This is a genomic window from uncultured Gordonia sp., from assembly GCF_937858515.1.
Lineage (GTDB): Bacteria > Actinomycetota > Actinomycetes > Mycobacteriales > Mycobacteriaceae > Gordonia.
This window is the reverse complement of the sequence record NZ_CALLZT010000203.1, coordinates 1-49835: the sequence shown is the minus strand read 5'-3', so window position 1 is coordinate 49835 and position 49835 is coordinate 1. Positions and strand designations below refer to the sequence as shown.

39 protein-coding genes and 1 pseudogene are annotated in these 49835 nt (G+C 66.7%); 16 read left to right on the top strand and 24 right to left on the bottom strand.

The window, feature by feature from the left end; all coding sequences use genetic code 11:
* On the top strand, window positions 1-217 hold a 217-nt coding region (locus Q0627_RS19415), incomplete at its 5' end, for a Fe-Mn family superoxide dismutase (protein WP_298812006.1).
* An 82-nt stretch (window positions 218-299) separates the two neighbouring features.
* On the opposite strand, the gene Q0627_RS19410 is transcribed toward Q0627_RS19415, so the two are convergent.
* Window positions 300-1130, bottom strand: coding sequence for an FkbM family methyltransferase (locus Q0627_RS19410; protein WP_291012376.1), 831 nt, complete (start codon window positions 1128-1130; stop codon window positions 300-302).
* 104 nt (window positions 1131-1234) lie between these two features.
* Here Q0627_RS19410 and Q0627_RS19405 point away from each other — a divergent pair, with 104 nt between their 5' ends.
* A complete protein-coding gene (locus Q0627_RS19405; protein WP_291012373.1) occupies window positions 1235-1591 on the top strand; it encodes a VOC family protein in 357 nt (118 codons plus the stop codon).
* Between the two features lie 6 nt (window positions 1592-1597).
* Here the strand turns inward: Q0627_RS19405 and Q0627_RS19400 are convergent, their stop codons facing one another.
* Entirely contained in the window at window positions 1598-2350 is a 753-nt protein-coding gene (locus Q0627_RS19400) for an energy-coupling factor transporter transmembrane protein EcfT (protein ID WP_291012371.1), read from the bottom strand.
* Complete coding sequence (locus Q0627_RS19395) at window positions 2347-4404, bottom strand: ABC transporter ATP-binding protein (protein WP_291012369.1); 2058 nt, start codon at window positions 4402-4404, stop codon at window positions 2347-2349. Before Q0627_RS19395 ends, Q0627_RS19400 begins: the two co-directional genes overlap by 4 nt.
* A gap of 276 nt (window positions 4405-4680) precedes the next feature.
* Here Q0627_RS19395 and Q0627_RS19390 point away from each other — a divergent pair, with 276 nt between their 5' ends.
* Together Q0627_RS19390 and Q0627_RS19385 are read left to right on the top strand one after the other, a co-directional pair.
* A complete protein-coding gene (locus Q0627_RS19390; protein ID WP_298812003.1) occupies window positions 4681-5202 on the top strand; it encodes a peptidase in 522 nt (173 codons plus the stop codon).
* 148 nt (window positions 5203-5350) lie between these two features.
* Window positions 5351-6055 carry a TMEM165/GDT1 family protein gene (locus Q0627_RS19385; RefSeq protein ID WP_291012365.1) on the top strand — a complete coding sequence of 235 codons (705 nt, stop codon included), beginning with the start codon at window positions 5351-5353 and terminating at the stop codon, window positions 6053-6055.
* Here the strand turns inward: Q0627_RS19385 and Q0627_RS19380 are convergent.
* The 5 genes from Q0627_RS19380 to Q0627_RS19360 all read right to left on the bottom strand — a co-directional run bounded on the left by Q0627_RS19380 (window position 6025) and on the right by Q0627_RS19360 (window position 9548).
* Window positions 6025-7143: an MAB_1171c family putative transporter gene (locus Q0627_RS19380; protein ID WP_298812001.1), complete on the bottom strand. Its 1119-nt coding sequence runs from the start codon at window positions 7141-7143 to the stop codon at window positions 6025-6027. The genes Q0627_RS19385 and Q0627_RS19380 overlap by 31 nt on opposite strands.
* Window positions 7144-7152: 9 nt before the next feature.
* Entirely contained in the window at window positions 7153-7707 is a 555-nt protein-coding gene (locus tag Q0627_RS19375) for a hypothetical protein (protein WP_291012361.1), read from the bottom strand.
* Window positions 7708-7749: 42 nt separating this feature from the next.
* Window positions 7750-8331 carry an XRE family transcriptional regulator gene (locus Q0627_RS19370; protein ID WP_291012359.1) on the bottom strand — a complete coding sequence of 194 codons (582 nt, stop codon included), beginning with the start codon at window positions 8329-8331 and terminating at the stop codon, window positions 7750-7752.
* 321 nt (window positions 8332-8652) lie between these two features.
* Window positions 8653-9168 (bottom strand): hypothetical protein, encoded by a 516-nt coding sequence (locus tag Q0627_RS19365; RefSeq protein WP_291012357.1) that lies wholly within the window; start codon window positions 9166-9168, stop codon window positions 8653-8655.
* 194 nt (window positions 9169-9362) lie between these two features.
* Entirely contained in the window at window positions 9363-9548 is a 186-nt protein-coding gene (locus Q0627_RS19360) for a hypothetical protein (protein ID WP_291012355.1), read from the bottom strand.
* Between the two features lie 166 nt (window positions 9549-9714).
* Here Q0627_RS19360 and Q0627_RS19355 point away from each other — a divergent pair, with 166 nt between their 5' ends.
* The gene (locus Q0627_RS19355; protein ID WP_291012353.1) at window positions 9715-10107 is read left to right on the top strand and encodes a hypothetical protein; all 393 of its coding nucleotides are present in this window, start codon (window positions 9715-9717) and stop codon (window positions 10105-10107) included.
* Here Q0627_RS19355 and Q0627_RS19350 read toward each other — a convergent pair.
* Window positions 10084-11895 (bottom strand): TM0106 family RecB-like putative nuclease, encoded by a 1812-nt coding sequence (locus Q0627_RS19350; RefSeq protein ID WP_291012351.1) that lies wholly within the window; start codon window positions 11893-11895, stop codon window positions 10084-10086. The genes Q0627_RS19355 and Q0627_RS19350 overlap by 24 nt on opposite strands.
* Before the next feature lie 153 nt (window positions 11896-12048).
* On the opposite strand from Q0627_RS19350, the gene Q0627_RS19345 reads away from it, so the two are divergent.
* Window positions 12049-12744 carry a DUF6474 family protein gene (locus Q0627_RS19345; RefSeq protein ID WP_291012348.1) on the top strand — a complete coding sequence of 232 codons (696 nt, stop codon included), beginning with the start codon at window positions 12049-12051 and terminating at the stop codon, window positions 12742-12744.
* A gap of 87 nt (window positions 12745-12831) precedes the next feature.
* On the opposite strand, the gene Q0627_RS19340 is transcribed toward Q0627_RS19345, so the two are convergent.
* On the bottom strand, window positions 12832-14385 hold the full coding sequence (locus tag Q0627_RS19340) for a succinic semialdehyde dehydrogenase (protein WP_291012345.1): 1554 nt from the start codon (window positions 14383-14385) through the stop codon (window positions 12832-12834).
* Window positions 14386-14443: 58 nt separating this feature from the next.
* A complete protein-coding gene (gene rraA, locus Q0627_RS19335; RefSeq protein ID WP_291012342.1) occupies window positions 14444-14935 on the bottom strand; it encodes a ribonuclease E activity regulator RraA in 492 nt (163 codons plus the stop codon).
* A gap of 98 nt (window positions 14936-15033) precedes the next feature.
* Here rraA and Q0627_RS19330 point away from each other — a divergent pair, with 98 nt between their 5' ends.
* The 5 genes from Q0627_RS19330 (at window position 15034) to Q0627_RS19310 (ending at window position 23663) form a co-directional block, all read left to right on the top strand.
* Window positions 15034-15246, top strand: a complete 213-nt coding sequence (locus Q0627_RS19330) for an RNA-binding S4 domain-containing protein (protein ID WP_291012339.1) — start codon at window positions 15034-15036, stop codon at window positions 15244-15246.
* A gap of 317 nt (window positions 15247-15563) precedes the next feature.
* On the top strand, window positions 15564-15722 hold the full coding sequence (locus Q0627_RS19325) for a hypothetical protein (protein ID WP_291012337.1): 159 nt from the start codon (window positions 15564-15566) through the stop codon (window positions 15720-15722).
* A gap of 92 nt (window positions 15723-15814) precedes the next feature.
* Entirely contained in the window at window positions 15815-18562 is a 2748-nt protein-coding gene (locus tag Q0627_RS19320) for a protein kinase domain-containing protein (protein ID WP_298811997.1), read from the top strand.
* A gap of 90 nt (window positions 18563-18652) precedes the next feature.
* Window positions 18653-21250: a serine/threonine protein kinase gene (locus Q0627_RS19315; protein ID WP_298811996.1), complete on the top strand. Its 2598-nt coding sequence runs from the start codon at window positions 18653-18655 to the stop codon at window positions 21248-21250.
* Between the two features lie 22 nt (window positions 21251-21272).
* Window positions 21273-23663: a serine/threonine-protein kinase gene (locus Q0627_RS19310; RefSeq protein WP_298811995.1), complete on the top strand. Its 2391-nt coding sequence runs from the start codon at window positions 21273-21275 to the stop codon at window positions 23661-23663.
* 60 nt (window positions 23664-23723) lie between these two features.
* Here the strand turns inward: Q0627_RS19310 and Q0627_RS19305 are convergent, their stop codons facing one another.
* From Q0627_RS19305 to gltB, 3 genes are all read right to left on the bottom strand, one after another.
* A complete protein-coding gene (locus Q0627_RS19305) occupies window positions 23724-25211 on the bottom strand; it encodes an NAD(P)/FAD-dependent oxidoreductase (RefSeq protein ID WP_298811994.1) in 1488 nt (495 codons plus the stop codon).
* Between the two features lie 255 nt (window positions 25212-25466).
* Entirely contained in the window at window positions 25467-26918 is a 1452-nt protein-coding gene (locus Q0627_RS19300) for a glutamate synthase subunit beta (protein WP_298811992.1), read from the bottom strand.
* The gene (gene gltB, locus Q0627_RS19295; RefSeq protein ID WP_298811990.1) at window positions 26911-31524 is read right to left on the bottom strand and encodes a glutamate synthase large subunit; all 4614 of its coding nucleotides are present in this window, start codon (window positions 31522-31524) and stop codon (window positions 26911-26913) included. Before gltB ends, Q0627_RS19300 begins: the two co-directional genes overlap by 8 nt.
* A gap of 511 nt (window positions 31525-32035) precedes the next feature.
* Here gltB and Q0627_RS19290 point away from each other — a divergent pair.
* Complete coding sequence (locus Q0627_RS19290) at window positions 32036-33094, top strand: alpha/beta hydrolase (RefSeq protein WP_298811988.1); 1059 nt, start codon at window positions 32036-32038, stop codon at window positions 33092-33094.
* A 56-nt stretch (window positions 33095-33150) separates the two neighbouring features.
* A complete protein-coding gene (locus Q0627_RS19285; RefSeq protein ID WP_291012320.1) occupies window positions 33151-33762 on the top strand; it encodes a DUF937 domain-containing protein in 612 nt (203 codons plus the stop codon).
* A gap of 93 nt (window positions 33763-33855) precedes the next feature.
* Here the strand turns inward: Q0627_RS19285 and Q0627_RS19280 are convergent, their stop codons facing one another.
* From Q0627_RS19280 to Q0627_RS19265, 4 genes are all read right to left on the bottom strand, one after another.
* Window positions 33856-34293: a DUF779 domain-containing protein gene (locus tag Q0627_RS19280; RefSeq protein WP_291012318.1), complete on the bottom strand. Its 438-nt coding sequence runs from the start codon at window positions 34291-34293 to the stop codon at window positions 33856-33858.
* A 172-nt stretch (window positions 34294-34465) separates the two neighbouring features.
* Entirely contained in the window at window positions 34466-35989 is a 1524-nt protein-coding gene (adh, locus tag Q0627_RS19275) for an aldehyde dehydrogenase (RefSeq protein ID WP_291012316.1), read from the bottom strand.
* 282 nt (window positions 35990-36271) lie between these two features.
* Window positions 36272-37600, bottom strand: a complete 1329-nt coding sequence (locus Q0627_RS19270; RefSeq protein WP_291012313.1) for a transcriptional regulator — start codon at window positions 37598-37600, stop codon at window positions 36272-36274.
* A 112-nt stretch (window positions 37601-37712) separates the two neighbouring features.
* Entirely contained in the window at window positions 37713-38381 is a 669-nt protein-coding gene (locus tag Q0627_RS19265; protein ID WP_291012311.1) for a TetR/AcrR family transcriptional regulator, read from the bottom strand.
* A 126-nt stretch (window positions 38382-38507) separates the two neighbouring features.
* Between Q0627_RS19265 and Q0627_RS19260 the strand changes: the two genes are divergently transcribed.
* Entirely contained in the window at window positions 38508-39551 is a 1044-nt protein-coding gene (locus Q0627_RS19260; protein ID WP_291012309.1) for an NAD(P)-dependent alcohol dehydrogenase, read from the top strand.
* 33 nt (window positions 39552-39584) lie between these two features.
* Here the strand turns inward: Q0627_RS19260 and Q0627_RS19255 are convergent, their stop codons facing one another.
* From Q0627_RS19255 to Q0627_RS19240, 4 genes are all read right to left on the bottom strand, one after another.
* On the bottom strand, window positions 39585-41315 hold the full coding sequence (locus Q0627_RS19255; protein WP_291012472.1) for a SulP family inorganic anion transporter: 1731 nt from the start codon (window positions 41313-41315) through the stop codon (window positions 39585-39587).
* 188 nt (window positions 41316-41503) lie between these two features.
* A complete protein-coding gene (locus Q0627_RS19250; RefSeq protein WP_291012308.1) occupies window positions 41504-42130 on the bottom strand; it encodes an MBL fold metallo-hydrolase in 627 nt (208 codons plus the stop codon).
* Window positions 42127-43218: an S-(hydroxymethyl)mycothiol dehydrogenase gene (locus Q0627_RS19245; protein ID WP_291012306.1), complete on the bottom strand. Its 1092-nt coding sequence runs from the start codon at window positions 43216-43218 to the stop codon at window positions 42127-42129. The genes Q0627_RS19250 and Q0627_RS19245 overlap by 4 nt, the downstream gene beginning before the upstream one ends.
* A 143-nt stretch (window positions 43219-43361) precedes the next feature.
* Window positions 43362-44342: a hypothetical protein gene (locus Q0627_RS19240; RefSeq protein ID WP_291012304.1), complete on the bottom strand. Its 981-nt coding sequence runs from the start codon at window positions 44340-44342 to the stop codon at window positions 43362-43364.
* 397 nt (window positions 44343-44739) lie between these two features.
* Between Q0627_RS19240 and Q0627_RS19235 the strand changes: the two genes are divergently transcribed.
* Window positions 44740-46194, top strand: a complete 1455-nt coding sequence (locus Q0627_RS19235; RefSeq protein ID WP_291012303.1) for a MinD/ParA family protein — start codon at window positions 44740-44742, stop codon at window positions 46192-46194.
* 187 nt (window positions 46195-46381) lie between these two features.
* On the top strand, window positions 46382-47821 hold the full coding sequence (locus Q0627_RS19230) for a MinD/ParA family protein (protein ID WP_291012302.1): 1440 nt from the start codon (window positions 46382-46384) through the stop codon (window positions 47819-47821).
* A 60-nt stretch (window positions 47822-47881) separates the two neighbouring features.
* Here the strand turns inward: Q0627_RS19230 and gdhA are convergent, their stop codons facing one another.
* Window positions 47882-49222: an NADP-specific glutamate dehydrogenase gene (gene gdhA / locus Q0627_RS19225; protein ID WP_291012301.1), complete on the bottom strand. Its 1341-nt coding sequence runs from the start codon at window positions 49220-49222 to the stop codon at window positions 47882-47884.
* Window positions 49223-49346: 124 nt separating this feature from the next.
* A pseudogene (locus Q0627_RS19220) lies at window positions 49347-49835 on the bottom strand (CCA tRNA nucleotidyltransferase); the annotation flags it as partial.

Sequence of the window (49835 nt, the reverse complement as noted above, 5' to 3'; positions counted from 1 at the left end):
GGTCGTCCTGCAGCTCACCGACCAGAGCGGCAACATCCCGGCCGCGATCATCCCGGTCGTCATGCTCGACATGTGGGAGCACGCCTTCTACCTCGACTACCAGAACGTGAAGCCGGACTACGTCAAGGCGTGGTGGAACATCGTCAACTGGGCCGATGCGGCCGAGCGCTTCGATCGCGCCCGCAGCCAGGGCAACGGCCTCATCGTCGTCGGATAACGCGCAGCGCTCGCTTCTGAAAAACTGCCGGTCACCCCTCGGGTGGCCGGCAGTCGTTCTATCGCGGCGTCTGCCTCGGACCTCAGACCCGCCGCACGTAGAGCAGGTTCTCACCCGAGATCAGCAGATCGAAACCACGCTCGGCCATGGCCTTCTGGAAATCGGTACTCGTTCCCGAGCCCGGGAGCAGCCAGTCGTGCGGCTCGATCATCACCGCCGCGGCTTGATCAAGCCATTCCAGGTTCGCTGCGAACAGATCCGACTCGAATCCCTCGATATCGACCTTGACGATGAACAACTCCGCGCCCTCACCACAACGGGCAACCAACTCCGGAACCGTCACCACAGCCACACCGCCATCGACCGCTCGCCGGGTCTGGACAGCCCAGGAACCGTTCCCCTCATCGACCAGATCGACCGATCCCGGTTCGGACCCGATCGCCGCCTCGACGACGAGCACCGAACGACCGGCCGTGTTCTCACGACAGATCGCAGCCGACTCCGGATCAGGTTCGACGGCCACCACCGTCGCCTCCGCATAGCAGGTGGCAAACCACAGCGCGCTGGCCCCGTTGTTGGCCCCGAGGTCAACGATGATCGGAGTCCGGCCGGCGTCGAGCAACTCACCGTAGCGCCGCGCCACCCAAGCACCCTGCGAATGCAGGTCCAGATCATATTGCCGCTCGCAGAAGACCTGCCGGAACACAGCGGCATCGCTGGACGCCGTGCGCACCGTGACCTCACCCAGCCCGCGCACCGTACACCGATGCCGTTCCCGACCGCGTATACCGGACCAGCGCCGCGCGAAGAACCCCGGTCCCAGTTCCTGCCATTCGGCGACCCGGAGGGCCATCTCATTCAGCGATCCCCGCAATATGCCGCTACGGCGTGGCACCCCTGTCGTTCTCAACACCCGCGCAGTATGCCAGAGTTGCCCGATCCGGCCTATCGCCCGACAAGACGATTTCCGTTCGAATCAGGACTCCCGCTGTCCGGGTTTCGGCTTAGGTTCTGGACATGACACTTTCACTCGCCATGATCACCATCGACACCGCCGACGCCCTGCCGATCGCCCGCTGGTGGGCCGAACAGACCGGCGGCAGCATCGTCGCCGAGAACGAGGGGTGGTTCGTCACCGTCTCCCTCGGCGACGGACAGCCGATGCTGGCCTTCCAGAAGGTCGACGACCCGACCCCCGGCAAGAACCGCGTCCACCTCGACCTCACCACCGACGACCGCAAGGCCGAGTCCGAGCGGTTGATCGCCGCCGGTGCCACGCTTGTGGCCGAACGGGAGATGCCCGGCTTCTCGTGGACGACGCTCGCCGACCCCGACGGCAACCAGTTCTGCGTGGCGAGCGCCGGCGACCACTGACCGCGGTCACAACACGATCGTCGCGGCAACGGCAGCGGCGCAGCCGAGGAACACGATCACCAGGATGACCGCGTCCAGGCGCCCGGGCCGCGACTCGTAGGCGGTGAGTCGGCCCGTGCCACCGCGGGCGGTGATCGCCTCGGCCATCTCCGAACTGCGCCGCAATGCCGACGACATCGCGCTGACAATCATGTCGATGATGCCCATCTGCGCCGACGGATGATCGGCGTCCGGCGGCGACTTGGGCCGCAGCCGGTGCACGGCCCGCAAGATCCGCATCTCCTCGATGAGCAACGGCAGACCACGCAGGCACAGCGCGATGGCGACGGCCCACTCGTCGACGGGCATCCGCAGTCTGCGCAGCGGGGCCATCAGTTTGGCGAGGGCGGGCGCGATCTCGGCCATCGGCGTCGTCCAGATAACCAGCACCGAAGAGGCCACCAGGACCAGCCCGAGCGCGGTCGCACGCAGGAAAACGATGAGTCCGGCCCACCCTGCGACCGTCGAGTTCATCGCCGCACCGATCGCGATGAGCCCCCAAAACCACCACGGGGGCCGCGGGATCGCGCCCAGCGGGATGCCGGCGATCAGCGCGGTGATCACCACCACCGCCGCCACCAGACCGAGAGCGGGCCAGCTCGGTAACACCCAGGTGAGGATGCCGAGCGCCAGCACGACGATCAGCTTGGTGCCGGCCCACAGCCGGTGCACGAGCGAATCACCGGGCACCCGGCGCAACGGAACCGTTCGCATCGTCATCGTCGGTTACCTCCCAGGTCGGGGCCCGCTGTTCGCCCTTGTTCGGTCTGCCCGTGTTCGGGTTGCAGCGAACCTTCCGCCAGCACGACGCGACGGTTGCACACGCGCGCGAGTCCGTCGTAGTCGTGCGAGATGATCACGATCGTCTGCCCACCGCGGCGCAGGTGCGCCAGCAGCGACACGATCTCCTCCCGTGCGTACGGGTCGAGGCCGGCGAGCGGTTCATCGAGGATCAGCACTTTCGGTTTGCGGGCGATCAGCCCGGCCAGCACCACCCGGCGCATCTGCCCGCCGCTGAGGGAGTCGGTGTGCCGGGCCGCGATCGACCTGGGCAGGCCGACCAGGTCCAGCACCCGGCCCACCTCGGTGGTTCCCACATCGAGACCGCCCGCGGCCATGATCTCGTCGCCGACGTTGGCCCGCTGCAGCTGCAGTCGCGCGTGCTGAAAGCCCAAACCCACCTCACCGACGTGCTTATCGACGGACTCGCCGTCGAGCTCGCAGGTACCCCGCCCCGGTTCGAGCAGTCCGGCCATCACCCAGGCCAGGGTCGTCTTGCCCGATCCGTTACCGCCGACGATCAGCAGTCCATCACCGGCGTTGACCTGCAACGACACCTCGTGCAGAGCGCGTACCTGCCACGGTGATCCGGGCAGATAGGTGTAGCTGACCCGGTCGAGCGAGAGCATCGGACGCGTCCACCCGGGGTCCGCCGCCGGACCGGGATGCCGCGGCTCATCGAAGGCCGGCGCGGGAACCGCCACATCCCGCGGAATCCAGTCCGGCGGATGTGCGACGAGGCGACCCTGATCGAGGTGGATCACGCGGTCGGCGGCGGCCGCCTCGACACCGCGGTGGGTGATGAGGACGACGGTCATGCCATGCCGGGCGGGCAACCCGGCCAGCAGATCGAGAATCTCGTCGCGACCCCGGGGATCGACCATCGACGTCACCTCGTCGGCGATGAGCAACTGCGGGCTCCGGGCCAATGCCGCGGCCACCGCGAGCCGCTGCTGCTGCCCGCCCGACAGGTCCGACGTCTCGCGCTGACCGAAGCCGGCGAGCCCGACCTCGGCGAGCAGTGCCTCCACATCGACGTCGACGTCGTCGGGCAGCCCCCAGACCAGGTCGTCGGCCACACGTGAGCCGAGCATCTGCGATTCGGGGCGCTGCAGCACCATCGCCGTCCCGCTGCGGCGGCCCAGACCCGGCAGACCCGGCCGGTGCACGCTGCCGCGCGTCGGCGGCCGGCCGGCGATGACCTTGACCAGTGTCGATTTGCCGGACCCGTTGGCGCCGACGATCGCGACGAACTCGCCCGGATAGAGCCGCAGGTCAACTCCGGACAACACCAGCGGAGCCCCGTCTCGGTAAGCGAAGTCGATACCTGATGCGACCAGCGGCAACGGCGCAATGGCCGCAGCGTCGGCGAGTGCCTGCCCCTGATCGAGGGTGTCCTCGGCGGGGACGTCGGCGAGCCGGTCGATCACGGCCCCAAGGACCCACCACGCGACGACGATCGAGATCGCCGTGCCGATGGTCCCGGAGATCCAGATCCACGCCCACCAGTAGTCGACCGCGTTGCGGGTCAGGCCGTTGACGAAGTCCTCGGTGCCGTCGAGACCCGGAATCCGGCCGACCCAGTTGCCGAGGCCGTCGAGGCTGTTCTTCATCGCCGTCAGCATCAACTCGCGCAGCGGCTTGAGGATCCACAGCAGCACCACCGACATGCCGCCGATCAGGGGTGCGGCGATCAGCGTGGCCAGCGCAATCGTCGGCAGGCCGCGCCCGCGGCGTTTGGTATCGCCGACGATGCCCGCGATGATCGCCGAGATGAACACACCCGACGCCGCGCCGGTACCGGCCATCGCGAAGGTGACGCCCGTCGTGGCGACCGCCGCGGCGATCAGCGCGCGCGGGCGAGTGCGTGCGGCGACCACCGCGAGAGGGACGGGCGCGAGCAGTCCGACCGCGGTGGCCACCGGAATGACCGCCGCGATCACCACCGCGGCGACGGTGACGCCACCGAAGATCGCCACCGAGGCGATCTCCATCGGACGTAAGGGTTGGCTTTTCTGCACCCGACCAGTGTGCCTGGCGCGCGCAGGCAGGTCCGGTGGCGGTCTCATCATGCGCCGCCGTCGCCTGACCCTTCGTGATGCGAGGAACAAGCAAGGGCCGCGTTGGGTCAGGTGAGACCCCCGCCTGGCGTCACCACATCCCAGCCCGCCGGCAGTCGGCTGTTTGTGTAAATAATGCGTGTTCCACTTGTCGGCCGCGCCGGACCGGACGATTCTTGATCACACGGTTCGTGTGGAAGGAGTTGTGCGATGTCTGCTGTTCCCATCGGTCTCACGCCTTTTCATGAGGGTGGGAAGTTGAACGGAATCCTGATCTCGGGTCGCTGGCCGGCGTCGACGCTGGAGTGGACGCAGACGCTGGTGGCGTCAGTGCGTATCGCGTGTCGGCCGGGTTTTCTGAGCACGACCACGATCTTCGGGGTGGTGGAGGACCATCCCACCGGTGCTGAGCCCGACGCCGTCGGCATGATGCTCGCGGTGGGCAATGTCGTCGACGACACGTTCCTCGAGGCGGGCCGGTTTCTGCACACCCCGCCGGCGTTGCTGATGCTGCATCCGCCGTCGCATACGCGGCCGTCGTTGCCGGAATGTTCGGAGGTGGCGTCGGGTTGCGTGTTGCTGCCGGGGCTGCCCGAGCTGGGTCTGGAGCATCGCGCGGGGTGGGCCGAGGCGGAGGCGGATGGCACGGTGGTGACGTTGCGCAACCAGGTGGGCATCGACCCGGGTTCGGACCCCGACACCGCTGTGCTGGCCATGCTGTTGACGGCCTGACCAGCATTAATCGCGCCTCGTTACGGTAAGTGTTACCGTAACTTGGGATTCAGGGTACCCGAACTTCCCATTTTGGCCCTCCTACCTGCGACGATTCGGCAAATCCAGCTGTTGCGAGGTCGAGTAAGGTCTGGCTAACCTGGACCTCATGATTTCTGCCTTGCTCCTGAGTTTCGGCGTGATCTTCGTTGCCGAGCTCGGTGACAAGTCGCAGCTGATGGCGATGACCTACGCCCTGCGGTACCGCTGGTGGGTGGTGCTGCTGGCCATCACGGTCGCGACCACCGCCGTCCACGCGGTGTCGGTGTTCTTCGGTCACTTCCTGGGCCTGTCCATCCCCACCGACCTGCTGTCGATCTTCGCGGGCCTGGCGATGATCGTGTTCGGGCTGTGGACCATCCGTGGCGACAGCCTCGATGACGACGAGTCACAGAAGGCCACCCGGGTCGGCGCGTCGGTGTTCCTGGCCGTGATGTCGTCGTTCTTCCTGGCCGAGCTGGGCGACAAGACGATGCTCGCGACCATCACCCTGGCCACCGACCACGACTGGCTCGGTATCTGGATCGGCTCCACGCTGGGCATGGTGGCCGCCGACGCCCTCGCGATCGCGGTCGGCGCGCTGTTGGGCAAGCACCTGCCCGAGCGCGTCATCGCCGTGGGTGCCGCGGTGCTGTTCTTCGGGTTCGGCGCATGGCTGCTGGCCGACGGGCTGGTCGGCGCATCCACGGTCACCGTCGTCGCGACGGTGTCGGCGACGGTCGTGCTCGTCGGGGTCGGTGCCGCCTACATTCATCGCGGTCGGCGCCAGGGGCGCACCGGTGGTCAGTCCACCGCCTTCGCCGACGCCTGCTGATCAATCGCGATGATCCGCGACAACCGCACCAGCGGGGCGGCGTCGGCGTCGATGCCCTGACCTTCGGCGGGCAACATGTGACGGACGTCGCCGGTGATCCTGCCGTAATGGGTGTAGGAATCGGCGGCATCGTAGAGCATCGTGACCCGGGTGTCGTCGTCGGCGATCTCGAAGTCCTCCGACAGGTAGGGACTCAGCTGCGTGAGGGCATCGCGGGTTTCGATGATGCGCCGGTGGAAACGTTCCGTGGCCGTCTGCTTGCCGGGCTGCGGGAGCACCACCTCGGGCACTGCGCCGGTCACCACCTGCCACAACGGCACCAGCTCAGCCTCGCTACGGGCGCGCGTGCGCTCGGACCGGAACGCGTGCCATTTGCCGTACACCATCGGGTAGCAGATCCCCATCAGGAACAGCACCACCCCGACAACGGCGGTGACCTGACTGAACCGCAGCAGCCACGGCACGTGCGCAAGCGAGGTCATTCCGAAGACGACGAACAGGATCTGCGTGACCGAGCTGAGCGCCAGCAGGGCCAAACCGGCCACCAGCAACGACAGCGACACCTTGAGGTAGCCGTCGGCCGTCCTGAGGAACCGCCGGATGCTGCGGATGCACGAGACGAACCCGTAGCCGAGATAGCAGCTGGCGATGAGGAAGAAGAGGCCGAATGCGACGTTCTGGGCGTTCCATTCGGTGAGGTCGGTGGTCCGCAGATCCAGTGGCGTGACAAGCATCGTCGCCTGCAGGCCGATCAGCGCCACCACCAGCGGCACCGCCTCGAAACCGATCCGGCGGCGACGCGTATCACCCGGCGACGGGAAGAAGAAGACCAGGATCAGCGCCGCGACACCGAGCGAGAGCATCGCGTAGAAGACGACGCGGGCAGCGCCGGTGAAGGTCAGCGTGTCGATGGCGTCGACCACGTCACCGTTCGCCGAGACGAAGGCGATGACGAGTGCGGCGATGGACACGGTCAGGGCTATCGCCTGAAAACCGCCGCCGTGTTTCCGTATCTGATCCAGACGCCAACAGAATGCGACGGTGAACACCACCAGGGCGATGGTGTTGAAAATCCCGACTGATACCACCGCACCAACCTACAGCCAGCCGTGATGGCCACCGAGAAGCCGCTGCATACCGCGTAAATCGTCGTCGGACGCACTGGCCCCGACGCGGTCGCCGGCACCCTCGGCCCAGGTCAGGATCATCGATGCGAGCATCTCGGCCTCCCATTCGCGGTCGTCGGAATAGCAGGTCCGACGCAGCGCGCCCTCCGAGTCCTGTTCGTCGGGCGCCCCACCGGCCAGCAAGGCCGCCGATGACTGATCGCCGAGCATCTGATGCCCGGCGATCAGGTGACCGAACTCGTGGATGACGATCTGTTGCTGATGCATCTTCGAGGTGTTGGCCTGGTAGAAGAAGTAGTCGGCGTCCTCGGCCGCCAGCCACACCCCGTTGGGCATGGCGGTGGGCAGCGGATAGGCGATCAACTTGATATCGCGGCCTCGACGAGTGCCATAGCGCTCACACAATTGAGCGGCGTCAAGCGGTAGATCGAGGTCCAGGCCCCGCAGCGCACGCCGACACAGGGACCGCAGTGCCCGTTCACTGCGTCGGCCCTGGTCGCCGTGCGGCTTTCGTTCAAAACGCATGGGCAGGGCCCGATACGTGAAGCGATCCGAATCCCGGCGCGATCAGTCTTGCGCCTGATGGCCACCGACGACGCGCAGGCGCTGCGCCTCGGAGGTCGGATCCTGACTTCCGGACGACATCAGGTCCGGCGGATCCTTCGGCAGGCCCTGCTGCTCGCGCAGGACCTTGATCAGCTCGTTGACCACCGTCACCGAATCGCTGGACAGTCCGGCGAGCCGGAATGCGGCGAGTTGGACGTTGGTGTCGGCCTGTAGGCGCATGAGGTCGATCTCGTCGCGGGTGCGTTGCGCGGCCCGATCCTCGAGGAAGTAGTGCACGTCGACGCCGAACGCCGCGGCGATACCCTCGACGGTCCGGAACGACGGCGACTTGGCCTTGCCGGATCGAAGCTGACTCAAATACGACTCGCCCAGGCGGAACCCACGCTCGGTGGATCGCGCGGCGATCGCCTTGGCACTGTATGCCCGGCCATTGGGACCCGGTACCGTGCGGAACAGCTCTTCGAGCCGGCGCGCGAACAATCCCGGATCCACTACATCCTGCCGGGGTCGCACCGGCTCCCCAGAGCCGTCGTACCGACGAGCGGCCGCGCCCTCTGGCTTTTCCGTACCTCGTGAACTCAATTCGTCTCCCCGGAAAACAAAACTTGCTGTCGTAAACATTAAAGCCCCCTACGCATCCCCAACGCAACGCTGCGCAACGTCGAGGCGACCCAGATAAAGTGTTTACACGACTGTCCCTCGGTCGGATGACACAGACGCTGCGGAATGTGAGGCGTTTCACAGCTGGGAACAGGCCATATACTTGATGAAGTCTTTGGCATACGAACGTGAGTGCAGCACTGGTTCGATCGCCGAATCAGCCGATGCCCTTGCCCGCAGCCCGGCACCTGCCGGGCCCTTGCCCGCAGCCCGGCAGCTGCAGGTCAGGTGCCCCGACCCCGGCTAGACCGGCCCGCCGCAACCTGGAGAAGGATCTTGACCCACCGCGTAAGTCAGCCGCAACGACTCCGGCGGCGGCGGATCGCCGCCGCCGTCCTCGGCGTCGCGTCCGTGATCCTGCTCCTGCTCGGCGCTGGTCTGAGCATGGCCGGTCCCGAGGACCACGGAGGCGGTACTCCGCAGTCCGGCGGCGGTAATCAGAGTGGTGGCGGCAACCAGAGTGGTGGCGGTAACCAGGGCGGTGGCGGCGGCCAGGGCGGTGGCGGCAATCACAATGGTGGCAACGGTCACACGGGTGGCAACAACGGACCTGGCAACAACAACGGCGGTCCCGGCAACGGCGGATCCGGTAGCGGCGGCAGCGGACCCGGCAACGGCGGACCCGGCAACGGCGGCAGCGGACCCGGTAGCGGCGGCAGCGGTCCCGGCAACGGCGGCAGCGGTCTCGGCAACGGCGGTCACTCGGGCAACAACGGTTCCGGCAACAACAACAACGGTTCCGGCAACAACGGCGGACACGGGAACGGACCCGGCAATAACGGCGGCAACTCAGGCAACAGCAACGGACCCGGGCACGGCGGCAACGGCGGTAGCAACGGACCTGGCCACGGCGGATCAGGCAACAACGGACCCGGGCACGGCGGTAACGGCCCCGGCAACGGGCCAGGAAACGGCGGCGGGCACAACCCCGGCGGCCCCGGTAATTGCCACCATCATTGCGGCGGAACCCCGACCACGACGACACCCCCGACCACGAGCACGACGACCCCAACCACGAGCACGACAACGTCGGAAACGACGACAACCGAAACAACCACTGGGACGACAACCACAGGGACAACAACCACAGGGACAACAACCACCGAGACGACAACCGGTACGTCCGGCGCTACTTCCACGGGACAGTCCGGCTCCCGGCCGCCGAGGCGTCTGCCGCACGTCGTCGCCCTCGGTCCGCGGACGGGTTCCTCATCGAACCCTGATAGGTCGAACTCTGATAGGTCAAACTCGGACGGCAGCGACGATTCCTCGGCCGCTGCCGACGACGAGTCCGATAATCGAGCCGTGCCGACGGCCCCGGCGTCGCGGGATTCCCGACCGCGTCGCGGTTCCGGCGGCGGCGGTGGCGGAAACAGCTCCGGCGGTGGCAGCGGTGGCGGAAACGGCTCGGGTGAGGCAACCGCGGCCGCGGGCATCGGCGCGGCTTCCGGTGGCGGCGGCAGTTCCGGAAACTCACCGGGGTCCGGCGGCACATCGGATGGTTCGGGTCAGGGCGGCGGATCGTCGGCGTCCGACACCACCGTCGATGCCGCTCCGGCACCGCAGACGGCGTCGGCATCGAGCCTGCGCAATATTCTCATCGGGCTCGGACCCGGGATGCTGCTGATGCTCGGCGCGGTGGCGCTGGCCGGCAGCGGATCGTTCCTCGACTCGCTACGCGCCCTCGCCCGAGTCTGACGGGCGGACGGCGGTCCCGGCAGGCCGCAGATCATCGACGTGCGGGATGTCGGCGACCTCGGGACCGGTCATCCATTCCCTCAGCACCTTGGTGGCCACGACGTCGTCCTCGTTGTAGTGGAGCAGTCGGGTGCGCTGGTCGTGGTCGGGTGTCCGGCCCGTCAGGCCGACGGCCGCGGCGTACCAGTCCATCGACGCCTCACCGCCGGCTTCGGGATCGCGCCAGCGGTGACCGGCGATCGGTGCGACGCGTTTGAGGCCTTTGCCTCCGGTGCTGATGAAGTTGTCGCCGACGGCCTCGAACACGTCGACCCACTGTTCGGAGGCGATGAATGCCTCGACGTCGGCACGGGTGGGGATGCCCGGCATCCCGGCGAACCGGTCGGCCGAGCCGAGCAGCCACCGATTCTCGGCCTGCTGTGAGTAACAGTAGGCGGCGAACGTCTTCCCGCCCGATGCGGCACGTTCGCGCTGCGTGCACAGCCATGTCCAGAACTCGGCGAACGAGCGCGCCTCGTCGGCGGTCGGCAGTGGCGTCCAGGTGACGAATGGCCGGTACCGCACGGGTACGTCCGGGTCGGTGGTGTCGGTCAGCAGGGTGCCCCACAGGTAGGCGCCGCTTTCACCGAAGCTCTCCATGTCGACGTCCACCTCGATGTCGGCGCGGTGGATTCTCGGGGTGCGGACCCGCCGGATCAGCGGAACGTCGGCGAGCCACGCCGCCGCGGTGACCACGGCGTCGTCGAACGATCCGCCCGCCCAGTCGACCGGCGGTTCCCCCGTGTACCGGGCGAGCTGGTCGACGGTGGCGATGCCCACGCCGAGCAGCGCGTCGGCCTGCGCTCCCCGCACGACGAGGCTGACGTCGCGGCGGTCGAGCAGTTCGGCCTCGCAGTGCGGCCACCAGATGCAGCCGCGGCATTCGGCGATGCGGTGCGGCTCGGTGTGTGCTTCGCCGGTGGCGACGGCCTGTCTGCGGGCGAAGACCTTATCGTAATCATCGAGGACCGGCCCCATATCGCTGACGACGATGCAGTCCGCGTCGAGGCCGATCACCCCTGCGGGCAGCGCACATACCGGGATCTCGGGCCCGGTATCGGTCACCGCATCCTCATCCGGTTCGCCGAGAACGGTCAGGTCGGCGGGACCTGGGGAAAGCCCCAGGTCGATCAGCATCTCGGTGAGCTGCGCCAGCCGCAGCTGGTCGCGGCGGTTGCTGCGCGAACCCCGCGTCCGATCGGGTACAGGCCGCCAATGGTCGAGCGGGCTCGTGGTCAGCTTCGGCGCGTCTGCGCCGTCCTGTCCGGTGCCGCCCTGATTGCGGGCCGGATAGGTGACGCGATGGTTGACGACGATGACCGGAACGTACCCGGCTTTCCCGTCGAGGTCGGGCCTGTCCTGTGCCCAGGTTCGGCCGTCGTGACACACCCGGACCAGCAGTTCGCTGTCGCCCCGGCGGCCCCGCTCCCGGTCGGTGGGCAGCGTCGCACCCCAGATCCATCGCACCCCGTCGGCGCAGGCCTGCCGCGTTGCGGCGATCCGTTCGCCGCGTCCGGCGTCCGGGTCGATGATGCGAAAGGCGCCCGGATCGTCGCGGTGCAGGTCCGCGAGCATGTCGCGGACCCGTTCGCGATGATCGGCCGCTGCGGCCTTGCGCCGGGCCACCGACGGGGTGTCGGCGACCGGTCCGGCATCAGGACTTGCTGCGCCTTCACGGGCGGCGGCGCTGTCGAGGGCCAGGCGATACTCGCAGCCCGCGAGGTCCCGCGGATGAAGCACCGTTCGCATCCACCACTCCACATCTGGTTCCGGCGTGCCTTCGTTCACATCGACCCTATGTAATGCTTGTATCGAGGCGGGCCCGGGGCGTGTCACCGGCGGCCCACGGTTCGCCCACCCGGCACAACAGACTCCGGGACAACAACTGCTGAAAGGCCCGTGATGGGATTGTTCTCGTCGTCAGATGGAAAGACCCGTGCGCAGCGACGGGCGGACGCCAAGGCCCTCAAACGCAAGGCCAAGCTCGAGGCGAAGGTGCAGCACGCCGAGCAGCGCAAGGCGCAGAAGAAGAGCCTCAAGGACGAGCACAAGTTCCACAAGAAGGGCCTGAAGGCCGAGCGCAAGAACGCCCAGCAGGCGTCGAAGGCGCAGACCAAGGCCGCCAAGGCCGAGACCAAGGCGATCGAGGCCAAGCAGAAGGCCGACGAGAAGTCCCGCAAGGTCACCCCCGCCAACATCAAGCGCTATCTGACCGTGGCCCGCTTGGTGTCCCCGGTGGTCGCACCGCTGGCCTACCGCGGCGCGGTCGTCGCCCGTGAGCAACTCAACCAGTTCAAGGCCACCCGCGCCGGTGTCGCCCCGGAACTGCTCGCCCAGTACTCCGGCCACGGCGCCCCGCTGTCGGCCCGCATCGAATCGGCCCGCGGCGCCCTCAAGCAGGTCCCGGCCAAGGATCCGTCGGCCGACACCGACAAGTTCGTCGCGGCCATCGGTACCCGCCTGGACAACCTCGCCATCGCCGTGGACGCCGCCGAAACAATGCCGTCGGCCCAGCGCCGCGCCGCCCACGCCTCCATCGACTCCGAGCTGGGCGCCATCGACGCCGACGTCCTGGCCCGCCTCGGCGTGCGCGCCTGATCCGTCCCGCGTAGCAAACTGCGTCCCGCTTATCGGATGTCTCGATATCCGATAAGCGGGACGCAGTTTCAGTCGCGGGAGCGCGGATTACCGGCCGGGGAGGTACTTGAGGGCGCGGACGGCTGTGGGGGTGATGGCTCGGTAGATGTGCTGGGGGACGAAGGGGGCGCGGTCGATGCCGAGGAAGCGCTGTTCGGCGATCGTCTGGGGTTCGGTGTACTTGAGCAGGCCCTCGGCACCGTGGCGGCGGCCGACTCCGGAGATACCCATGCCGCCCATCGGGGCCGCGGTCGATGCCCAGGCAGCGGCGTAGCCTTCGTTGATGTTGACGGTACCGGCCCGCAGTTGGTCGGCGATGGCGTTGGCCTCGGCGCTGCTACCTGCGAAGACACTGGCGTTGAGGCCGTATTCGGTGTCGTTGGCGCGCTTGATCGCCTCGTCGGTGGAGTCGACGGGGTAGATCGAGACGACGGGCCCGAAGGTTTCGGCCGCGTAGCAGGTGGCCTCCTCGGTGACGCCGGTGAGGACGGTCGGCTCGAAGAAGAACGGGCCGAGGTCGGCGCGGCGTTTGCCGCCGGCGACGATCGTCGCACCCTTGGCGACCGCGTCCTGCACGTGCGCCTCGGCGGTGTCGACCTGCGCGGCCGAGGCGAGCGAACCCATGTCGGCGTTGAAGTCGTAGGTCGCGGCGAGGGTCATGTTCTTGACGTACTCGGCGAAGCGGGTGGTGAACTCGTCGGCGATCGCCTTGTCGACGTAGATCCGTTCGATCGAGATGCACAGCTGCCCCGAGTTGGAGTAGCAGGCGCGCGCCACACCCGGGACGGCCTCGTCGAGGTTGGCCGAGGCGGTCAGGATCAGCGGGTTCTTGCCGCCGAGTTCGGCGGAGAAGCTGATCAGTCGCCGACCGGCCTGCTCGGCGAGCGAGGCGCCGGTCTCGGACGATCCGGTGAACATCACGTAGTCGGTGGTGGCCATGATGGCCTGCCCGACGACGCCGCCCGGACCGGGGACCACGGCGTACAGTTCGCGCGGCAGACCCGCCCGGTACAGCAGTTCGGCCAGCGCGAGCGCACAGTACGGCGTCTGGCTGTCGGGCTTGATCACCACGGCGTTGCCGGCGATCAGCGCGGCGACGGCATCGGACACGGCCAGGGTCAGCGGGTAGTTCCACGGGCTGATGACACCGACGACGCCCTTGGGCTGGTAGCGCACGCGGACGCTGGTGGCGCCGGGCAGCATGCCCTTGACCTTGTGTTCGGCGAGCAGCTTGGGTCCGTTGGTGGCGTAGTAGCGGGCGGTCAGCGCGACGTCGAGGACCTCTTCCTGCGCGTAGCTGCGAGCCTTGCCGGTCTCCGCCTGCGCCATGTCCATGAGTTCGCCGGCATGCTTGTGCACGAGTTCTGCGAACGCGTCGAGCACCTTGGCACGCTTGGCGACGGAAAGCTGGGCCCAGCCCTCCTGCACCACGCGGGCGCGGTCGACGGCGGTCTGCAGATCCTCGGCGGTGGCGACGGGGATGGTTGTCATCTCGGCGCCGCTGAACGCCTCCAGGACGGGCCGCGTGCCGCGGTCATCGGGCTTGTCGATGGCGGCCAGCTCGCGGAGCCGGTCGAAGGTTTCGGGGGTTGGCTTGGCCATGATTGCCTCCTGTGGCAAATTCGCCCGCACGCCGTGGCGGGCCTGTCGGTCGGGGCGACTATGCGTTCTCGGGAGCGACGAGCACGATGCCGTCGTCGTCGGAGTAGGCGATGTCGCCGGGGTTGAAGGTGATGCCGCCGATGGACAGCGGCACGTCGCGTTCGCCGGCGCCGGTCTTGGTGGACTTACGGGGGTTGGTGCCGAGCGCCTTGACGCCGATCTCCATGCCGCCGATGGTCTTGGCGTCCCGGATCGCGCCGTGCGCAATGATGCCGACCCAGCCGTTGGAACGGCCGAGTTCGGCGATGATGTCGCCGACGAGCGCGGTATGCACCGAGGCGTCGCCATCGATGACGAGCACACCGCCGGGGTTGGGTTCGCTCAGAACGGACTTGAGTAGGGCATTGTCCTGGAAGCAGCGCACCGTGCTCACCCGGCCGACGAACTCGCGGACGCCCCCGTACTGGGTGAACTGGGTGTCGCAACTGCGCACGTCAGCGCCGATCTCGTCGACGAGATCTGCCGTGGCGGTGAATGTGAGATCGCTCATGCCGAACAAGCATAGGCGCGGAGAACGCCTGTGCCTACCCGCGGGTAAGTTCTGCGGTCAAGTTCGTCCTGGCGGGTCCGTCGGCGATACTGGTCGGCATGTTCGATGTGCCGATCTCCGACGATTCGATCCGGCTGGGGCAGTTCCTCAAGCTGGCCAACCTGGTCGAGTCCGGTGCCGACGCCAAGGGTGTTCTCGCCGACGGGCTGGTCCGGGTCAACGGCGAGCCGGAGGTCCGCCGCGGCCGGCAGCTTTCGGTGGGCGACGTCGTCGAGATCGACGGCGAGTCGGCCCGCGTCACCCGTGCGTAACACCCTCTTCCGACACGCGAACGCCACTTTTCGGCAAACATCACGGCGGGGATGGGTTTGTGATCCGCCTCTCCCGGTTTACCCCTATGACGTTGCGCACACTTGTTACTGGTGTTACTGAAGCAACTGGTGAGGCGATTTTCTTAGCCTTTGGTAACGAAATGCCGTGTGAGGGTCGATCTATATCACGCATGTCGGGCAACCCGGTGTGCCAAGCGTGGCGCTAGCTCAATCTCGCGCAAACTTCGCGATAGTGAATTGTTCGCTAGAGTACTCAGCGTCGGTTGTTGTCGTAGTAAACGAGGATGTGACCTGTCATGAAGCTGACCCCGACGTTCCAGAACGGTCGTGGCGCCGCACGGATCCGCCCGTTCGGGGCTACCAGGCGTACCCGCACCCGTTCTGCACGCATGTTCCCCGCCGAGGCCGAGCGCCTCGTCACCCAGGCAGAGCTCCGGCGTCTGCTGTCCGCCTGACGACCCGCCCGGACCCGTCGCGGACGATCCGTGTCGTCAAAAAGGGCCGAGCCACTCCCATAGTGGGTCGCTGACCACTTAAAGATTCACCGGTGAGCAGGCTCAGTCCCGGCGACGTGTTCGCCGGCTACACCATCGAGCGCGAACTGGGCGCCGGCGGGATGGGCGAGGTGTACCTGGCCCGCCACCCCCGGCTGCCGCGCCACGACGCGCTCAAAGTCCTCGCCGCGCATCTGTCCGAGGATCCCAAATACCGCGCACGCTTCGAACGCGAAGCCGATGTCGTCGCCGCGCTGCGGCACCCGTCCATCGTCGGTGTACACGACCGTGGCGAAAGCGAAGGCCGCCTCTGGATCGCCTTCGAGTACATCGAAGGCCACGACCTCACGCGGCACGTCAGCGACGACCCACTCCCGCCCACCGAAGTCACCCGCATCATCGCCCAGGTTGCCGACGCCCTCGACGCCGCCGCCCGCCGGGGCCTCACCCACCGCGATGTCAAACCCGCCAACATCCTGCTCGACGAGGACGGACGAGCACAGCTCGCCGACTTCGGCATCGCCTACCCCGGGGACGGCGTCACCAAGCTGACCGGCACCGGCATCGCCCTGGGCACGGTCGCGTTCGCCGCCCCCGAGCAACTGCAGGGCCGCGCTGTCGACGCCCGAGCCGACCAGTACGCGCTCGCCTGTACCAGCTTCGCGCTGCTCACCGGCACCAACGTCTACATGGGGACCAGCGTCGCGGCTATCGCCGTCTCGCATGTACGCGACCCGATCCCGATGGCCGCCGACCGCGCTCCGGGACGGATCACCCCCGCAGTCGACACCGTGCTCACCCGCGCGCTGGCAAAGAACCGCGACGACCGCTACCCCGACAGCCGCGGTTTCGCCGCCGCCCTGGCCGAGGCCGTGGCCACCCCCGCGCCGGCACCGGGAGCCACCGCCGCGAAGATGGCGGCACAGACACTGATCCCCCCGACGAACACACCGCAGCCGGGCACACCACAGCAGGGCACGCAACAGCCGGGCACACCACAGCCAGGCACAGCACCGCCGGGCCGTCCGCCCGCGCCCGAGCCTCCGAGGGCAACCACCCGGAAGGATCCCCGGGTTGTCCAGCAACTCCCCTATCCCCAGTCGAAACTGCTCAGCGGACAGCCGAAGGCCCGCCCCGAACAGGATCCGACGACCACCAGGTTCAACCGGACCAGTCCCACCGAGGATCTGGCACCCCCCACCAAGCGCTTCGCCTCGCCCTACCAGGCCGCGCAGCCGACCGCCCCTCGTGGCGCGTACCAGGGGCCGACCCCACCCGAACCACCACAGCCCCGGCCACCCCGACCGGGGTCGGCTCAGCCCCCTACCGCCCGCCGGTCGGCCCCGGCCGGCACCCCCCCGGCACCCCGCACGCGGGTGTCGACAACCCGCCCCGAACCACACCGGGCGCAGTCCCTGTCGGGCGATCTCGCCTCCCCGCGGTCCGGGCCGGCGGCGATGCCACCGCCGGTCGAACGCGGCGGCCTCCGCCGGCGGGGACCACTGATCGGCGCACTCGTGCTGGTGGCGGTTCTGGTGGTGTGCATCGCCGCCTGGGTACTGACCTCCGACGACGACCCGTCCGGCACCTCGACCACCGTGAATCTGAAAACCGCACGCACCGAACCACTGTGGACGTGGAATCCGAAGGTCCTGTCCGACAATTATCAGGAAGACCTCGGAATCGTGGGCGGCACACCGGCATATGCCGTCGCGGTTAGCAAGATCGATTCCGGCGCAACCATTCTCAGCATCCTCGATACCGCCGACGGGAAGACCGAACGTACCCTAACGCTCAGCGACAAGACCATCACGATCACACGCTGCCAACAGCTCGGGGACGCCAAGTCCTCGACCGTGGCCTGCTGGGGATCGGACACCGGCAACCCGCAGCCCTACATCGTCGACCTCACGAAGGGAACCGTGAACAAGGCCGACGCCGAGGGAACCGCGTTCGCGGTGACCGGCCCGGACTACATTCTGGTCTCGAGCAACGGCGTGTATTCAGGTTCGGCCAAGGGCAAGAACTTCTCCCAAAGCGGTGTCCGGACACGCTCGGTGTATCCGCCGGTGAACGGGTCACCGGTGATCAACCTCGTCGACGACGCGGGAAACATCACGCTGCGGCAGATAGCCGCCGGCGACACCATCTATGCGTTCTCCGACGACAACACCGATGAGCTATGGCTTCCTTTCCGGAACGGTTTCGTCATCCGCAAGACCGGCTCCGATTCGTCCGTCGCGCCGCAGTTCACCTTCTACGACGGCACCGGCAACATCACCGCCGCGCTGCCCGGGTGGTGGCCGCGGCCGCCGCTCCCCCCCGACAGCGGGATACCGGCAAACGTCCCGCGGGTGCGGGTCCTGGTCAACACGGACGACCGCCTCATCGCCGCCTTCGACCCGGAGTCGGGAAAGAAGCTGTGGGAGAAGAGTTATCAATCGCGGTCCGTCACGTCCGTGCAGGGTCTGGGGGACACGATCGTGCTCACCTCCTCGGCCAACGAGTTCGAATGGTTCAACGCCTCCGACGGATCGGGCGGCCCGATATACGTGCCACCCAAGGGCGGCCAGGCCGGATCACCGCTCGGCGGCGACGGCTCGTCGTTCGCGATGCTCTCGCAGCCCGCCTACGGTGGTGCCGGTTCCCAGGAGCTGATGGTCTTCGGCAAGGACAAGTCGAGTCCGACGTGGCAGATGCGTGTCCCGTCGACGGGCCAGTACCCGGGCGCTCCCGTCATCGCCGGCGGCAAGGTCTATGCGGGCGGTGGCCTGAAATTCGGTGACCGGCGGATTCTTTAGAACCGGAACCCGTTGGGAGCCCAGCGTCGCCGGACCACGTCGTGCACAACTGAACGACGATGAGCCTCTTGGGCGACTAAAGTTCACCCGGTGACCAGCCTCAATCCGGGCGACGTGTTCGCCGGCTACACCATCGAGCGTGAGCTCGGTGCCGGCGGCATGGGCGAGGTGTATCTCGTCCGGCACCCGCGGCTGCCCCGGTTCGAGGCGCTCAAGGTTCTCGCACCACATCTGTCCGAGGATCCCCGGTATCGCAGGCGCTTCGAGCGGGAGGCCGATGTTGTTGCCGCACTGCGTCATCCGTCGATCGTGCGGGTCCTGGACCGCGGTGAGGCCGACGGCCGGCTGTGGATCTCCCTGGAATACGTCGACGGCCACGACCTCAGCGAACACGTCGGCACCGATCCGCTGCCCCTGGCCACCATCGGCCGCATCATCGAGCAGATCGCGCACGCATTGGACGTCGCCGCCACACACGGCCTGACCCACCGCGACGTCAAACCGGCGAACATCCTCCTCGACACCGACGGCCAGGCGCTCCTCGTCGACTTCGGCATCGCGCACGCGAACGACCAGAACACCGTGCTCACCGGCACCGGGATCGCGCTCGGCACCGTCGCATTCGCCGCACCCGAGCAGCTCCAGGGTCTGGACGTCGATTCGCGGACCGATCAGTACGCACTGGGCTGCACGGCGTTCGCCCTGCTCACCGGAACGCACGTCTACGTCGGCAACAGTGCCGCCGCCATCGCCATCGCGCACGTGAAGGACCCCATCCCGGTCGCCACCAAACGATGCCCCGGGCGGGTGCCGGCCACCGTGGACCCGGTGCTGACGAGGGCTCTGGCCAAGGCTCCCGACCACCGCTTTCCCGACAACCGCACGTTCGCCCGGGCCCTGACTGCCGCACTGCGCGAGGCACCGGCCACCGCGCTGCCGGAGTCGCAGGCACCGCCGACGCTACGCACCCCCGCCACCGCTCCCGGCATACCGAGGCCGGCACACGGGCCAACGCTCCCCGCGCGCGGACCCCGACCCGCGGCATCCGCCCCGCACCGTGACGCCGGGGCACCCACCGTCCGTCGGCAGCCCCCCACCCGCGACTATCCGACTCGCGACCAGCCGGCCCGGACCCCGCGGCCCGGAGGACAGACCGGTTCGTCCGTGCCGCCACGCACCCGGCCAGTGACAGCCACCCGGCCCGCGACATACCCGGATGCCCCTGCCAGGCCGGCCACGGATGCGTCCGACGAACGCCAGATCCCCACCCGGCGTGCGCAGCCCCTGTCGCCCGGTACCGCCCGTGCTCACCCCACCGATCCCCCGCGCGGTGTCCGGCCCGGTCGGCGCCGCACACTGCTGCTCGGTGCGTTCGTCACCGTGCTCCTGCTCGTAGCCGGCGTGGTCGGTGCGCGGCTGCTCACCTCCGGCGGCGGCAGCACCTCCCCGTCGGCGAGCCGCCCCGCGGCCGGTGTGCTGCTGCCCGACCTGACCTCGCCACGTACCGCGCCTGCCTGGACGTGGAAACCCGCCGCAGTGGGTTCCGGAACCCAGGTCGACATCGGAATCGTCGGCGGCACAAGCGAATATGCCGTCGCGGTCAGCAAATCTGATTCGGGTGCAACGGTTCTCGGGGTTCTGGACGCCGACGACGGTACAACCGTCCGCACGATCACGCTCAGCGACCAGAACCTTGGCGTCCGGCGCTGCCGGCAGCTCGGCGACACATCGTCGGCGCGCATGGTGTGCTTTGCCGCCGACCCCGCCGGGGGCGGTACCAACCCCTACCTGGTCGACCTCGACGCGGGCTCCGCGAAGAAAGTCGACACCTCCGGAGCCGAATTCGCGGTGACCGGCGACAATTTTGTGGTCGCCTCCGCCGGAGCCGTGTACTCGGGGACGTTCGCCGGCAAGAGCTTTGCACTTGACGATGTGCTTGTACCCGAAGCATTTCCACCGGTGTATGGGTCTCCGGTCGTCGCGGTGCAGCAACAGTCCGATGGCACCACCACTCTCAATCGGGTCACCGACGGAAAGGTGGTCTACAGTTTCGCCGCGGACTCCACGGATGCATCATGGCAACCGTTCCTGAATGGCTTTGTCGTACGCAAGGATTCACCCACGGAACCGACACTGACATTCTTCGACGCCCAGGGGGTCGCCACCGCCGAGATCAGCGGCGACTGGACGCTACCCAACCCGTCGACCGACAACCTGATCCCCGGGGCCGTCGCCGCGGTGCCCATCCTGCTCAATTCCTCCGGCAAGCTGATCGCCGGCTTCGACGCCAAGACCGGAAAAGTGCGGTGGCAGAAGAACTACCGGATGGACACCCCGGCGTGGATCAACGGTTACGGAACCCGGGTCCTGCTCGGCGCATCGGCCAACGAGTACGAATCGTTCGACTGCTACGACGGCAACGGCGGCCCGATAGTCGTGCCGCAGGACGGAACTCAGGCCGGAACACCGATGGGTACCGACGGCACCCGGTTCGCGGTACTGTCCCGGCCACAGAAGTTCGGTGGTGCCGGCAAGCTCGAACTGCTGGTGTACGCACCGGGAAGTCCGGACCCGTTGTGGCGCATGCCGATTCCCACGACTCACGAGAATCCGGGCATCTCCGTCCAGGGCGGCGGCAGGGTGTACGCCGGCGGCGGCCTCGACTTCGCCGACGGTCGGATTATCTGATGCAGCCGTCAAGGTTCACCCGGTGAGCAGAATTCACCCCGGCGACGTATTCGCCGGCTACACCATCGAGCGGGAACTCGGTGTCGGCGGCATGGGCCGAGTGTATCTGGCCCGCCACCCACGACTGCCACGTCACGACGCCTTCAAAATCCTCTCCGCGGATCTATCCGACAATCCCAGCTACCGCAGGCGCTTCGAACGTGAAGCCGATATTGTTGCCGCACTGCGGCATCAGTCCATCGTCAGCGTCCACGACCGCGGCGAGTACGACGACCGCCTGTGGATCACCCTCGAGTACATCGACGGACACGACCTCGGCGAACACACGGCCGGCAATCTGCTGCCCCTGGCAGCGATCGGCCAGATCATCGAGCAGATCGCCGATGCCCTCGACACCGCCGCCGACCACGGACTCACCCACCGCGACGTCAAACCCGCCAACATCCTCCTCCAGAACACCCGGAACACATCACGACCCGGAGCCGTCCCCGTCGCCCTGCTCACCGATTTCGGTATCGCACATGTACTCGACGATGCCACCCGGCTCACCGGCACCGGAATCGCGATGGGGACCGTCGCCTTCGCCGCACCCGAACAGCTCCAGGGCCACGCCGTCGATTCCCGGGCCGACCAATACTCACTCGCCTGCACCGCGTTCACCCTGGTCACCGGTACCGAGGTCTACTCGGGAACCAGCGTCCCGGCCATCGCCATGGCTCACGTCCACGATCCGATCCCGATGGCGACCGAACGCTCCCCCCAACGGGCTACGGCCGCCGTCGACGCCGTACTGACCCGAGCCATGGCGAAGGACCCGGCGCAGCGCTTTCCCGACAACCGCAGTTTCGCAGCCGCACTCATCGCGGCACTACACGAGCCGCCCACGCCTGACGTACCGACCGTACAGGAATGCGGAATATCACCCCAGGGCCTGAATCGGACCCCAGAACAACCGGCGACACAGTTCTTCTCGGAACAGATCACCACCCGTTTCGCGCCGACACCGCCGCCCGAACTCTCCACCCCGACCCCACCCGCGCGGCGACGAGCACTGCTGATCGGTGCACTCGTGGTAGTGCTGGTTCTCGTCACCGGGTCCGTCGGCACGTGGCTGCTGTGGCCCGACGACGGACCGGACGACGACGGGACCGCCGGTCCGGCGGCTAATCGCCTGGCGGTCGGAGCCACCCTCGCCGACCTGAAAATGCCACGCACCGAACCGATCTGGAGATGGTCACCCAAGGTGCTGTCCACCGCCCGCCAGGATAATCACGGAATCATCGGCGGTACAAGCAAATATGCGATCGCGGCCAGCAATGTGGATTCGGGCACGGCGATTCTCAGCGTCCTCGACGCCGCCGACGGAACGACCATCCGCACAATCACACTCAGCAGTAACAGTCGTGTCCGGCGGTGCAGGCAGCTCGGCGACACCTTGTCGACGCGGATGATATGTCTCGCCTACGACGAGACCGCGGGCGCCGACGATCCGAATACGTTTCTTGTCGACGTCGTCACCGGAGCCGTCGATACGGTGAACGTCTCGGGCAGTCAGTTCATGGTGACCGGCGACGACTACGTGATCGCCTCCGAGAACAACTCCATGTACGCGGGATCGCCGGCGGGAAAGAACTTCACCCTCGAAGGGATGGCTGTACCGGAAGCCTATCCACTGGTGAGCGGCTCACCCGTCGTCGCCGTCCAACCCGTATCGACCGGTGAGGCCACCCTCAGGCGGATCACCGACGGTACGATCGTCCATAATTTTCCCACTGGCGGGTCCGCCGAGTCGTGGCAGCCATTCCTGAATGGTTTTGTCGTGCGCAGGAATTCCGACGATGCTTCCACACCCGCGAAGCTGACGTTCTTCGACGCGCGGGGCATTCCCACCGCCGAGATCGCGGGCGACTGGACGGTGCTCGCCCAGCCGACCGAGAACCTGATCCCGGGGCATGTCGCCGCAACCCCCATCCTGCTCGACACCGCGCGCAAGCTGATCGCCTCATTCGACCCGCAGACCGGAAAAGTATTGTGGCAGAAGCAGTATCAGATGGATAGCCCGTCCTGGGTGAACGGCTACGGCACCAAGGTACTGCTGGGAGCCTCGGTCAACGAGTTCGAATGGTTCGACTGCTACGACGGTGCCGGCGGGCGCATCGTCATATCGCGCGACGGCCGGCAGATCGGGACACCCATGGGCACCGACGGCACCCGCTTCGCGGTACTTTCCCGGCCGGAAGATTTCGGTGCCACGGGCAGGCTGGAACTGCTCACATTCGCTCCCGGCAGTCCCGACCCGCTGTGGCGGATGCCCATTCCGGCGGTAACGTCGACTCCCGGTATCGCGGTGCTCGGCAGTGGCAAGGTCTATGCGGGCGGCGAACTCAGATACGGCAACTACCGGATACTGTAAATCCTGTCGTCTCAATGGGTTTCGAGACATGGAACGACCGGCCACCGACGCATTCCGGTTTCAGGAACTCCGTCGAACCGCCGACCCGATCGCTTTCGCGGCTTCCTTGCCGGTAACCGCACCACCTTCCATGTACCCCTGATAGTCGAAGCTCGTGTGCTCACCCGCTAAGAACATGCGGCCCGTCGGCACCGCGGCACCGGAAAATGCCGTGTACTGCCCCGTGGTGAAGCACGAATAGCTGCCCTTGCTCCATTTGTATTCAGGCCACGCGAATCGGGCCACCTTTCCGTTCCGGTACCTGGTCGCACCCGGAAACACCTGATTGACCGAACGCATGGCAAGGTCACGCTGGTGCTGGGCCGACCCCCTGGCCATCTCGATGCCGCGTTGCCCGCCCGTGTAGATAGTCAGGCTTGCCTGCCGACCCGGTTGCAGCCGGGAACTGTCCCAGCCCGACTGGATCGGCAGGTCCGTGAAAAACAAGCCGTTGTCACCCCTGTCACGCCAATAGCGGCGATCGAATCCGAGAACCAGTTTGCTGTTGGTGCCGTATACACACTGATCGATGTAGTTGCGCAGCACCGTCGGCAGGGAGACTGAGATGTCTACTTCGCGTAGCGTCGAGAACGGGAGCGTCAGAAGCAGATAGTCGGTCCGGACATCTTTGTACGCACCACTCGGCTGCCGGAACGTCAACTTGTAGCCGGCACCGTCGGGCCCGATCGCCACCAACTTGTGCCCGAGTCTGACCGGATCCCTGAGGTGACGTGCGATCGCCGAGGTGATCTGATCGGCCCCGCCGACGACCGTGTACCGCTGGTCGCTATCTCCGAACTCGTTGAAGCCGTTCTTGGTCTCGGTACCGATCAAGAAGACAAGATTCAGTGCGGACTGGACGCTGGTTTCGGCACCGTATTCGGTGAGATAGGCGACGTTGAGCAATTCCCTGATGAAGCCGGTGGCACCGATATTCACGAGATACCGGGACAGCGGAGTATGGTCGATATCGAACGCGCGTTGATTGTATTTAGTGTGGCTATCGAACTCGACACTGTTCTGATCATCAGCCAGGGTGGCGGCTATCGGCCGGAACGCTTTGACAACCTCATGCTCGGTCCACCGCCGACCACGGAAATAGAAGGACTTCGTCAGACGGCGTTCGCTCGGCGCTTCTGCGTCGAGCAGGCCGAGGCCGAATCGGCGTGCCAGTCGGAGCATCTCCTCGTGCCCGGAGTCGATCATCTCGGCACCGAGCTCGGTGGTCAGCTGCGGTCCCATGATCCCGCGTCGCGTCCAGATCCGGCCACCGACCCTGTTCGAGCCTTCGTATACGGTGGCCCGCAATCCGGCCCGATTGAGATACCAGGCGGCGTTCAGCCCGGCGATGCCTGCACCCACGACGGCGATCCGTGGCTGACCCGCAGCAGCTGCCCGCACCGGGAGTGCGCCTACCGCGAGAGCACCCAGCCCTGCGGCACCCGCCTTGAGGACCGTCCGGCGACTTATGCCCTTTTCCTCAAGGTTCTGCCGATGGGCCTCATTCATGAGGCGTGATACATCCCGGAAAATAGGTGTGTGACCAGGCATGGAGTCCAAGGCTAGGGACAATCATGACCCTGGTCAATAGCCGGATATCCATGACGGGTGATCCGGACTTCGGCCGGCGACCAAATTCAACACATTTAGTCGGATTCGTCTGATTTGCCCGGAATATCGGAAGGTTCGGCGGATTCAGACGACGGTGTCCGCAACAACTCTCACGCGAAAGTCGTTGCGGACACCGTCATTGAAGCAGGGGCCTCAGCGCTGGGCGACCTGCGTGGGAACGATCGGTGCGGGCAGCACCGTGTGACCCTCGAGGAACTTGTCAACGGCGGCCGCGGCGGCGCGACCCTCGGCGATGGCCCAGACGATCAGCGACTGGCCGCGTCCGGCGTCGCCGGCGACGAACACGCCCGGGACGGTCGAGGCGAAGTTACTGTCGCGCTTGATGACTCCGCGTTCACCCCAGGCAACGCCGAGCTTGTCGAGCAGGTCCTCGCGTTCGGGGCCGACGAAACCCATCGCCAGCAGAACCAGGTCGGCTTCGAGGGTGAAGTCGGAGCCTTCGACCTTCTCGAACCTTCCCGCCACCATCTTGACCTCGTGGGCCTTGAGAGCGGTGACCTTGCCGTTCTCGCCGGTGAATTCCTCGGTGTTGACCGAGAAGACGCGGTCGCCGCCCTCCTCGTGCGCCGACGACACCCGGTACATGAGCGGGTAGGTGGGCCACGGGGTGGAGCCGGCGCGTTCCATCGGCGGGCGCGGCATGATCTCGAACTGGTGCACGCTCTCGGCGCCCTGTCGCAGCGACGTGCCGAGGCAGTCGGCGCCGGTGTCGCCGCCGCCGATGATGACAACCTTCTTGCCGGTCGCGACGATCTGACCGGGGACGGTGTCACCGTGCTGAACCCGGTTGGCCTGCGGCAGGAACTCCATCGCCTGATGGATACCGTCGAGCTCGCGGCCCGGGATCGGAAGGTCGCGGCCGATGGTCGAACCCACGGCCAGCACGACGGCGTCGAAGTCCTCACGCAGCTCGTCGACGGTGACGTCGACTCCGACGTTGACGTTGGTACGGAAGACGGTGCCCTCGATCTGCATCTGTTCCAGACGCCGGTCGATGAAGCGCTTCTCCATCTTGAACTCGGGGATGCCGTAACGCAGCAGACCGCCGATGCGGTCGGCCCGCTCGAACACGGTCACCCCGTGCCCGGCGCGCGTGAGCTGCTGTGCGGCGGCCAGACCCGCAGGGCCCGAACCGATCACGGCGACGATCTTGCCGGTCTTGACGGTCGGCATGACCGGGGCGACCCAGCCCTCGTCGAAGGCGTTCTCGACGAGTTCGACCTCGACCTGCTTGATGGTGACGGCGGGCTGGTTGATGCCGAGCACGCACGAGGCCTCGCACGGCGCCGGGCACAGCCGACCGGTGAACTCGGGAAAGTTGTTGGTGGCGTGCAGGCGTTCGATGCCTTCGCGCCAACGATCCTTGTACACCAGGTCATTCCACTCGGGAATCAGGTTCCCCAACGGGCAGCCGTTGTGGCAGAACGGGATTCCGCAGTCCATGCAGCGGCTCGCCTGCGTCTTGAGGTGCCCCTTGTCGAATTCGGTGTACACCTCCTTCCAGTCGAGCAGCCGCAGGTCGACCGGACGACGGTCCGGCAGTTCGCGGTCGGTGTGGTTGAGAAAACCTCTGGGATCAGCCACGAGCCGCCTCCATGATCGCTTCGTTCATGTCCCGGCCGCTGGTTTGGGCGGCCTCGATTGCCAGGAGCACCCGCTTGAAGTCGCGGGGCATCACCTTGACGAAATCCTGCTGGGCGTTCTCCCAGTCGTCCAGAATCGCCTTAGCGACAGGTGAATCGGTCTCCTCGAAGTGCTCGCGCACGAGGTCGGAGACGAACCGCAGGTCCTCCACGTCGAGCGCCTCGACGTCGACGAGTTCGGCGTTCAGGTTGCCCGGGCGTCCCTCGCCTCCCTCGAGCTTGCGCTCTGGGTCGTACAGGTAGGCGATGCCGCCGGACATACCGGCCGCGAAGTTGCGGCCCGTGGCACCGAGCACGATCACCCGGCCACCGGTCATGTATTCACAGCCGTGGTCGCCGATGCCCTCGACGACCGTGGTGGCACCCGAGTTGCGGACACAGAACCGTTCGCCGACCACACCGCGCAGGAAGATCTTGCCGCCGGTGGCACCGAAACCGATCACGTTGCCCGCGATGATGTTGTCCTCGGCGACAAAGCCCTCGGGGGCGTTGCGGGCCGGGCGGACCACGATGTGCCCACCGGAGAGGCCCTTGCCGACGAAGTCGTTGGCGTCGCCTTCGAGGCGCAGCGTCACACCGTTGGGCACGAACGCACCGAAGCTGTTGCCGGCCGAACCGGTCAGCCCGATCTTGATCGTGTCGTCCGGAAGCCCCTGCGCCCCATACACCTTGGTGACCTCGTGGCCGAGCATGGTGCCGACGGTACGGTTCACGTTGGTGATGGTGGTGTTGTACTCCACCGGTTTACCGGTGTCGATGGCCGCGCGGCACGCCGCGATCAGCTGCTGATCGAGCGCCCTCTCCAGTCCGTGATCCTGCTTTCCGGAGCAGTAGAAGTCCTGGTTCATGAACGGCGACTCCGGCTGTTCCAGGATCGCCGACAGGTCCAGCTTGCCGGCCTTGGCAGAACGCCAGTGCGCCAGCGCCTTCCGCGTGTCGAGGGCCTCGGCGTGACCGACGGCCTCCTGTAGCGTCCGGAATCCGAGGCGGGCCAGCAGTTCCCGGACCTCCTCGGCGATGAACAGGAAGAAGTTCTCCACGAACTCCGGCTTACCGGCGAAACGCTCACGCAGCAGCGGATTCTGGGTGGCCACACCCACCGGGCAGGTGTCCAGGTGGCACACCCGCATCATGATGCAGCCCGACACCACCAGCGGCGCGGTGGCGAAACCGAACTCCTCGCCGCCGAGCAGCGCGGCGATCACCACGTCGCGACCGGTCTTGAGCTGGCCGTCGACCTGCACGACGATGCGGTCGCGAAGTCCGTTGAGCAGCAACGTCTGCTGCGTCTCTGCCAGGCCGATCTCCCATGGCGCACCCGCGTGCTTGAGGGAGGTGAGCGGGGAGGCGCCGGTGCCGCCGTCATGCCCGGAGATGAGCACCACATCGGCGTGCGCCTTGGACACGCCCGCGGCGACGGTGCCCACACCGAGCTCGGAGACGAGCTTGACGTGAACGCGCGCTTGGGGATTGGCGTTCTTCAGGTCGTGGATCAGCTGCGCCAGATCCTCGATCGAGTAGATGTCGTGGTGCGGCGGCGGCGAGATCAGACCCACGCCCGGCGTCGAACCACGCACCTCCGCCACCCACGGGTACACCTTGTGCGGCGGAAGCTGGCCGCCCTCACCTGGTTTGGCGCCCTGAGCCATCTTGATCTGGATGTCGGTGCAGTTGGACAGGTAGTGCGAGGTGACACCGAACCGGCCCGAGGCGACCTGCTTGATCGCCGAGCGCCGCCAGTCGCCGTTCTCGTCGTGGTGGAAGCGGCGCGGATCCTCGCCGCCCTCACCGGAATTGGATCGGCCACCGAGACGGTTCATCGCGATCGCAAGGGTCTCATGGGCTTCGGCGGAGATGGAGCCGAAACTCATTGCGCCGGTCGAGAATCGCTTCACGATCTCGCTGGCCGGCTCCACTTTGTCGATCGGGATCGGGTCGCGGTCACCGAAGTTGAAGTCGAACAGGCCGCGCAACGTGCCCAGCTGCTGCGTCTGGTCGTCGACCATCTTGGTGTACTCCTTGAACACCGAGTACTGGCCGGTGCGGGTGGAGTGCTGCAGCTTGAACACGGTGTCCGGGTTGAACAGGTGGTATTCACCCTCACGGCGCCACTGGTATTCGCCGCCGACCGGGAGTTCGCGGTGTGCGAGCTCGGTGGGCCGGTCGGTGAACGCGAGTGCGTGCCGGGCGGCGACGTCGTCGGCGATCTCGTCGAGGCCGATGCCGTCGAGCTGGCTGTTCAGGCCGGTGAAGAACTCGTCGACCGTCGCCTGGCCGATGCCGATCACCTGGAACAGCTGGGCGCCGGTGTACGAGGCGAGCGTGGAGATGCCCATCTTGCTCATCACCTTGAGCACGCCCTTGGACGCGGACTTGATGTAGTTGGCGCGCGCCGTCGGGAAGTCGACGCCGGTGATCGCACCGCGTTCGATCATATCCTCGATCGACTCGAACGCCATGTACGGGTTGACCGCTGCGGCGCCGAAACCGACCAGGGCCGCCACATGGTGCACCTCGCGGCAGTCACCGGATTCGACGATCAGGCCCACACGGGTGCGCTGACGTTCGCGCACCAGGTGGTGGTGGACGGCGGCGGTCAGCAGCAGCGACGGGATCGGCGCCAGCGTCTCGTCAGATTCGCGGTCGGACAGCACGATGATCGAGATGCCGTCCTCGATGGCCTGGCTGACCTGGGCGCGGACGTCGTCGAGCGCCCTGCGCAGGCCGTCGCCGCCCTCGGCGACCGGGTACAGGCCGTAGATCTGCCGGCTACGCAGGTGCGGTAGGTCGTTGTCCTCCTCGATGCGCACCAGCTTGGCAAGGGCATCGTTGTCGAGGACGGGCATCGACAGCACGATCCGCCGGCACGACCCGGGTCCCGGGTTGAGCAGGTCGGCCTCGGCGCCGATGGTGGCGCCGACGCTGGTGACGATCTCCTCGCGGATCGCGTCCAGCGGCGGGTTGGTGACCTGCGCGAACAGCTGCTGGAAGTAGTCGAACAGCATCCGCGGGCGCGACGAGAGCACCGCGATCGGGGTGTCGGTCCCCATCGAACCGATCGCTTCGAGGCCGGTACGGGCCATCGGCGCGACCAGCAGGTTCAGCTCTTCGTTAGTGTAGCCGAACACCAGCTGCCGCAAGTTCACGCGGTGGTGCGGCATGTGCTCGTGCGGGCGGCTCTTGAGGTCATCGAGCGTCAGCAGACCCTCGTCGAGCCACTGCTGGTACGGGTGCTCGGCGGCCAGCTCGTCCTTGATCTCCTCGTCGTCGACGATGCGGCCGGCCTTGGTGTCCACCAGGAACATGCGGCCCGGCTGCAGTCGCAGTTTCTGCACCACGTCGGCGTGGTCGACGTCGAGCACGCCCACCTCCGAGGCCATCACGACCAGACCGTCCTTAGTGACCCAGATGCGGCTCGGGCGCAGACCGTTGCGGTCCAGGACGGCGCCGACGACGTCACCGTCGGTGAAGCACACCGACGCCGGGCCGTCCCACGGCTCCATCAGCGACGAGTGGAAGCGGTAGAACGCCTTGTGCTCGGGCTTCATGGTCTCGTGACGTTCCCACGCCTCCGGGATCATCATCAGCACCGCGTGCGGCAGGCTGCGCCCGCCCAGGTGCAGCAGCTCCAGCACCTCGTCGAAGCGGGCGGTGTCCGAGGCACCCGGGGTGCACGCGGGGAAGATCTTCTCGGCGGCATCCTTACCGAACGCCGAGGTGTCGATGAGCGCCTCACGGGCCCGCATCCAGTTCTCGTTGCCGGTAACGGTGTTGATCTCGCCGTTGTGGGCGACGCGCCGGAACGGGTGTGCCAGCGGCCACGACGGGAAGGTGTTGGTGGAGAACCGCGAATGCACCAGACCCAGGGCCGATTCGAGGCGATCATCCTGCAGGTCGAGGTAGAACTCGCGCAGCTGCGGGGTGGTCAGCATGCCCTTGTATACGAAGGTCTTGCCCGACAGGCTCGGGAAGTACACGGTCTCGCGGCCGGGGCCGTCCTGACCCGCGCCCTTCTCACCGAGTTCGTACTGCACACGCTTGCGCACGACGAACGCGCGGCGCTCGAGCTCCATGTCGTCGGCGGCGTCGCCCGACAGCGAGATGAACAGCTGCCGGAAGGTGGGCATGGCATCGCGGGCCAGCGCGCCGATCGATGAATCGTTGACCGGCACCTCGCGCCAGCCGAGCAGCCGCAGCCCCTCGGATTCGACGATCTTCTCCACACCCTCGCAGGCCAGCCGCGCATCCTCGGCACCCTGCGGCAGGAACGCGATGCCGGTGGCGTACGCGCCTTCGGCGGGCAGCTCGAAGTCGACGCTCTCGCGCAGGAAACGATCGGGGACCTGCAGCATGATGCCCGCACCGTCGCCGGTATTGGGTTCGGCTCCCGCCGCGCCACGATGTTCAAGATTGACCAGCGCCATGATCGCCTTGTCGACGAGGTCGCGGCTGCGCCGACCGTACATGTCGACGACGAACGCGACACCACAGGAGTCGTGTTCGTTGGCAGGGTCATACAGGCCCACGGGGCCCGGAGCGTGCTTCATAATCGGCCTCACTTCGTACGCGGCGTCGCCTGCGCACCCGAGTTCACGGTTTCGTCTGCGGTCACAGATCACCTGGATTCACAGTTCGACTGGGGACTTCCGGAGTCACTCCAAGAGGCGGCCCCGACCAGGGCGCGGTTGTGCCGCGTGCGGTGGGGGGACCGATCTCGCCGACTGTTGCGTCACCCAGGGCTGCCAGGGCTGTCCGACGCGCGGTTGGAGCAGGTGTCCGGTTCGTCAGCGCCGTTGCTGACCCGGCCAGCGCCGTTGCTGGCCCACTATCTTGCCCGCCGACAACCAACGAGGGCTGTGTGATGCCGACGACTCAAGAAGCATCGTCGGCTATTTTCTCACGCTGTGTGCCAGGTTCGGAAATCCGGCTACCACAATCGGGTGATCATCGCGAGATTTGAACCGTTAACGCCATGTCACAAGCAGTTCTCAACGATCTTGCGAGATCGTGTCCGGAACCGCCATTGCCGACCGGTCCGATCGCCTACCGTCGACACCTGTGAGCTCAGCATCCGCGCCCCGTGTAGCAGGAACAGACCCCGCACCGGCCAACCCGGCCCGAACCCGCCCGATCGGTAAGCGCTCCCCGCGGCACCACGTCGAGCGGCTGGTGTCGACGACGTCGGCCCCCGTCATGAAGACCACCGCCATGCTGCCGACGACCGTGGTCGCCGGGATGATCCGGGCGAGCCGGCCCGGAATCAACCGCCTGCTCACATCGGTGACCAGGGTTCCGGCGGGCACCCGGGCCATCCAGGTCCGCCAGACCATCCGCACCCTCGACTATCCGTCGAGGTCCGAGCAGGTGCGTGGCGAATGGGTGATCGGCGGACGCTCCGGCGTCGGACACGTACGCACCGATCAGCCGATCATCTACTACCTGCACGGCAGCGGGTACGTCATCTGCTCCACCCGCACACATCGCGGCCTGACCGCACGTCTGAGCAACCGCACCGGGCGGGCGGTGTTCAGCCTCGACTACCGCCTCGGACCCCGCTACCGCTGGCCCGCGGCCGGTGACGACACCATCCGCGGCTACCTGTGGCTGCTCGAACAGGGCTTCGCCCCGGAACAGATCGTCGTCGCCGGCGACTCGGCGGGCGGTCACCTGGCCCTGGATCTGCTCGGCCACAACCAGCGCACCCGCACCCCGCAGCCGGCCGGGGTCGCGCTGCTCTCACCCCTGTACGACCCGACGTTCGGTATCGCCCACGCCTACCAGCGCACCGGGAGTTCGCGTGACCCGTTCATCGAGGCCACCAGCGGCCGCACGTTCCTGCGCCTGTACACCGGGGGCGCCGCCGCCGACCCCCCGGGGATGAGGGCGGTGCTGGCCGCCGGCGATCGGCTACCGCCGGTCCTCATCCAGCACGGCGCGATCGAGGTGATGACCGCCGACGCCCGCGCCGCCCACGAGATGCTGTCCGCGGCCGGCTCCGACGCCCGGATCACCAGTTGGGACGGCCAGGGCCATGTGTTCCAGATGTTCGGCAGCCGTGCGGCCCGCGAGGCGCTCGACGAACTCACCGCCTTCATCGGCCCGCGCGCCCGAACCTGATCGCAGGTGACACGGGTTACAGTTCTGACAGTTCAGGAGATGGAAGGCTCACCCACATGTCAGATCTCGACGACCTGCTCACCCGCATCCCCATCAGCGACATCGCCAAGAAGCTCGGCGTCGATGACGCGACCGCCCGATCCGCCGTCGAACAGGCCGTGCCCGCGCTGCTGACCGGCCTGAAGCACCAGACGACCGACGAGAACTCGGCCCAGGGCCTGGCGAATGCACTGGCGCAACATCCGGCCGACCTCGCCGAAGGCGTCATCAAACTCGCCGACGTCGACACCGCCGACGGCGGCAAGATCGTCAACAAGATCTTCGGCTCGGAAACCGACAACGTCGCGCAGGCGCTCTCCGGCGCGAACTCGGCTGCGGCCGTCGACCAGGGTCTGGTCAAGAAGCTGCTCCCGATGCTCGCCCCGATCGTGCTCAGCTACCTGACGTCCAAGGTTCTCGGCGGCGGGGGCAAGACCTCCGGCTCCGCCAAATCATCGGGCGGCGACCTCGGCAGTATCCTCGGTTCGGTGCTCGGGGGCAACGCGGGCGGCGGCCTGGGGAGCATCCTCGGCTCGGTGCTCGGCGGTGCGGCCTCGAAAGGCGGCGGATCCTCCAAGGGCGGCGGCCTCGGTGATCTGCTCGGCGGAATCCTCGGCGGGCACAAGTAATCCCACGCCGCCCTCTTCTGCCGACCCCTCGCACGTCAACCGGCGAAGGGGTCGGCTTTCAGAATTTCAGGGTAAGGGTGCGCAGGTGGCGAATCAGCCGCTGAAATCGGCCCCGACCTTCGGCGGCGACTGCGCCAGCTGATCGTTCTCCTGCTCGCTGAAAGCCCTTGAGCGGGAAAGGAACCGGACGCCCTCGGGGGCTTCGAGACTGAACCCGGCGCCGCGTCCTTTGACGACGTCGAGAATCAGCTGGGTGTGCTTCCACAATTCGAACTGGTCACCATTGATCCAGACCCGTACCGCCGGAATGGGTTCGGGCAATCCGATCTCGCCCACCAGAACGTCGCGCTGGCCGATCCGGTATTCGCCGACCGGATAGCACATCGGGGCCGAGCCATCGCAGCATCCGCCGGATTGGTGGATCATGAGGCCGCCGTGCAGCTCCGATAATTTGGTCAGGAGCTGCACGGCGGAGTCTGTGGCGGTGACCCGATCAGGAACGTCCTGTTGCGAAACATTCTGTTCTGACACGGGGTGTCACCTTTCTATTGAGTTGATGAGTCAGGTTCGCGTCCGAGCCGGAACTCCGTTACGTGTCAACCACAGTGGCTGTCACCGCAGCGGAGCACCGACTCGAACAATCCTTCCCGGAGACATTCCTTCCCGGAAATTCAGACGGAGTCCCGGATCAGAAGAAACCTGATCAGAAGAAGCCCTTCGCACTCTGAGCGTAACCGACCAGCAGGTTCTTCGTCTGCTGATAGTGCTCGAGCATCATCAGGTGGGTTTCGCGACCGATGCCCGACTGCTTGTAGCCACCGAAGGCGGCGTGGGCCGGATAGTCGTGGTAGGTGTTGGTCCACACCCGACCGGCCTGGATCTCGCGGCCGGCACGGTAGGCGGTGGCACCGTCGCGGGTCCACACTCCGGCACCGAGGCCGTACAGGGTGTCGTTGGCGATGGTCATCGCGTCCTCGTAGCTGTCGAACGTGGTGACGGCCAGGACCGGTCCGAAGATCTCCTCCTGGAAGATGCGCATCTTGTTGTCGCCGGCGAACACGGTCGGCTGAATGTAGTAGCCGCCGGACAGGTCGCCGCCGAGGTCGGCGGGCTCGCCGCCGGTGAGCACCTTGGCGCCCTCCTCCTTGCCGATGTTCAGGTACGAGGTGATCTTCTCGAACTGGTCGTTGGAGGCCTGCGCACCCATCATGGTGTCGGTGTCGAGCGGGTTGCCCTGCTTGATCGCCTTGACGCGCTCGACTGCCCTGCCGATGAAGTCGTCGTAGATGTCGCCCTGGATGAGCGCACGGCTCGGGCAGGTGCAGACTTCGCCCTGGTTGAGTGCGAACATCGTGAAGCCCTCGAGGGCGCGGTCGAGGAAGCCGTCGTCCTTGGCGGTGACATCGCTGAAGAAGATGTTGGGGCTCTTGCCACCGAGTTCGAGGGTGACCGGGATCAGGTTCTCCGAGGCGTACTGCATGATCAGGCGGCCGGTGGTGGTCTCACCGGTGAACGCGATCTTGCGGATCCGGTTGCTGGAGGCGAGCGGCTTGCCGGCCTCCACGCCGAAGCCGTTGACGACGTTGATCACACCGTCGGGCAGGAGGTCGCCGATGAGGCTCATCACGTACAGGATCGACGCCGGAGTCTGCTCGGCCGGCTTGAGCACCACCGCGTTGCCGGCGGCGAGTGCGGGGGCGAGCTTCCACACGGCCATGAGGATCGGGAAGTTCCACGGGATGATCTGACCGACCACGCCGAGCGGCTCGTGGAAGTGGTAGGCGACGGTGTCCTCGTCGACCTCCGAGATCGAACCCTCCTGTGCGCGAAGTGCTCCCGCGAAGTAGCGGAAGTGATCGACGGCCAGCGGGATGTCGGCGGCGAGCGTCTCACGCACAGCCTTGCCGTTGTCCCAGGTCTCGGCGACGGCGATCTTCTCGAGGTTCTCCTCGATGCGGTCGGCAATGCGCAGCAGGATCAGTGAACGCTCGGCGACCGAGGTCTTGCCCCAGGCGGGGGCGGCGGCATGGGCGGCATCGAGAGCGAGGTCGATGTCCTCGGCGGTCGACCGGGCGACCTCACAGAACACCTGGCCGTCGACGGGCGACGGATTTTCGAAGTACTGGCCCTTGACCGGCGGTACCCACTTGCCGCCGATCCAGTTCTCGTAGCGGCCCTCAAAGCTCATCACCGAGCCCTCGGTGCCCGGCTTTGCGTAAACAGTCATCGCGTCTCCTCAACGTCGTGGTGCGGATGGATGTGATCTGTTACACAGCTTAGACCCATCGTGGTTGCAGTCACGATGCACAAAAGTTGCCAACGTTCCCTGTCGCACATCAGCGAGCCCTCCAAGACCACCGACGCAACCAGCCATCCCGCCACGTGAACAGCGCCGACGCGACCAACCATCTTGATTCCTGAGGCCGAAGCGACGTAGGAGCGAGGGTCTCGAAGGGTCCGGTGAGATGCGCACCTGAAGACACCACCCGAATAGTCGGGAAACACCCCGTCAGATGCCGAAGCGCTTGTCCAGTAGTCGGATCCGACCCGCACAGATCGCCCGATCGGGGTGTCCCGGTGGCAATCGGTGCTCCAGCCTGCGCCAGGCGGCGAGATCGTCACGACCATGCACCGACGTCGTCCACTTGCGCAACGCGGCCACATCACCGGAATCGATGATCCGCGAACGCAGATCCTCACGGAGTTCCTCGAGGATGTCAACGATGCCCGGTGCCACCGACTCCGCCAACAGCCCACCCCGGCCCAAGAGCTCGATCGCCGGAACCAGGTCACTGCCCGAAGCGATCCGCTCACGGACCTCACCCAGATCCGACTCGACAGTGATGGTCAGCCGGTACGGGCGCGAACCCACCACCGTGCTCCCGAGATCCTTGCGGAGACGGGAGATCTCTGCACGGACCGTCACCGGGTCGAGTCCGTCCTCGGCGAGCATCAGAGCGAGCTGTTCGGTGGCGAGACCGTCGGGGAAACTCTGCAGCAGCACCAGTATCTCGGCATGCCGCTTGGACAGGTTGCGGCCACCCGCCGCGTCGCCGGCCCGATGCCAGCGGTATCGGCCGTCACCGAGCACCTCCAGCCGTGCCCGGCGCGGCATCGACACGGTGGTTCCCGCGACATGCGGGACCGCCGGCGCGGGACCGGAAGGACGCGCACCACCTCGGATGGCCGCGAGGTCGACGGCTTGCGATCTGAGCTCACGTTCGACGGCCGCGACCACCGAACGGACCGCTGCAAGCGCGAACGGTGCCTCCACCTCACGCCCGCCCGTGACGTCGATGGCGCCGATGACATGCCCGGTGATCGGATCGTGAACGGGCGCGGCGGCGCAACTCCATTTCTGGACCGGCCCCGAAAAGTGCTCGGGACCGATCACCTGCACGCCACGGTCGACGGCCAGTGCCAGTCCCGGCGCGTTCGTGCCGACCACGTCTTCGCTCCACACCGAGCCCTCGACGAAATTGATACCGTCGGCCTTGTTCCGCGACTCGGACGAACCTTCCACCCACAGCAATCTGCCCACCTCGTCGGTGAGTGCCACCAGCACACCCGAATCGGCGATATCGTCGAGCATCAGCGACTGGACGAGTGGCAGGACGGCAGTGATGGGATGCGCGGCGCGATACTCGATGAACTCCGGATGACTCATCACCCGCGGGTCGTCGGGGCTCGCGATACCCGGATCGACACCGCTGTGCAGCGATCGCGCCCACGAATCCCGGACCACCGTACGGACAGCATCAGATGACGGCGTCACGCCGGACAGAAAGTCCTCGTACGCTTGCCGAACACGCGAGGACACCGCAGTGGGGTCGCTCATCCGGTCTCCGTCTTCACCATCATGTCCAATTGTGCCGTGTGTTTGGTGCAAATTGCATTGTTTCACGTGAAACGTGCGGTGAATGAGCCCGGAGGCGATGTCCGATCTTGACCTATGTCCGATCTTCTAGGTCTGCCCGGCGCTGTTCGAGTCCGTCGATGATGAGTTCGAGTCCCGGATCGAACTCATCGCCGAAGGAATAGCCGGGCATGCAGACGCGCTCGGTTGCGTACTCGTGCAGGTACGGCAGGTCCCCGGCGGGCATGGCCGCGACGATCTCCCCCGCGACGTCGGCGGGCCCGGCGTCGTCGCTGAACGGGAGCGCGAGTTCCTGCACCAGGAATCCGTACAGATAGGCGTCGAGCACAGCGAACGCGGCGCCGGCCGCCTCGAGCGTGAATCCGGCCTCTCGTAGGGAGCCGAGCACGGCGTCGTGATGCCGCAACGTCTCGAACCCGGCACCCTTGCGTGAGTCCATCAGCCCGATCGCCCACGGGTGCCGCGTGAGCACCTCACGCCCGGACCGGCAGCGAAGGCGCAGTTCCGCCGCCCACGGCTCACCGATGCACGGCGTGTAGATCTCGGCGAATACCGCGTCGACGAGGGCGTCGAGAATGGCGTCCTTGTTGGCGACGTGGTGATACAGCGACATGGCCTCGACGCCGAGGCCGCGGGCGATGGCGCGCATGGTGACCGCGGCCAGCCCGTCGGTGTCGGCGATGGCCATGGCCTTACCGACGATGTCGGCGCGGGTCAGCGGTGTCGTACGGGTTCCGGACATGGACGTACCTTCCCATGGATCACGGCTTCACCGTTGACGCCCTTACGCAGTAAGGGTAGCTTGTGGCCATGCCTTACAAAGTAAGGACGACCGCGCAGCAGGGGCGACAGGGACGAGGGCGACGCGATGACCACCACACCAGCCGGCGAGACCACCGGCACCGTGACCATGAAGGCGATCGTGCAAGGTCGGTACGGCGGCAGCGAGACATTCGAGGTCACGCGGCTCACCCGGCCCGAGCCCGGTCCGGGTGAGCTTCTGGTCCGGGTGCGCGCGGCGGCCATCGACCGCGGCACGTGGCACCTGATGACCGGGCTGCCACTCATCGCCCGGCCGGCCATCGGGCTGCGCAAACCCAAAACACCCGTCCCCGGTCGCGATACCGCCGGGACCATCGCGGCCGTCGGACCGGGCGTCACCGGCTTCGCGGTCGGCGACGAGGTCATCGGGACCGCCGCCGGGTCACTGGCCGAGTACGCGCTCATCCCCGTGGCCCGGCTCGCCCATGCACCATCGTCGGCAACGCCCGAGCAGGCCGCCACCCTGCCGATCTCGGGTCTGACCGCACTGCAGGCGGTGCGTGCCGCGCGCATCACCGCGGGCGACCGGGTGCTGATCACCGGTGCCTCGGGCGGGGTCGGGTCGTATGCGGTGCAGATCGCCGCATCGGCCGGTGCGCTGGTCACCGCGGTCGCATCCGGTGCCAAGGAGGACTTCGTCCGTTCGCTCGGCGCGACCGCATTCATCGACTACACCGGCGGCCCGATCGACCGCACCCCGACCTCGCCTGAGATCTCCCCCATCGGGCGTTTCGACGCGATCCTCGATATCGCGGGCTACCTGCCTGTTCGTCGGCTGCGGCGCCTGCTCACCGCAGGCGGAACACTGGTCGTGGTCGGCGCCGAAACGGGAGGCCGCTGGACCGACGGTGTGCAACGGCAGCTGTACGCGGCACTGACCTCGCCGTTCGTACGACAACGCCTCACCGGGCTGATCAGCAAGGAAACCGGCGAGGACATGGCCGAACTCGCCGCGATGGTCGACGACGGCCGCGTCCGCCCCGCAGTCGACAGCGTGTTTCCACTCGACGACGCCGCATCGGCGATGGAGTATCTGCTGTCGGGGCGGGCCTGCGGCAAGCTCGTCGTCACCGTCGGCACCGGCCGCTAGCGACGCACCCCGACCTCAATTATCTCCCGACCCTCAATCGTCTTCTGGCCCGGATGCCTCGGGTTCCGGCGTGTCCGGAGGCGGCTGCGGGTTCAGCTCCCGGTACGCCTGTACCGCCGCACCCACCGACGCGAACACGTGGTCGGGGTCGAGCCCGGCCAGCACACCCTCGGTGAACAGCGCCTTCTGGAGGACGGGATCGACGCCGGCGAGGATGAAATGCGCGCCGTGTTTGTGTACGTAGTCGATGAGTGAGCTGAGCATCGTCGAGGCCGAATAGTCGACGTCGCCGATCGCCGCGCAGTCCAGGACCAGCCAGTTCACCGGGGTCGGCGCCGACCGTAGCAGGCCCTGCACGTCGTCGGAGAAGCGGTTGGCGTTGGCGTAGAACAGGTCGGCGTCGTAGCGGAAGATGATCAGCCCTGGCAGCGACTGCAACCCGGGGCGGGCGGGCAGGAAGGCACGTTTGCCGCCGTCGCTCACCGTGATCACGAAGCGGTCGGGCCGATACTGCCGCCGGATCAGGGCCAGCAGCGACACCACCATCGCCACGACGATGCCGGTCTGGACACCGAACACGATCACCATGACGGCCGCGAACGCCGCGGTGGCCAGTTCGGATCGACGGGCCCGGAAGATGCGCACGACCTCACGGACGTCGATGAGTTTGGCGGCGACCACGAAGACGATCGCGCCGAGCACCGCGTGCGGCAGGTGGGCGAGCGCATCGCTGAGGAACAGCACCACCAGCAGCGTCGCCACCGCCATCGTCAGGTTTGCCACCTGGCTGCGTGCGCGCTGTTCGTCGAGGACCTGTGTCTTGGTGGGACTGCCGTTGACGACGAAGGTGCCGCTCAGACCTGCGGCGAAGTTGGCCCCGGCCAGACCCAGGATGTCGCGGTTGACGTCGGCGGACTCTCCCCTGCGCTGGGCGAATCCGCGGGCGGTGGCGGCGCTCTGCGCGAGGATGACGATGGTGCAGCCGAAGGCGACGGTCGAGGCGGTACCGATGTCGGTGAAGCCGGGGCCGTCGGGCAGGCCCAGTTCGGGCAGGCCGGCGCTCACCTTACCGACAACCGACACGTCCTCGTCCCAGCCGAAGATCCACACCGCGGCGATCGCGCCGGCCACCAGGACGAACGGGATCGGCAGCCGGGGTGCCAGCCGTTTACCGAGGATCAGGGTCAGCAACGCCACGACGGACAGCAGACAAGCCCAGATGTCGATGTCGTCGACTCCCCTGGCGATGGCGAGCCAGCGATTCCAGATCTGATCCTCGTGGGTGTCGGAGATGCCGAGCATCGTCGGCAGCTGCCCGGTCATCACGGTGATCGCGGTGCCGGCGAGAAATCCGGTGAGTACCGCCGTGGACAGGAAGTCGCCGAGGAACCCGAGCCGCAGGACCCACGCCGCGGCCAGCATCGCCCCGGTCACCAGCGCGATCAGACCCGCCCACTGCAGCCACTCGTCCGAACCGGCGCGCAGTCCCGCCACCCCGAGCCCGGCGATGCCGGACGAGAGCAGCGCCGCGGTGGCCGAGTCGGCGCCGACCACCATCAGCCGCGACGATCCGATGAGCACGAACACGATGGTGGGCAGGATGATCGTGTACAGACCGGCCACCACCGGGACCTGGGCGATGGCGCCGTAGCCCAGGCATTCCGGAATCGCGATGGCGGCCAGGGTCACCCCGGCGAGCACGTCGCGGCCCAACCACTGGGTGCGGTATCCGACGAGCGAGGGCGGCGCCACGGACCGCAGCAACCCACGGCCACGTGAGCCCCGGCCCCACTGCGCCAGTTTCGCCAGGGCCGGGCGCGGCGCCCCTGAGTCACTCACCTACCGGACGTTACGCGTGGTCCCGGCGAAATACCCTGGATGTTGGTCCGCTTCGGGTCTTTCGACCCATACGGGTGTTCGCCGGGCCAGGCGTCTGCGCGCATGCGGGTGTGTCAGTGACCGCGCGCGATCCACTCCTCCAGATGCGGGGCCTCGTCCACGATCGACGTGCCCTCGCCGTGACCGGTGTACACCTTGGTCTCCGGATCGAGTGTGAAGATCTTGTCGCGGATCGATTCGATGATCGTCGGGAAGCTCGAGAACGAGCGTCCCGTCGCGCCCGGACCGCCGTGGAAGAGTGTGTCGCCGCTGAACAGAATGCCGGCCTCCGGCGCGTACACCACACACGAACCCGGCGAATGCCCCGGCGTGTTGATCACCGTGAGTTCGGTTCCGGCAACCGAGATCCGTTGTCCGTCTTCAAGATCGACGTGCGCGACATCGGGATGGGTCTGGTTCCAGAGCATGTCGTCGCCGGGGTGCAGCAGGATCGGCGCGCCGGTGGCCCGCGACAGCTCCGGGGCCACAGTCACGTGGTCGTTGTGCCCGTGCGTCAACACGATCGCCTTCACGGTGCGATCACCGACCGTCTCCAGAATCGGCGCCGCGTTGTGTGCGGCATCGATGATGACGACCTCGTTCTCGTCGCCGATCACCCAGATGTTGTTGTCGACGTCCCACGTGCCGCCGTCGAGTGAGAACGTGCCGGAGGTGACGACACTCTGAACCCCGAAGGTCATCGGATCTCCACCACCGAACGCAGCACCTTGCCGGCCTTCATCGCGTCGAACGCAGCTTCGACGTCGTTGATCCCGATGCGTTCGGTGACGAACTTGTCCAGCGGCAGACTGCCCTGCTCGTACAGGTCGATCAGCATCGGGAAGTCGCGTTCGGGCAGGCAGTCGCCGTACCACGACGACTTGAGCGCACCGCCGCGCGAGAAGAAGTCGACCAGCGGCAGCTCGAGTCTCATCTCCGGCGTCGGCACACCCACCAGCACGACGGTGCCGGCCAGGTCGCGGGCGTAGAACGCCTGCTCGTACGTCTCCGGACGACCCACGGCATCGACGACGACGTCGGCGCCGTTGCCGTCGGTCAGCTCCTGCACGGCCGCGACCACGTCATCGACCTCGGCGCCGTTGATCGTATGCGTGGCGCCGAGCCCGACGGCCCAGTCGAGCTTGGCCGGGTCGCGGTCGATGGCGATGATCGTGGTGGCCCCAGCCAGCTTGGCGCCGGCGATCGCGGCATCGCCCACGCCGCCGCAGCCGATGACGGCGACCGAATCGCCGCGGCCCACGTTGCCGGTGTTCATCGCGGCGCCGAGGCCGGCCATCACGCCGCAGCCGAGCAGACCGGCGACGGCCGGGTCGGTCTCCGGGTTGACCTTGGTGCACTGCCCCTCGTGGATCAGGGTCTTCTCGATGAACGCGCCGATCCCGAGTGCCGGGCTCAGCTCGGTGCCGTCGGTCAACGTCATCTTCTTGCTCGCGTTGAAGGTGTCGAAGCAGTACCACGGGCGGCCCCGCTTGCAGGCCCGGCACTGTCCGCACACGGCCCGCCAGTTGAGGATGACGAAGTCGCCGACCTCGACATGCGTGACGGCCTCACCCACTGTCTCGACGATGCCCGCGGCCTCGTGGCCGAGGAGGAACGGGTATTCGTCGTTTATGCCGCCGTCGCGGTAGGCGAGGTCGGTGTGGCACACCCCGCACGCCGCGATCTTCACGATCACATCGTTGGGACCCGGGTCGGGAACCACGACGTCGACGACCTCCGTCGCCGCTCCCTTGGCTCGTGAGATGACACCTTTGACGGTCTGTGACATGCGAGGTTCCTTCCGCGACGCTGTGGCGATGACACTGTGGTGATGCAGGGCTTCCCCCAGCCTAGACAAGTGTCCAGTCTTCTGCGTCCAGAACCCTTCAGTCAGGCCCCCTTCAGTCAGGCCCCGTCGGGGCAAGGCACCCGTCAGTTGAGAGCTTTCGTCAGCTGCGCCTTGGTCATCGACGAATATCCTGAGATCCCCCGGGCCTTGGCCTGTACACGCAGTTCGGCAACGGTCGGACCGCCGCGTGCCGGTGCCTTCTTGTTCTTCGTCCCGGCGTCCTTCTGCGCAGTGTCTTTCTGCGCAGTGCCCTTATTGTCGGTGTTCTTGTGGGTAGCGCTCTTATTAGACGAATCCTTTTGTGCACCAGATGCTTTCGTGGGAGTGGCGGCAGATTCGGCTTTTCCGGCGGCGGCCTTCGTTCCGCCGACCTTGCGAGCCGGGGCCTTCGCCGGCACGGCCTTGCTGTCGGCGCGTTTCGCCGGCGCGGCCTTGTCCGCACGGGTCTTGCTCGCGTCGGCCCTACTCGTGGTGGCCTTGCTCGCGTCGGCCTTACTCGCAGTGGCCTTACTCGCGGTGGCCTTGCTCGCGGTGGCCTTGCTCGAACCGGTTTTGCTCGTGGCGGCCTTGGTCGGAGCGGCCTTGCTTGGAGCGGCCTTGCTTGGAGCGGCCTTGCTTGGAGCAGCCTTGCTTGGAGCAGCTTTGGTTGGAGCGGCTTTGGTCGGAGCGGCCTTGCTTGCGGTGACCTTGCGAGCCGGGGTCTTCTTCGCCGGCGACGACTTCACCGGGGCTTCCTCCACAGGGGCTTCCTTCACGGACACCGCGTCCTTCGCCGGCGCCGCTTCCTTCGCCGGCGCAGCAACCTCGGCCGGCGCAGCAACTTCGGCCGCGGGCTTCGTCACGAGCTGGGTGACGGAGGCAAGGGGGCCGGAGTCGCTTTTGCGGAAGGGCAGGGATGCCAGCAGATCGCTACGCAGTGCCGAGATGTCCTGCTCGGCTTTGCGGAAACGCTTGCGCGCCAACTTGTCCGCATGCCTGGCCTGTTTGGTGACCTTGGCGAGCTCACCGCGCAGTCGGGTGACCTCGACCTCCAGCCGCCCGATGATCTTGTTCTTCTTCGACATATAAAGGATCCATTCATCACGGGTACGGACGCAACACCGGCAGCATCGCCGATGCTGCGTGCAGCGTAACCAGCCACCGACCGGTTGCGAGGGAATACCTGCCGACCACATCCGCCGACGACTCTTGGGAGACACGTCAGGACACGCCACGTAACCGAAGGGTCTAACCTCAGCCGGGATCGGGTGGTATGCGGACCGGTGCCGGTAGGATGTTGCACGGCCAGTCTGCAACGACCAGCCATTTCGCGTGGCGCCTGGCCGCCCACAGACGATTGGAATTGCGATGTCACTCCCCGACCACTCGCAGCCACCGCCGTGGCTCCGGTCAGTCGACAACCCCGCGCCGGACCCGCAGCCCCAGAACTCGGCCCGTTCCGGGCCGGTGGGCCTAGGTCCGATGGCAGTCCCCATACAGGCGATTCCCGATCCGCCTGCCGACCAGGCCGGCGTCGTCGGGTCCGCCACCGGGCAGCGCCCGGTGGAACCTGAACCCGGCCAGCCCGAGCGCCAGGTGACCGCAGACCAGGCCGCGCCCGAGTTCCGGAGCCCCACCGCGTCCCCGCGGTCGGCCGGTCAATCGGCTCCGTACCAGGTCACCGGTCGCAAAGCTCAGATCCCGGGCCCCGAAGCGCCGGTCGCCGGTCCTGAATTCCCTGCCCCGCCCGGCTATCCACAGTCACACGCACCGCACACGTCCCAGGTCTACCCACAAGCACAGCAGTACTCACAGGCCCAGCAGTATTCACAAGCACAGCAGTACTCACAAGCACAGCAGTACCCTCAACCCCACCAATACCAGCAGCCGTATTCGTCGCCGGCCGGGCAGGCGCCCATGACCGGCTCCGTTCCGGCACCGACCACTGCGAACCAGTCCGGTACGCCGGCGGTTGCGACCGAGCGACCATCAGACCCAAGGCCCGATTACCGCGGCGGCAGGTATTCCGGTGGGTGGCGCGAGAAGCTCCGCGCCGCGTCGGGTGGCTTGATCACCTTCGGGGCGAGCAAGACCGATCAGCAACTGTCGATGCTCGTGCAACGTGCCCGCACCCCTATCCACGGAGACTTCCGTCTCGCGGTCATGTCGGTGAAGGGCGGTGTCGGAAAGACGACCACCACAGTGGGGTTGGGTTCGGCATTCGCGTCCCTGCGCGGCGACAGGGTGATCGCGGTCGATGCCAACCCCGACTTCGGGACGCTCGCCCGGCGGATCCCCGAGCAATCGACGGCCACGGTGCGCACATTGCTGGCCGACGAGAACCTGTGCCGGTACACCGATGTGCGGCGGCACACCAACCAGGCAGCGAGCCGGCTGGAAGTGATTGCTTCCGAACGTAATCCGGCTATGTCCGAATCGTTCGACGCGAACGATTACCGGCAGGTCATCGCAATCTTGCAGTCGTACTACAACATCATCATCACCGACTGCGGTACCGGCGTGGTGAATTCGGCGATGGAGGGTGTGCTCGAGATGGCCGATGCCATCATCGTCGTTACCACACCCGCCGTCGATGGCGCGCAAAGCGCCGCGGCCACACTGGATTGGCTTGAGGCACACGGATATCAGCGGCTGGTCAGGGAGTCGGTGGTGGTGATCTCCGCGGCACGTCCGGGCGGCGCGGCCATCGACGTCAACGCGCTCACCGACCACTTCCTGGGCCGGGTGCGGGCGGTTCAGGTGATCCCGTATGACGATCACCTGGCCACCGGATCGTATATCGACCTCGACCAGATGGACCGGCGCACCCGCACCGCCTTCCTGGAACTCGCTGCCACCGTGGCTGATTCCTTCGGCCCGATCGGACCCCTGTCGGCACCCCAGGGTTGGTCACCGAACGAGCAACGACGCCGGTAACGCGGTCCGAATCCGGCAATCGGATAGATTCGACTGTGGGACTGACACCGACGGACAGGCCCAGCACACGAGGGGGAGCGACCCGATGGGCACACGCGACGACACAACCACTGATCACACCGCCGATGCGGCGGGGTCACAGAGCTCAGATCAGTCGCCTCCGGTTCCGTCTCAGCGCTTCGGACCGGTGAGTTTCCCCGACCTGCCCCCCGTGCCCGAACCGGATTCCCTGCTCGAACCGATTGAGGCCGAGGTGGTTCCGCTTCCCACTGACGAGCGCCCACACCGCGGCTCGGCCGGCGGGCCCGTCCCCTTCGCCGACCAGGTGCCCGCAACCGAACAGGTGCTGCCCAGTTGGGTACCCAGGGGAGACAACGCCGAGGCTCCGCCGACGGCGTACGTACCGCCGTGGGCCGGCCAGGACAATTCCACCGCCGGACACCCCGGTACAGGCGGCTTCAACACCGGTGGGTTCGGCGCCGCCTCCTCAGTCAATGGGTCCCCCGGTACCGGGCCGTTCAGCGGAGGGTTTCCGGCCGCCACCGGGCCACAGCCTGCGCAGCCGAATGTTCCGCCGTATCCGGACGGGTCCGAGCAGACGACAGTCATCCCCCCTGTCGCTCCCCCGGCCGGCTTCGACCACTCCGAGACGCGACACGACCAAACTGGACACAATCACGTCGAATCTCCTGTACTACAAGGAGATTCACGTCCCCTCGACGATGGCACCCTCGTCAAACGTGAACGCCAGGCGCCGCGGAAGGGCTGGCGGCGCGCCGTGTACAAGGCGACCGGCGGTACCATCAACCCGCGCAACCCGCGATCGGAGGTGTATCGCGAGAAGCTGGTGTCGGCGATCCGGACGCCGCTGGCCGGCGATTACCGGATCGCGGTGCTCTCACTCAAGGGTGGCGTCGGAAAGACCACTACCGCAATCGCTTTGGGTTCCACGCTGGCATCACTGCGCGGCGACCGAGTGATCGCCGTCGATGCCAACCCCGACCTGGGAACGCTGGCGCAACGCCTACCGCGCGAGACCGATTCCACGGTGCGCGATCTGCTCGCCGACCGAAACCTCAACCGCTACTCCGACATCCGTGAGCACACCTCCCAGGCCCCGAGCCGTTTGGAAGTTCTTGCCTCCGAACGTGATCCGGCCGCCGCGGAGGCGTTCAACGACGAGGAGTACCGAGGCGTGCTCGGTATTCTGCAGCGCTTCTACAACATCATCATCACCGACTGCGGTACCGGATTGAGCAACTCGGTGATGAAAGGCGTTCTGGATACCGCTGATTCGATAATCGTGGTCTCCTCCCCCGCCATCGACGGCGCACGCAGCGCGGCATCGACCCTCGATTGGCTCGACGCGCACGGCTTCGGTCGGCTGGTGTCGTCGGCGATCGTCGTGATCAGCTCGTCGCGGCCGGGATCGCCGAATGTGGATATCGAGCAGATGACCGAGTACTTTTCGGCGCGCTGCCGGGCTATCCGGCTGGTCGGGTTCGACGATCACCTGGCCGAGGGTGCCGACGTGGATCTGAATCTGATGAGCAAGTCCACGAGGATGGCGTTCATGGAGCTCGCGGCCACCGTCGCGACCGACTTCACGAACCCCCGGCACCGGTAGTCCCGACGGCCGAGCACCCAATGCTGTTCGGGAATGCCAACCACCCCGTCGAAGTGGTTCTCAGATGACGCCTAGGGCCAGCATCGCGTCGGCGACCTGGATGAAACCACCGATGTTGGCGCCGACCACATAATTGCCTGGCGCACCGTATTCTTCGGCGGTGTGCAGGCAGCGGTCGTGGATGCCGCGCATGATGTCGGCGAGGCGTTCCTCGGTGTGCTCGAAACTCCACGAATCGCGAGATGCGTTCTGCTGCATCTCCAGTGCGCTGGTGGCCACACCACCGGCGTTGGCGGCCTTACCCGGTGCAAACAACACACCGGCGTCGGTGAACAGCCGAATGGCCTCGGGGGAGCAGGGCATGTTGGCGCCCTCGGCGACGATGGTGACGCCGTGGTCGATGAGCTGTTTGGCATCCTTGCCACCGAGTTCGTTCTGCGTGGCGCACGGAATCGCTATGTCGGCGGGCACATCCCAGATACTGCCGCCGCCAACAAATTTCACATTCTCACCGCGCAGGCGCGCATAGTCGACAATCCGGCCCCGTTGAATCTCCTTGACTTCCTTGAGAACGTCGAGGTCGATCCCGAGTTCATCGACCACATAGCCGGACGAGTCCGAACACGCGACGACGGTGCCGCCGAGCTCGTGCACTTTTTCGATGGCGTAGGTGGCGACATTGCCCGAGCCGGACACCACCACCCGTTTGCCCTCCAGGGAATCGCCCTTGGCCTTGAGCATTTCATGGACGAAGAACACGGCTCCGAAACCCGTTGCCTCCGTGCGCACCTGGGAACCACCCCAGGCCAGGCCCTTGCCGGTGAGCACACCGGACTCATAGCGGTTGGTGATGCGTTTGTACTGTCCGAAGAGGTAACCGATCTCGCGCCCGCCCACACCGATGTCGCCGGCGGGAACATCGGTGTATTCGCCTATGTGCCGGTACAACTCGGTCATGAACGATTGGCAGAAGCGCATCACTTCGGCGTCGGAACGGCCCTTGGGATCGAAGTCCGAACCGCCCTTGCCGCCGCCGATCGGCAGGCCGGTGAGCGCATTCTTGAAGATCTGCTCGAAGCCCAGGAATTTGACGATGCCCAGATACACGCTGGGATGAAAACGCAGGCCGCCCTTGTACGGTCCGAGTGCCGAATTGAATTCGACCCGGAAACCGCGGTTGACGTGGATCTGGCCGGCGTCGTCGATCCACGGCACCCGGAAGATGATCTGCCGTTCGGGCTCGCACAGCCGGGTGATCACCGCGGCGTCGGCATAGTGCGGATGCTTGTCGACGACGGGGGAGAGGCTGTCGAACACCTCGGTGACGGCCTGATGGAACTCGGCCTCGCCGGGATTGCGCTGGAGTACCTGCTCGTACAGATTCTGGAGTTTCGCGTGCACCGTTGATCCCTTCCGAATCGCCCCGCTCGTACGGGTCCTTCTCGCGAGCGGTCAGGTTTTACCGGGTGTTTACACGGCAGTGACTCCGAGATTACCTCTGTATACAGCGGCGCCGGAAGGCAGGTCAGTTGCCCTCAGAACGACGCGCGGCCCACCATTTGAGCAGTTCGGCCTCCGCCTCTTCACGGGGGAGCGGGCCGCGGTCCAGGCGCAGCTCCTTGAGGTACTTCCACGCCTCGCCGACCTCCGGGCAGGGCTCCAGACCCAGCAGTTCCATGATCGCGTTGCCGTCGAGATCCGGCCGGACTCGACCGAGATCCTCGGCAGCCTTGAGTTCGGCGATGCGTCGCTCGAGGTCGTCGTAGCTCTCCTGCAAGCGCCGGGCGCGATGCTTGTTGCGGGTGGTGCAGTCGGCGCGCACGAGCTTGTTGAGTCGATCGAGCAGGTCACCGGCGTCGGTGACGTAACGGCGTACGGCCGAATCGGTCCAGGCACCGTCGCCATAGCCGTGGAACCGCAGATGCAGGAAGACCAGGGTCGCGACGTCCTCGACCGTCGCCTTCGGATACTTGAGCGCCCGCATCCGCTTGCGCACCATCTTGGCGCCCACCAC

Excerpts from the sequence above, each read along its gene's own strand:
- Q0627_RS19400 (WP_291012371.1), bottom strand. The coding sequence starts at position 2,350 with ATGACGATGCGAACGGTTCCGTTGCGCCGGGTGCCCGGTGATTCGCTC.
- Q0627_RS19390 (WP_298812003.1), top strand. The coding sequence starts at position 4,681 with ATGTCTGCTGTTCCCATCGGTCTCACGCCTTTTCATGAGGGTGGGAAG.
- Q0627_RS19375 (WP_291012361.1), bottom strand. The coding sequence starts at position 7,707 with ATGCGTTTTGAACGAAAGCCGCACGGCGACCAGGGCCGACGCAGTGAA.
- Q0627_RS19405 (WP_291012373.1), top strand. The coding sequence starts at position 1,235 with ATGACACTTTCACTCGCCATGATCACCATCGACACCGCCGACGCCCTG.
- Q0627_RS19350 (WP_291012351.1), bottom strand. The coding sequence starts at position 11,895 with ATGCGAACGGTGCTTCATCCGCGGGACCTCGCGGGCTGCGAGTATCGC.
- Q0627_RS19305 (WP_298811994.1), bottom strand. The coding sequence starts at position 25,211 with ATGAATGAGGCCCATCGGCAGAACCTTGAGGAAAAGGGCATAAGTCGC.
- Q0627_RS19285 (WP_291012320.1), top strand. The coding sequence starts at position 33,151 with ATGTCAGATCTCGACGACCTGCTCACCCGCATCCCCATCAGCGACATC.
- Q0627_RS19330 (WP_291012339.1), top strand. The coding sequence starts at position 15,034 with ATGTTCGATGTGCCGATCTCCGACGATTCGATCCGGCTGGGGCAGTTC.
- Q0627_RS19395 (WP_291012369.1), bottom strand. The coding sequence starts at position 4,404 with ATGGAGATCGCCTCGGTGGCGATCTTCGGTGGCGTCACCGTCGCCGCG.
- Q0627_RS19385 (WP_291012365.1), top strand. The coding sequence starts at position 5,351 with ATGATTTCTGCCTTGCTCCTGAGTTTCGGCGTGATCTTCGTTGCCGAG.
- Q0627_RS19260 (WP_291012309.1), top strand. The coding sequence starts at position 38,508 with ATGACCACCACACCAGCCGGCGAGACCACCGGCACCGTGACCATGAAG.
- Q0627_RS19345 (WP_291012348.1), top strand. The coding sequence starts at position 12,049 with ATGGGATTGTTCTCGTCGTCAGATGGAAAGACCCGTGCGCAGCGACGG.
- adh (WP_291012316.1), bottom strand. The coding sequence starts at position 35,989 with ATGACTGTTTACGCAAAGCCGGGCACCGAGGGCTCGGTGATGAGCTTT.
- Q0627_RS19250 (WP_291012308.1), bottom strand. The coding sequence starts at position 42,130 with ATGACCTTCGGGGTTCAGAGTGTCGTCACCTCCGGCACGTTCTCACTC.
- Q0627_RS19265 (WP_291012311.1), bottom strand. The coding sequence starts at position 38,381 with ATGTCCGGAACCCGTACGACACCGCTGACCCGCGCCGACATCGTCGGT.
- Q0627_RS19245 (WP_291012306.1), bottom strand. The coding sequence starts at position 43,218 with ATGTCACAGACCGTCAAAGGTGTCATCTCACGAGCCAAGGGAGCGGCG.
- Q0627_RS19240 (WP_291012304.1), bottom strand. The coding sequence starts at position 44,342 with ATGTCGAAGAAGAACAAGATCATCGGGCGGCTGGAGGTCGAGGTCACC.
- Q0627_RS19270 (WP_291012313.1), bottom strand. The coding sequence starts at position 37,600 with ATGAGCGACCCCACTGCGGTGTCCTCGCGTGTTCGGCAAGCGTACGAG.
- Q0627_RS19325 (WP_291012337.1), top strand. The coding sequence starts at position 15,564 with ATGAAGCTGACCCCGACGTTCCAGAACGGTCGTGGCGCCGCACGGATC.
- Q0627_RS19340 (WP_291012345.1), bottom strand. The coding sequence starts at position 14,385 with ATGGCCAAGCCAACCCCCGAAACCTTCGACCGGCTCCGCGAGCTGGCC.
- gltB (WP_298811990.1), bottom strand. The coding sequence starts at position 31,524 with ATGAAGCACGCTCCGGGCCCCGTGGGCCTGTATGACCCTGCCAACGAA.
- Q0627_RS19235 (WP_291012303.1), top strand. The coding sequence starts at position 44,740 with ATGGCAGTCCCCATACAGGCGATTCCCGATCCGCCTGCCGACCAGGCC.
- rraA (WP_291012342.1), bottom strand. The coding sequence starts at position 14,935 with ATGAGCGATCTCACATTCACCGCCACGGCAGATCTCGTCGACGAGATC.